Genomic DNA, 56,062 nt, shown 5'->3' on the forward strand with positions numbered 1-56,062 from the left:
ATATCGTGTTGACAAATTCTAGTAAAATTATTTTAAACAAAATTTAAGTTAAACGTTTGAATTTATGCACATTTTGGCAAGCAATAAATTCTTAATTTTGCATAGCCTTACTGCGGAATGCCGGATAGACTACTCGGTGAATGATACCGATTAGCGGTCCCCCTGAGCGGTGCTTAGTTACCTGAAGACATTTCCACCCAGGTTGTGGTTTTTTACGAGTAGGTGGTCGTCCTCGACCAGCGTATTCCGGTATCTTCCCCCACGTTTGAAGCATTGCTTCCGGATAGCTATCGTTTCCATCGCTAGCTATTGCCAGCGGTTCGGTAGGGTTGCTGCGGTCTTTGATTTGAGACATCATTACCATAGCAACCTCCTCTTCGTTCTTTCCGATGGCTCTCCCTACTCTCAACCTGGTGTCGATATCTATGGCAGTGCCCCGCCAGAAGCTGCCTCGGTCGGGTTCTTCGAAATGTCCACTTTTTTCCCTTTGTGACCCACATAGGTCCACATGGCATCAAGCTGAACACGAGTCAGAGGATAGTTAGCGAGAAGCAGCGACTCGATCTTTTCTACATGGTTTGATGCTTCGCGAAGCCAGCTCATGACGGTCTCCTCTTTGATTCCCTTGATTCTATGGATGGAGGCAAGACTATTCCTTTCGGCAACCATCGCCAGGCATTCAAGGATCTCTTTGGGATTATGATGCCGACCATAGAACACCGTTCCCTTGTTCTCTACGAAGACTTTATCGCAGGTTGTACATTTCAAACGTTGAGTGCCCTTTCCGGTTCGCCCATACTTGACAATATTTCCGTGGTCAACCAGACCGTAATCGGGACAATCTTTGTTCCAGCAAAACGAACCAGCTAAGACCAATCGATTTGCCTTCATTGCTTACCTCGAACATACTATCGATAAAAAATAATATATAAAATTAATTGGGGCGAACTACCGAGAGCCACAGAATCAATCAATTCTTAAGACATATATGAAAAAATGTTCATGTCCGGGGGAGGTGGTGCACCACCTCCGCCCACCTAAACCCCCCCGATCTCTAGCCCCATCCTCTCACACCGTGAGGGTGTAGGAGTAGCCGCTCCTGAAGTACCTGTAGTACGACCTGAGGTAGCCAGAGTTTGTCACCCTTATGCTGTGGTACTGGTCGCCGGGGACGGTGAAGGTGACGACTCCGTCGAGCCTTCCGTCGCTAGCGTCCCGGTACTGCTGGCTGCCGTCGACGGTGACGGTGTAGCCGGTGAGCCAGTTAGACCTCACCGTCACCCGGGCGTACGATGGGATGGGTCCGGGGGCGGGGCCCGGAGGCCATCCGCCGCTCCCTACGTCGATGATCACGGCGTTGGAGGGCTGGTTATTGACGACGAATAGGAGGATATGCCTGCCGACGGCGTCGGCGTGGAAGTTGATCCTGGTGTAGCCGGGCCAGAATCGATGCGTGTCTTTCTCCACCCTGCCGCTCGGGTATATCTCGTAGAAGTCCGCCGACCCGCCGCTGGAGGAGTAGGCTAGGAGCTGCAGGTACGCCCCCAGGGGACAGTATGCATACTGGGTCCAGGACCAGGACCCCATGATCCAGAGAGAGTTCGTCCCGAAGTATGAAGATCTGTAGGCGGAGTAGGAGGTCGCCTCCCCTCCGAAGTAGACCGTAGAGGGCTCTCGTCCCGATATTGAGTACTGCTGGAGGTCGCCGGACGCCGGAGCATCCATGCTGTAGTAAGCCTCCGCAAGCCCCGAAGCGCCGGAGGGGCCCGTCGGCCCGGAGGAGTCCGGGCCCAACACAATCGATCTCATCAGCCCATCGGGCACCTCGTCCCCGACGTAGGTCGCATCGAAGCCGAGTGCGACACCTTCTCCCCCAAAGTCGGTCATCTTCTCTTCAGTCCATTGGCCAGCGGCCGATCCTATCAATAATATCAACAGTAAGGAGATCAACGCTTCCTTATAGCTCAAGAGGAACACCCCCATTCTTCTTTATCCCCCTGATGGTACAAAAAGTTTTGGAGTGAACCTGTGGCTGCTGAAGAGGTGGGGGCGGCTCGCTACTCCGCCCTCGATTTACATCGACTCGAGCGCCGGGATCCCCAGGGTATCCAGGGTGGCCCGCAGGCAGTTTCGGGCCGCCTTGACGAGGGCGAGCCTCGCCTCTCTGATCCCGGGGTCGGCCTCCAGGACGGGGCTCGACCGATAGAACTGGTTGAAGGACTCGGCGAGCTCCCGGGCGTAGGTCGCCAGGAGGTGGGGCTTCAGCTCCCGGGCGGCTAGGTCGATGGCGAGGTCGAACTGGGAGATCTTCCTGATGAGGTCGACCTCCTCGGCGCCTGTGAGGAGGCCTGGGTCGAAGTCGTCGATGACGCCGGCCTTATCGAGGATGCTGCATGCCCTGGCGTGAGAGTACTGAATGAAGGGGGCAGAGAGCTTCTCGAAGTCCAGGGCGGCCTTCCAGTCGAAGGTCGTCGCCTTCTCCGGGGATACCTTTACGACGTCGTACCTCACCGCACCCAGGGCGACGTCTCTGGCGACGCTCCGCCTGAAATCCTCCTCCTCCTCCGGCCTCCTCGCCGTCACCTCCTTGAACGCCTGGGCCTCCACCTCGTCGAGGAGCTCGTCGGTGGAGATGAATTTGCCCTTCCTCGTGCTCATGGAGCCGGTGGGGAGGGATACGAACTCGAAGATGACGATCTCCGGCTCTCTCACCCCCATCAGCCGGAGGGCGGCCTTAAGCTGGCCTGAAATGAGCTTGTGGTCGGCTCCCAGGACGTCGATCATTCTGTCGGACCGATCGGCCTTCCATCTGTGGTAGGCGAGGTCTCTGGTGGTGTAAAGGGACGTTCCGTCAGACCTCTTCAGTACGAGCTTCTTCTCAAACCCCTCCCCCGATAGATCGAGCTGGAGGGACCCCACCTCCCATCCGGTCAGCCCCGTCGCCTCCAGGTCATCGAAGATCCGGGCCGTCGATCCGTCCCGGACGAACTCGCTCTCCCACCGGTACGTGTCGTGAGAGATGTTCAGCCTCCTCAGGGTCTCCTCGATCCCGGAGAGGGCGTACTCCACCGCCTCCCGGAACCTTCCTGCAGTCTTCTCGTCCCCGCCCTCGTAAAGCTGCATCAGTCGGTCGACCTCCTCCTTGAGTACCGGCTCTGCGATGAGGTCCTTATTCGCCTGGATGTATACTTTGGCGATGGCGTGATCCGCCTTCGATCTGTCCAGAGGATAGCGGCCGCATCCCCAGACGACGATGGCGATCTGCCGTCCCATGTCGTTGACGTAATACTGGGACTCCACATCGCAGCCCGCCCGCCGGAGGATCCTCACCAGGGTGTCGCCGATGACGGAGTTTCTTATGTGGCCGACGTGGAGGGGTCCGTTGGGGTTTGCGGAGGTGTGCTCGACGATCACCCTCTCCGTCATGGAACCGGTCCAGCAGCGGTCTCCTTCAGCCTCCCGGATCGCCGAGTTGAGGAAGGGGCGGCTTGAAAAGAAGTTGAGGTAAGGGCCCATCGCCTCGACCCTGTCGACGGTGCCGCCCTCATCGGGGACTATAGCCTCCAGGATCTTCTGGGAGATATCTGCAGGCTTTCTCTTTAGGATGGGGGCTAGCCTGAAGGATATGGTGGAGGCGAGGTCGGCGTGGGGGCTCGTCTCCAGCATAAGCTCGTTTCCGTTGACCTTCCCTTCGGTCTCGGGCAGAAGAAACCCGCATCGATCCATGGCGTCGCGCAAGAGCGACTCGACATCTCTCCAGAAGTCCAGGAACATGAGAACATCACCGTACGACTCGGGGGAGGGAAGTTCGATATACCGATATAAGCGTTCCGACGCCGCCACCAGGGACGGTGAGCCCTTCCCCTGGGGTTCGGAAAAGCATAATATAATTGGGCAGGTCTATACCTTCATCGAAAAATGGGGAAAATTGATCATGAAGAAGAAGTTGATTCTGGCTATTCTGGTGCTGATGCTGGCCATCGCCTTGGCCAACGCTTCCGCTTCCGACGTCGGATCCGGCAAGGTCGAGGCGATCACCATCATCAGCCTTCCCGTCGACTCGGTGACCATATATCCCGACGGCCTCGCCACGGTGAAGAGGACCGGGGAGATGGAGTTGACGGAGGGGGTCCACCAGCTCGTCGTCGACCTGCCGACTTCGGTGGATATGGACTCGGTGAGGTTCTCGGCGACCAACGCCTCCGTCGAGAAGGTCCTCCGCCACGACAACCCGGAGTACACCCTCAACGTCTCCTCCCCGGGGTCCCAGAGGTTCGATCTCGTCTACCTGATGCCCAGGGCAGGGTTCTGGCGGCCGAGCTACTCGGTCCATATCGAGGACGAGACGGTCCTGGTGTCGGCTCAAGCCGTCGTCACAAACCGCTTCGGAGAGGATCTGGAGGGGGTCAGGTTGAAGCTCGTATCGGGACCGCCCCAGGTGGAGCCTCTCGCCCTCTTCAGGAGCGCCGGCGGCTTCGCCGACTACGCCCTCGAGGAGGCGGTGGCTGAGCGGGCAGCTATCGCCCCCAAGGCCGCTCCCGTCCCCGCCACCGGAGAGCTTGAGACGCTCTACATCTACGAGCTCGCCGGCCGGAAGGACCTGGAGATGAACAAAGAGGTGGGCTTCCCCTTCTTCGAAGAGACCGCCCCGATTATGAGAAACTACGTCTGGAACGCTAACCTGCGAAACGAGGGGCCTGTCGCGGAGGTCATCAAGGCGAACAACACCATGGATGACCCCTGGCCCGCGGGGTCGGCGCTCCTCTACAGGAACGACGAGTACGTCTCCATGGTGGAGATCCCCTTCACCCCATCGGGGACGGAGGCGGAGATAAATGTGGGCTCCTCCTCGGACCTGAAGGTGGGAAGGAAGCTTGCAAACTACTCCACCTCCGAGGAGATGGTCATCGTTCCGGGTGCCGGGAACGCCACTCAGCCGATGAAGGTGACGACGGAGACCTGGACCTACGAGCTCTCCATCAAGAGCAACGTCGATCGAAACGCGACGGCGGAGGTCTCGGATACAAAGCCCCTCCGGGGGGAGATGATCTCAGCGGAGCCGGAGCCGACGGAAGCGATGGCGACGACTCTGAAGTGGGTCTTAGAGCTCCAGCCCCGGGAGGAGGTGGTGATAGAGTACGCCTACAGGATCGTGACAAGAGAGGTGGTGGCGAGCAGCAAGTGAGGCTGCAGCCACCGCCATTTTCTTGCTTTTTCTTGCTTTTCTTATTTTTCTTTGCCGGGTCACTCGATGGGGACCGATTTTGGCTTCACCACGATCAGCTTGGGGAGGTGGACTTCTAAGACCCCGTCCTCGTACTTCGCCCTCACCTGCTCGGGCTTGACCTCACAGGAGAGCTTCACCTTTCGGCTCGTCTCCGATTCGGCCCTCTCCCTGGTGAGGTAAGTCCCGGAGGGGCGTTCGAACTTCGCCTTGACGGCGATGGCGTCCTCGGTCACGGCGAGGTCGATCAGCTCCTTCTTCGTCCCCGGAAGGTCCACGAATATGACGACCTCTTCGGGGGAGTCGATGACGTCCACCGCTGGCATATCCCCGAAATCGTGGAGGCTCTCGGCCGCATCCCCCAGCATCTTCCGAAATACATCTTTCGCCTGGACCGACCTCTTCATCGACTCGATGACGGCTCTACCTACCATCCTCTCTGCATCCTCTCTCATTCAAAACACCTCGATATCCTCTCTACAGTTTTCGTCCTCATCTCACCCTTCCGACCTCTTCTCCGCCTTCAGAAGGCGGGGTCCGGGAAGGTTTCTTCCAAACCCCGGCTTTGCGAGAAGCTCCCCGTCCGCAAAGACGACCTCCCCCCTGATCATGGTGATCTTGGGGAAGAGGGCGCGCCTCCCCTCGTAGGGGGTCCATTCGGCTCCGCTGTGGAGCCGGTCGGCCCTGATGTCGCAGGCGTCCCGAGGATCGATGATGGCGAGGTCCGCGTCCATCCCCACGCCGATCCTCCCCTTCGACGAGAGGCCGAAGATCTCCGCCGGCCTGCGAGAGAGGGCGTCGACGACCCTGTCGAGGGAGATGAGGTTGGACCGAACGGCCATCAGCATCAGTGGGAGCATCGTCTCGACGCCCGGGACCCCCGGCGGAGCGTCCCAGATCTCGTCCCTCTTCTCCTCGGGGAGGTGGGGGGCGTGGTCTGAGGCTATGGCGTCGACCTCCCCCTTCCGGAGCCCCTCCCAGAGGGCGTCTCTATCCCGGAAGTCCCGGAGGGGTGGGTTCATCTTGAGGAAGGTCCCCTGCCTCCGCCAGTCCCGTTTCGTAAAGAGGATGTGGTGGGGGGCCACCTCGCAGGTCACCTTCTTTCCCCTCCCCTTCGCCGCCCGGAGACGGTCCAGCCCCTCGGAGGTGCTGAGGTGGCAGATGTGAACCCGGTCGGTCATCCCCAGGATGGAGTCGATTGCCTTAGACTCCGCCAGGTTCGGCCTTGCAAATGAGTAGAGCTGCGGCTCGCGCCCATCCCGGAGCGGCTCTGAGTTCTCCCTGATCACATCCGGGTCCTCGGCGTGGACGGTGGGGAGGAGCCCCGCCTTTGCCGTCTCCGCCAGGATCTTTCGCAGCTCCTCTTCGCCGTGGTCGTAGGTGAAGATCTCGCCGATAGCCGACGCCCCCAGCTCTGCGAGCCTCTTCACCTGCCCCGGCCCGCCGTTGAGGCAGAAGTCGACGACAGACCGCCTCTCGGCGATCTCCAGTTTCATCCTGTAAGAGGGGCCGTCCACCGTGGGGGGGTTGGTATTCGGCTGGTCGACGACGGCGGTGACCCCGCCGGCGGCGGCGGAGGTGGATCCCGTCTCCCAGTCCTCCTTGAAGGTGTAGCCGGGGTCCCGGAAGTGGACGTGGATGTCGATCGCCCCCGGAAGGACGATCATACCCCGTCCATCGATCGTCTCCTCTGCCTGATGGCCCCCCCCAAGGCCGGCGATCTTTCGACCCTTGATCCAGACGTCGAGGTTCTGGAGGCGGCCGTCGACGTAGACCCTCCCGCCTTTGACGACCCGATCCATTCCGGTCATAGCTTGTAGCCGAACTTTCTCAGCATCCCTCTCCGATCGGAGACGTCCTCCTCCGACTCCGCGCCCTTCGGCGAGGAGCCGTCGACGACCCCCATGATCCCTCCGCCCTGCTCAGTCCTCGCCACCACCGCCTCCACGGGGTTTGCGGTGGCGCAGAAGACGGCGCAGACCTCCTGGACCGCCTTGATGGAGTTCAGGACGTTTATGGGGAACGCCTCCCGGAGGAGGATTACGAAGGTGTGGCCGCACCCCAGGGCCAGGGAATTATCCTTCGCCGCCCCGATCAACTCCGGGTCGTTGCCTTCGCACCGGACGAGACACGGTCCACTCGCCTCGGAGAAGGCGATCCCGAACCTGGATTTTGGGGCGGTGCCTGCAACCGCCTCGTAGAGGTCTTCTGCGGTCTTTATGAAGTGGCTCTGCCCCATGATCAGGTTCGAGCCCTCGGGGATCTTCAGCCTTACAGTCTCTAGCTCCATCTATCAAATCCTCCAGACCAAAATAATGGGTCGAGATGACTTATATCTATGGCTTGAAGGCGGTCGAAGGGAACGACACTTATATTTAATCTATGATGGAAAGAGAGAGATGGAGAGCGGCATGAGAAAGATCGAATACTGCCCCATAAGCATGAAGCAACTTCTGGTGAAGATGAAAGACACCAGCGAGCTGATGCTCGATCTCGGATATTCTGCGGTCCTCTACGACGATGACGACCTGGCGATGGAGGTGATCAGGCTGGAAGATAAGATGGACGTCTACGATTATCACGTCCAGATATCGGCGATGCTCGCCGCCAGGACCGTCGAGGATGCCGAGGCCCTCTCCGGCATCCTCCAGATCGCCTCGGCGGCGGAGATCATCTCCAACGCCGCGGGGGACATCGCCAGCATCGTCCACCTGAAGATGGGGATACCCTACGAGCTGAAGAAGGACCTGAGACAGGCCGAGGAGACGGTGGCCCGGGCGGTGGTGGGGCAGGACTCGAAGGTGGCGGGCAAGAGCCTCGACGACCTCTCTTTTGAGACGGAGGTGGGGATGAGCGTCATCGCCATACGCCGCGGCGAAAGCTGGATCTACGACCCCGAGCCGGAGACGGAGATCGTGATCGGGGACATCCTCTTCGCCAGAGGCCACGACGAGGGGGTGCCCCTCTTCCTCGAGATGACGACGGGCAGACCCCAGGTGCCGAAGGCTTACCAGGAGAGCGGCATCGGCCAGCTGGACAGGGCCGTCGACATCATCGTCGAGATGAAGAACAGGTCGGAGCTGGCTGTGGGCCTCGCCTACACCGCCGTCCTCTTCGATAGCGAAGAGGTGGCCATCGAGGTCGAGGAGATCGAGCAGGAGATGGACGAGATGAAATACGACCTCCAGCGGTGGGTCCTCCAGGCGGCAAAACACGTCGACGACATCGAGAACCTCCGGGGGCTCCTCCACCTCGCCGTCTCGACGGAGATCATCAGCGACGCCGCCCTCAAGATAGCCAACGTCGTCCTCCACGAGATCGAGCCCCACCCGATCCTGGCGATGGCCATGAGGGAGTCGGACGAGGTGATCACCAGGGTCGAGATAGCTGCCGGGGCGGAGATGGACGGAAAGACCCTCGGCGACTTGGACCTGGAGACGGAGACGGGGATGTACGTCCTGGCGGTGAAGCGGGGTGGGAGATGGACCTACAACCCCAAGGCCAGGGTGACCCTGGGTTCCGGCGACCTGATCTTCGCCCGGGGGAGCAAGGGCGGCGAGGAGCTGCTGCGCAAGATGAGCGGCGCGCGGCCGTGAACGTTTTTATCGACAGATCCGGCGAGGGGGGACTCGGCGGCTCCACGGACGACCTATGCCCGCCGATCTCGGCTACTCTTTCCTCTTGCCCCTTCTCCGGAGGACTACCGTCGATGTGACGAAGTAGCTGGAGGCGAAGATCGCCGCGGCGAGGAAGGACTCGCCGAGGCTGGGGTTTCCGATCCGGTCGAGGTATAGGGTGTAGACTAGGAAGAATATCATCCCCGCCACCAGAGTCTGGTAACCCACACCCCTCCTTTTGAAGTTCGATAGCATGCTCATGCCCGGGGGTATCCCACCTACAGATACTTCACCCCTTCGTTCGGGACGGCTTGCGCCTCCGGGATCTTGCCGGTCCTGGTCATGTAGAGCCTCGTCCACCAGACGGTGGTGAGGGGCGATATCACCAGGATGCCGACGACGCCGCTCAGGGTGGAGAAGAAGGCGCTGGCAGCCTCAGATCCAGAGAAGGGGACTGCCGCAAACTGGATCGCCATGGAAACCGCCATCACCACGAGCCAGATGAGAAATACGTCCATCTTCTTCGATAGGAAGAAACCGATCCCTCCTTTTATCGCGCCGATGGGGCCGAGATCCTCGACGACGAGGGCGTAGGGTACCATCGCCAGGAGGAGGGATATCAGAAGGGCGTAGGCGATGAGGAGGATCATCCAGAGGACGAGGGAGCCGAACTCGGGCTCGCTTGCCGCAAGAGCTGCCGATATCTCCGAGATGAAGGGGAGGGAGAGGGCTACGGCCCCGGCTATGATCAAGGCCATCATGATCACCTCCGCCATAAAGAGGCTCAGGTAATGGCGCCTTCCCGAGGCCCACATATCCTTCAAGGTGGTCTTTCCTTTCAGTGTCGCCTTTCTCGCCATCCCTATGGCTCCGGCGGTGAAGAAGCTGGAGGCCAGGTAGATCAGAAGAACGCCGACGAGGAGGACCGCCGCCGCCATACCCAGGTTAGCAGCGGACTTGAGGAGTTCTGCCAGCTCTTCGGGGGATCCCATCTCCCCCGCCGTGGAGAACGCCTCGGGAGATCCGGTGATCAGAGGATAAAAAGCTACAACCACCGTGAAGATGCCCAGGATCATCATCGCGACGATCATGAGGACGAAGGGGACGGCAAGGTTGAGGTTTTGCCTCCAGGTCTCATAACCCGTCCTTATCAGGGTTCCAATGTCTTCGTACATATGGAGACCGCCTTTGGCCTCGGATGTATAACATTCTTTCGAGAGGTCTTCAGAGATGGGGTCCGCCGGGAACCTCGGAATTATTCTCGTTTTGGATCTTAGCCCGTCATATCCCAGAGGTCGTCTCCGACGTGGTGGACCGACTTTACCGCCTTTCCTGACCCTCTCATCTCGGGGCCGGGGAGGAGGGCTACGCCGACGGCGAGGGGCTTTCTGTGCTTCTCCTCGACGATCACCACCGGATCTCCGGGTTCGATCTCTGGGTCTGCATCCACGATCCCCGGAGCCATGACGTCGGCTCCGTTGACGATGAAGCTGACGGCTCCGGAGTCCACCACCACTATCTTCTTCTTCGGCTTGAACTCCAGAGCGCCCCGGACGGTGAAGAAAGGTCGCCCCTCCATCATCATGAATATGGGCCTCCCCTTCAAGAGGACCAGGTTGAAGTCTTGATCTGTCTCGGCTACCTCAAGAGAGAGACCTCGCATATTTCGGGGTTCTTCCAGGAACGGCTCAATCAACCTCAGGATCTTCTTCGACTCGCTCCCCTTGAGGTGGTGCCTGGATTTGATCTTCATAAAACCCCAATTCCCCGACAAGTTTAAATACGCAACGTGCAAGTCTCGCCATAGCTTTTGTCTATCAGACTGGAGAGAGGCCGATGGCTCAGAGACCCCTTGATATTTTAAATGAATCGCTGAACGGGCCCGTAATAGTCAAGCTGAAGGACGGAAGGGCGTTTAGAGGAGAGCTTCAGGGCTACGACATCCACATGAACCTGGTGCTCGACAACACCGAGGAGATAGGAGAGGAAGAAGATTCGCAGAAGCTCGGAACGGTCGTAGTCCGAGGAGATAACGTGGTTTACATTTCACCGTGAGGTTAAATAAATGACAAAAGGCACCCCATCCATGGGAAGGCGCCAGAAGAAGACGCACGTCAAGTGTCGTCGCTGTGGCAAGGTATCCTTCAACTTCCATAACAAGGCCTGCGCATCCTGCGGCTTCGGCAAGTCCAAGAGGCTCCGGGGCTACGGCTGGCAGAGATACAGCAGCAACCACGGCGGAAGCTGAGCGGAGGTCCGGGTTGCAGGACAAGTGCGGCGTGGTGGGGATCTCCTCGGGAGATTCGTGTCGCAACGTGGCCAAGTCGATCTATTATGCCCTTTACGCCCTGCAACATCGAGGCCAGGAGTCGGCCGGGATCTCAGTATACGACGGGAAGGTCGTCTGGACCCACAAGGCCATGGGGCTCGTCGCCGAGGTCTTCAACAACGCCCGGATCGAAGCCCTGGGTGGGGCCACCGGCATAGGTCACGTCAGGTACTCTACGGCGGGAGAATCAGCGCTCAAGAACAGCCAGCCCATCCTGGTGAAGTACAGGGAGGGCTCCGTCGCCATCGCCCACAACGGGAACCTCGTCAACGCAGGAAAGCTCAAAGAGGAGCTGGAGGCGGAGGGGGAGGTCTTTCATTCCACCTCCGACACCGAGGTGATCGCCCGCCTCTTCGTTCGGGCGATGCTGGAGCGGGAGGACCCCGCCGAGGCGGTCAGGACGATAATCCGCAAGGCAGTCGGCTCTTACTCCATCGTCATCCTCGCGGGAAATCTCATAATAGCGGTGAGAGATCCCCTGGGGATAAAGCCCCTCTGCGTCGGAAAGACCGACTCCGACATCATCATCGCCTCAGAGTCCGTCGCCATCGACACCCTCAACGGGACCCTGGTGAGGGACGTTCGGCCCGGGGAGATGGTGATCGCCAAAGATGGCGACGTCCGGTTCTACCAGCTATCCCACCAGCAGTGCCCGGCCCACTGCGTCTTTGAGTACATCTACTTCGCCAGGCCCGACAGCATCATGGACGGCAGGCTCGTCTACGACGTCCGGGTCAAGATCGGGGCCGCCCTCGCCGAAGAGCACCCCTGCGACGCGGATACCGTGACGCCCATCCCCGACTCGGGGATCACCTTCGCCGTCGGCTACCACCAGAGGTCCGATATAAAGTACCGGGAGTGTCTGATGAAGAACCGCTACATAGGCAGGACCTTCATCATGCCCGGCCAGGAGCTGAGGGAGACGGCAGTCCGGCTGAAGATGAACACCATCCGCCCCAACATCGAGGGGAATAGGATCATCATGATCGACGACTCCATCGTCCGGGGGACGACGAGCCGGCGGATCGTGGACATGGTGAAGTCCGCCGGGGCCGAGGAGGTCCACGTCCGGATCGGAAGCCCCCCCATCCTCGCCCCCTGCTACATGGGGATCGACATGGCGACGAGGGACGAGCTGATCGCCGCTCACAAGACCGTCGCCGGGGTCGAAGCGGTGATCGGCGCGGACTCCCTCGGCTACATCAGCCACGAGGGGCTGGTCGAAGCAATCGGCGTTCCCCGGGAGAGCCTCTGCATGGGCTGTCTCACAGGGGTTTATCCCGTCGAGATCCCCGGCGAGGTCTGCCGCCTCGCGCAGACGAGGATCACGGAGTACATCGATGAGTGAACTGGGCGGCTCTTGCGAGGTGGCCAAGGGGTTTAATTTCGATTTTGTCGAAACCGTTTTGATATCGTAGAAGAAATCATCAATTTGGGGCAATACTGATATACCTATAGGACTTTCCATCGGTCATCGGTTAAGGAAATAAAATGCCTTTATCTTGAAGTTCATATTACGCTTTATGCGTTGAAAGAATGAGGTCAGAATTTGAGAACGGATTGCTGCACCCATTTTGATCCCGCCAGACTTGGAGGACTTGCTACCAGGAATGCTATTGCATCGCGATTTTTCCCTTAACCGATGACCAATGTAGGACTTTCACAGAGTCGGTAACTTATCAAATCAAATCTTAAAAGACACCTCAGATAAAAAGCAGAGAATAGAATTCAACATGAACTCTTTAGAGAGGAGAATGCCAAATGACTGAAGAGAGATTATCCACAATTGTGATGGGTAAAGTACATGTTGTATCCAATTGGGAAACTGAGAGTTTTGGAGATAAAATTTTAAGTTTGATTTCAAGTGGCGAAGAATATAAACAACGTAAAGGAAAAGGAGCTGATAAATTCATATGGTCTATCGGAGATCATTTAACTATGGACTTAAATGGTAAGAAAGTAATTTTTGCAAGGCTAGGTAAAATAAATATGGAGTTTGAAGAAGCTATTTGGGATCGTAGAGAAAAATCATTTAAAAAGGTATCTGTGCAGGAGCCTAAAGCGCTTTCTTGGTCAAATTTTATAATAATAACTGACACACAAGATATCATTTTTGAAGAGAAATTGCCAGACATATCTATAAAACAATTTACAGAGATTTTTTCATATTTATACAAGCAACATTTTAGCGGAGATTTATCTTCGTTAAAGATTGATTTAATGCAAGAGACCAAACGAATATTCGATAAATTGAGAGGGTTTGATAAGATACTAGAAGTTCAATTAAAAGTAACGCCTTCAAATCCGCATGACGATCCTTTATTTAAGCCACTGGATGATATGCTAAAAAATAGCGGGACAAAAGAAGCTAACTTGAAATTTAAGAATAAAGAAGACGGCCTAACGGTTGAAGATACAATAATTGAACAAGGAATAGCGCTAAGTAGCGCAGGTTATGGTCAATATACAATCGTGGCAAAAAAAGACGAACAAATTGAGAAAATTAAATCTAAAGATGAAATTATACGAGCTGAAATCGAGGTTGCTGACGAGCCTGAATATATAACAAGGGGATTCTATAGAAAATATAATGAGTTCATTCATCGGGAAGAGGGATAATGCTTGAACTACGGTGATACAAAGTTCTGGGCATTGCTTAATAATTATGGAAAAGGAAATATCATTAAATCTATAGATCTTATTTTCTCTTTAATATTAACAACTACTTTTGTATTTATTGTTTTATATTTAAACCATTTGGAGGTAACGATCAATATAATTTGTCCTCAGTTTATAACTGTTTCATCGGCCTTGATAGCTGTTATCATTGCTGGTCTTGCAATAGTCGTATCTATTTCTGATGATAACTTTATTCTTATGTTAAAGAATGTAAAAGTTTATGAAAAAATCCTATTTTTATTTTATTATGATATAATATTATTAGGATGCAGTATCGTTTCCAACGCGATAGCATACCTAACTCCAAATATTGTTACTTTAAATATAATTATTAATGGTATTCAAATCGAGACTGCATTTTTTATGGTATTACTTTGGTTAGCGACCTTCCTTGGATTATATTCGCTATTTTCTGTTATTTTGCTAGTAGGAACGATCATGAGATATGGCCTATATAGAGGGGCTTTTATTGAAATTAATAATTAAAAAATGATCAGTGACACGCATAATTTTTTTAATTAGCACTCTCCACAGCCTTTTTCACCTCCCGCCACCTACACCCACCCCATGAGAGCGCTTGCCGTGACCGGAAGGCTCGCCGAGGGGATGGTGAGGGAGGCCGTTGGAGACCGGGCCGACGTCCTAGTGATGAATGTCGACGTCGCCTCCTTCATAACCCCGAAGATGCTCCGGGAGGCTTCGCCCTCGGGCTACGACTTGATCCTCATACCGGGGGCTATCACCGCCGACTTCGGCCCCGTCGCCGCGGAGCTGGGCACGATGGTCCGGCTCGGGCCCAAGCACGCCGTCGACCTGCGGAGCGTCTTGCCCCTCCTGGACTCGGTCGAGCTCTCGGCGACCGTCCCCGCCTGCGTCCTGCTGGAGGAGAAAATGAGGTCGCAGGCCCGGGCCGCCATCTCTTCCCTGGAGGCGGGATCTTATGCGCCGTTGTCGATCAAAGGCGTCAAGGTCGGCGGTGCGAGCCGGATGAAGGTCCTGGCCGAGATAGTCGACGCGACCCGCTTCGATGACGGGGAGCTCGCAGGGATCGTCCGCCACTATGAGCGCGAGGGGGCGGATATGATCGATTTAGGGATTCCGCTGGACGCCGAGCCCGCCGCTGTGGCCCGGGCCGTCCGGGTGGCCCGGGAAGCGACCAGCCTTCCCGTCTCCGTCGACACCCTCCAGCCCGATCTCCTCAAAGCCGGGATCGAGGCGGGCTGCGACCTGGTCCTCAGCCTCGACGGCTCGAATTTGGAGGATGTGGGGCCTATGGCGGCCGAGGCCGGGGTGCCGGCGGTCGTCCTGCCGGGTCCGGAGGCGAGCCTCGCGGAGAACCTCCGGCGCGCCCTCGCCCTGGGCGTCTCTGCCATGGCCGACCCGGTCTTGAGCCCGCCGCTCCTCGGCCTAGCCGAATCGATCTGCAGGTACCGCGACTTTCATCAGGCCTTTCCCAAGGTCCCTCTATTCTTCGGCGCGGGGAACGTGACGGAGCTCCTCGACGCCGACTCTCCCGGGGCCAACGGACTTCTCGCCGCCATCGGGGCGGAGGTGGGGGGAAGCGTCCTCTTCACCCCCGAGTACAGCGATAAGGCCCACGGCAGCATCCGGGAGCTTCGGAGGGCGAGCGAGATGGTCCATCTCGCCGGCGCGAGAGGGACCCCCCCCAAAGATCTGGGGGTCGACCTCCTCGTCCTCAAGGAGAAGCGCCGCCGCCCCGAGGCGGAGATGCCGGAGGAGTTTGTTGTGGTGGAGGCCTGCGGCCGCGGTGGCGGCGGAGGTGAGGGGGTTGACGGAGTAGACGGAGACGGAACCGTCGCCGTCGGCGGCCGCCGGATGGAGATGGACCCCGCCGGAAGCTTCAGGATAGGCGTCGCGAAAGGAAAGATCGTCGTCATCCACGACGCCGTCACCCTGGTGGGCGGGTCGGCCCGGGACCTCCTGGCGGAGATCGTCGACCGGGGGCTCATCACCAGGCTCGATCACGCCGGATACCTCGGCCGGGAGCTGGAGCGGGCCCAGACCGCCATCGTCCTTGGGAGGAGCTACTCCCAGGACGAGCCGCTATTTTCGACAAAGAATTAAATAAGATCGGATCGTCCACCGACCCCTGATGAATCAGAGATCATGGGCCATTACAGTGGCGGTCTTCATCGCCGGCATAATGATATTCTCCACCTTCGCCGGTTTCGTCATGCGGGACGGTGGGCCCGTCGAGACCGTCTCCCGAGGGGCCTGGAACCCCTCGGACTTCGGGGTCGGAGGAAGGCTCATCAGCTGGGACTTCGATGGCGTCGGTGACGCTCTGGGGATGTATCCACAGGACCTGGTCTTCGCCTTCTGGATCGACATGACAGCCTCTGAGGATCTCAACGAGGCTGCGGCCCTCTCCCTTCCGCTGACTGTGGGCCTCACCTATAGAGATCAGGTGAACCTCTACCCAGAACCGATAGACAGGTTATCCTGGGGGCTCTTTCGAGACGAGATTGTGGAGTTCCACTGGACGAAGCCCGCCCGCATTGGAGTTGAAAGCCTCGCAATACTCTACAACGGATACCAGATGATACCCCTGGGGACGACGGATATCTTCACCGTCATGGGAACTCCCGTCCTCTTCGGAGGCGAGCCCTCCGTCAGGACGATCCTGGACGTCTTGGCGGGCCAAGCCCCCACCACCGATGAGTTCGTCCTCCCTTACGATGAGGTTGACGCCCTTCAGATATCATCTCTCGGAAAGGACGTCGTCGATAACCCCGGATTCGTGCCGCCCCTGGGCGGAGTTTACCTTGAGTCCTACCTGGGAGTGAGCCCTTACGAAGGCGGCTATTACTTGACGGCAAAGTACCTATCACTTCGCGGCGAAAGCGAGAGGAGGGTCTTCGATCTGGCGAGGGATTACGCCCTTGAGATATCTTCTGCTGACGGGATCACGGCGGTCTCGGGATCGGTGGAAACCCAGAACCTGGCAGAGACGCTCGGAGCGTTCGTCGCTCCATAGCGCAACCTTTTTAGCTGGGAAGCGGCCCCCATCAGCTAAGCCGTTTGGGGCGACTTTTGCGATGAATGATGACGGGCACCGCCCTGAAGGAGAATAAATTATGGCAAGACCGATATACGTAAGATTTGACGTTCCAGCCGACCTGGCCTCCAAATCCCTGGAGGCGATCGAGCTGGCTCGCGATACTGGAAGGCTCAAGAAAGGGACCAACGAGACGACCAAGGCCATCGAGCGCGGCATAGCAAAGCTCGTGGTGGTGGGCGAAGACGTGGAGCCTCCTGAGATCGTGGCCCATATCCCGCCGCTCTGCGAAGAGAAGAAGACTCCTTACATCTACGTCAAAAAACAGAGCGAGATCGGCGCCGCTTGCGGCATGAGGGTTAAAAGCGCGGCCGTGGCCATCCTGGAGCCGGGGAAGGGTAAGGACGTTTTGGACGAGATAGTTCAGAAGGCCCAGGCCCTGAAGTAGGGGTGTAGCTGATGGCAGACGATTGGGACGGAGTTCCCGCCGAAGTCATAGAGATCATAGGCAACACCGGGATGCACGGTGAGGCCACCCAGATCAAGTGCAGAATTCTGGAGGGCAGCAACAAAGGGCGCATCATCACCAGGAACTGCATGGGCCCCATCAGGATGGGGGACGTTCTGATGCTGCTGGAGACCGCCAGAGAAGCCAAGAAGCTTACCACCAGGTGAGGTCTCATGGAAGAGAGAAAGTGCTCCTTTTGCAACCGGAATATCGAGGCCGGAACAGGGAAGATCTACGCCAAGAGGGACGGCACCGTATTCTATTTCTGCTCGTCCAAATGCGAGAAGAACATGACCAAGCTGCGCAGAGTCCCAAGAAGGATCGAGTGGGCGATCAAAGGGTGGTAGGGCTTGGAGAGTACCTTCGTCATGATCAAGCCCGACGGCGTCCAGCGGTGCCTGGTGGGCAAGATCGTCCAGAGGATAGAGGCGAAAGGGCTGAAGATAGTTGCCATGAAGATGAGGACCATCCCCCTCGACGTCGCCGAGGAGCATTACGTCGAGCATAAGAAGAAGCCCTTCTTCGGTGACCTCGTCGGCTTCATCACCTCAGGCCCCTCGGTTCCGATGGTGGTGGAGGGCAAAGACGCCATCTCCGAGGTGAGGAAGATGAACGGGGCGACAAACCCCACGAAAGCCCAGCCGGGGACCATTCGGGGAGACTTCGGCCTTGACATGGGGCGGAACGTAATTCACGGCTCCGACTCGCCGGAGTCGGCGGCAAGAGAGATCGCCCTCCACTTCGAAGAATCCGAAATATCCAGATACACCAGGATAGATGAGGCCTGGCTCTACGAGTGAGCCGGGGATACGTCAAGCTAGATTTCCATGGAGGCGGCCACATCGCAGCCTTTGGAACTGACGGGGTCCGGATGTGATCGGTCATGAAGCAGAAATCGAGGAAGGCGAAGAAGGCGAAGGGTCTGGCCGAGTCCAACCTGAGAACCCCCATCGTCTGCGTGATGGGCCATGTGGACCACGGCAAGACGACCCTCCTCGACAAGATCAGAGGGACCACCATAGCCGACGGCGAGGCGGGAGCTATAACCCAGCACATCGGAGCCACCGAGATCCCCCTGAACGTCATCAAGGATGTCTGCGGACCGATATATAGAGGCGACTTCCAGATCCCGGGCCTCCTATTCATCGACACCCCCGGCCACCATTCCTTCACCTCCCTGCGGAGCAGGGGCGGATCTCTCGCCGACCTCGCCATCCTCATCGTCGACGTCAACGAGGGGTTCCAGCCCCAGACTATAGAGTCGATAAATATCCTCAAACGCTACCGCACACCCTTTGTGGTGGCAGCGAACAAGATCGACAGGATCTCAGGATGGCAGCCGGTGAAAGGGGCGCCCCTCGCCGCGACCCTCAAAGCCCAGAGCGAAAGGGTCCGCGGAGACCTGGACAACCGGATCTACGAGCTGATAGGGGAGCTTTACAAATACGGCTTCAACTCTGATCGGTACGATCGGATCAGCGACTTCACCAAGAACGTGGGGGTAGTGCCGGTCAGCTCCATCTCCGGGGAGGGGGTCCCCGACCTTCTGATGGTCCTTCTGGGGCTCGCCCAGAAGTTTTTGAAGGAGAACTTGATGATCAGGGCCAGCGGCCCCGGGGTCGGGACAATCCTGGAGGTGAAGGAGGAACGAGGCCTTGGGACCACCCTCGACGTCATACTCTATGACGGCGAGTTTCGGGCCGGAGATACCATCGTCGTGGGGACCCTCAAAGAGCCGATCGTCACCAAGATCAGGGCGCTCCTGAAGCCCAGGCCCCTCTCGGAGATCAGGAGCGAAGAACGGTTTCTTCCGGTGAAGCACGTGGCAGCCGCCAGCGGCGTAAAGGTTTCGGCCCCTCGAATTGAGAGCGCCCTTGCAGGCTCCACGGTTAGGGTGGTGAGCGAGGCCGAAGACGTCGATCTGGTGGCAGAGGATATCAAGTCGGAGCTGGAGACGGCGAGGATAGATACCGAGAACGTGGGGGTGATCATCAAGACCGACACCATCGGATCTCTCGAGGCGCTGGTGGGCGAATTGGAGTCCAAGGAGATACCGATCCACGCCGCCGACGTCGGCCCCATCACAAGAAGGGACGTCATCAGGGCGGCGGCGATCCAAGACCCCCTGTACTCTGCGGTCCTGGGTTTCAACGTCAAGATCCTCCCCGACGCCCTCTCCGAGGTCCAGAAGAGCGACGTGCCGATCTTCCTCTCCGACGTCATCTACACCCTCATCGAGAACTACGACGACTGGGTCGGCGACCAGAAGATGAGGATGGAGCAGGAGAGGCTCCAGGCGGTGATAAGGCCCGGGATGATCAGGATCATTCCAGACTATGTCTTCAGACAGTCCAAGCCCGCGGTCGTCGGGGTCCAGGTGGTGGGCGGCCAGATCACAAATAGCGTCACCCTGATGAGGGAGGACGGTGCCGTGGTCGGGACGGTGAAGGGCGTCCAGATGAGCGGCGAGAACGTCGGATCCGCCAGCGTCGGAAAGGAGGTGGCGGTCTCCATAGACGGGCCCACCGTCGGCCGCCAGATCCACGAGGGCGACATCCTCTACGTCAACATCCCCGAGCGGCACGTCAAGATCATCGAGGCCGAGCTGAAGCAGAGGTTCTCCGAGGACGAGCTGGAGGCTCTGGAGAAGTTTCTGGAGATCAAGAGGAATAAAGACCCCTTCTGGGGTCGATGATCCTCTCGATCCTCTTCATGAAGCCGAAAGCTCCACAGAAACTCCTGATCCAAGGTCTCTATCGAAAGCCCATCCATCGCCGATCCAATCGCCCTTTTGCGCCGACATTTTGGAGGGGTGGGGCAGAAGGACGGCCCCTTCGGTACCTCCGGCCAGAAACATTATATATTTTTGTTTGATATCCCAGTCTGGGGCTGGACCTCAACCGACGGAGTGGAGAAGGTCGGACCGATTTCGACCGGAGAAGGGCAGAAGGGATGAGCGAGTTCGACCTTTTAATCCCATCGAAGAGTCCGGATCCCAAGAGATGTGGCGGCGTTGAGCGGTGGAGAAGGTATGATCGCCAGCGGTGGATATCGCATCATCCGGTCGAAGATCTCCGGATAGATCTGCAATAACAAAGGTAGGACGAGAGGATAGAGGGTGATATTGAGATGAGGACATCCGTTGTGCTTTTAGGGCTGATGGCCTTGGTACTTCCGTTGGTCGCCCCGGCGGGCGGCCAGGTCGAATTCGCCTTTGGAGAGGAGGGGGCCCAGGAGCGGTTCGAGAAGGGGATAGGCGGCCCCTGGATCGTCAGCGAGAAGGAGGATAGAGGTTGGCACCCCTTCACCTTCACCAAAGCTGAGTTTCCCGACTTCAGGACCGCGTTCCAAAAGGAGATAGAGGAGGCGAAGGGCGACCTCGACGATCTCGCCCTTCTGGGTTACGTATCGATAGTCAGCGGCAACTTGACGGTGGCAGACCCTGTGGAGGGCGGGTTTACGATACCCCAGCTTGCAGGAACTTACCCGATATACGGGATCGTAGACGAGGAGGAGGGGCTCAGGGCCCTTTATATCGACCTGGCGCCGGATGATCAGGTCGCCTGATCTGAGGATCAACGATCTGAGGATCAGTTTTCTATTTTTCTCCGGCGTTCGAGGGTTTTTCGATCTTAAAACTTCATATCTATTGTGAAATCGTCTCAAAAAGATATAAATCGCCGGGGATGACTCTTTTGTCCGGAGGCAAAAAAGAGATGGTAACGTCGTCCAGCAAGGATAAGGTGTTTGAGGCGATCGAATCAAAGGGCGTCAAGTTCGTAAGATTGTGGTTCACAGACATTCTGGGGCTCCCCAAGAGCTTTGCAATCTCTCCATCGGAGCTGGAAGGGGCTTTTGAGGAGGGCATGGGCTTCGACGGCTCGTCGATCCAGGGGTTCGCCCGGATCGAAGAGAGCGACATGGTAGCTAAGCCCGACCCCGAGACCTTTTCGATCCTCCCATGGAGGGCGAAGGAGGGTCAGAACGTCGGGAGGATGTTCTGCGACATCCTCCAGCCGGACGGTAGCCCCTATGAGGGCGACCCGAGGTACGTCTTGAAGAGGAACCTGGCGGCTCTGAAGGATATGGGCTACGACCTCTACGTCGGCCCGGAGCTGGAGTACTTCTACTTCAAAGACGACCGTGGGACCGATATCCTGGACAAGGGCGGCTACTTCGACGCCATGACGACGATGGACGCGGGGAGCAACCTGCGACGGGACACGATCCTGACCCTGGAGTCGATGGGGATCAACGTCGAGTACAGCCACCACGAGGTCGCCCCCTCCCAGCACGAGATAGACCTCCGCTACCAGGAGGCGCAGAAGATGGCCGACATCGTCATGACCTACAGGATCGTCGTCAAGGAGATAGCCCAGCAGCACGGCTACTACGCCACCTTCATGCCGAAACCGATCTTTGGGGAGAACGGGACGGGGATGCACGTCCACCAGTCGCTCTTCAAAGGGGGAAGAAACGCCTTCTTCGACCCCGACGACGGATACAACCTCTCCGATTTGGGCAAGCACTACATAGCGGGTCTTATGAAGAACGCTCCCGTCATCACGGCGGTGACGAACCAGTGGGTCAACTCCTATAAGAGGCTCGTCCCCGGATACGAGGCTCCAGTCTACATATCTTGGGCCAGGAGGAACAGGTCGGCTCTCGTCCGGATGCCGATGTACAAGCCCGGAAAGGAGAACGCCACCAGGGTCGAGTATCGGAGCCCAGACCCAGGCGCCAACCCCTACCTCGCCTTTGCGGTGATGCTCGCCGCCGGGATGGACGGGGTCAAGAACAAGTACGAGCTTCCCGAGCCGATCGAGCGGGACATATTCAAGATGACCGAGGCGGAGAAGGAGAAAGCCGGGATCATGTCCCTCCCCGGAAGCCTCATCGAGGCTCTGGCCCTCACCGAGAATAGCGACCTCATGAGAGAGGCGCTGGGCGAGCATGTCTTCACCAACTTCATAGCATCGAAGAAGGTGGAGTGGGACGAGTACAGGACCGATGTCAGCAAGTGGGAGATCGAGAAGTATCTGCCTCTGCTTTAGGCGGCCAGACCGGCGAAGCTGACGGCAAACTCCGTCGTCCGGATCGATGGGAAAACACCCTCCGGACGACCCCCCTTTTTCGCAGCCGGTCTTTTTGAATTCGGCGGTTCTTCTATCGACGGTCTGCGGGGATCTTTTATCTTCATTTGGTCAAGTCTTCGTTATGAAAATTTCATATATCTTAGGATTCTAACATATTAAAACATAAATATGCTTATTAAATAGACGCCTTTCTCTCAATTCATGAATCTGCCTTTGCGCGCGATCTTCCTGTTGGCTGCGCTCTTTGGGATCGTGGGGAACGTCGCTGCCGAGTCCGAGATAAACTCTGCCGACAACGCCTGGGTCCTCTTCAGCGCCGCCCTCGTCCTTCTCATGATCCCCGGGGTGGGGCTCTTCTACGGAGGGATGGTCAGAAAGAAGAACGCCATATCGACGATAATATTCAGCTTTGCGATCATGGGGACGATAAGCCTCCAGTGGATCCTTGTCGGGTACACCCTCGCCTTCGGCACCGACATCGGCGGCGTCATCGGTGGCCTGGATCATCTGGGCCTCCGAGGGGTGGGGATGGAGGCGATGGAGGGGTTGTCCATACCATCCCTCACCTTCATGATATTCCAGGCGATGTTCGCCGTCATCACCGTCTCCCTGATCACGGGGAGCTACGTCGAGAGGATCAAGTTCAGCTCATTTCTCGTCTTCTCCCTCGCCTGGGCGACCCTCGTCTACGACCCCATAGCCCACTGGGTTTGGGGCGGCGGCTTCCTCTCCGCCATGGGGGCCCTCGACTTCGCCGGCGGGATCGTCGTCCACATCAGCGCTGGGGTCTCTGCTCTCGCGATAGCGATGGTCATCGGTCCCAGGAGGGGCTTTGGGAGGGACCCGATGGAGCCCCACAACATACCCACCACAGTTCTGGGGGCTGCCCTCCTCTGGTTTGGGTGGTTTGGGTTCAACGCTGGGTCAGCCTTGGCCGCCGACGGGATCGCAGCCAACGCCTTCGTCGCCACCAACACCTCCGCCGCCGCTGCGGCGACGACCTGGATGTTCCTCTCCTGGCGGGACCGGGCGCCGAGCGCCCTGGGGATCGTGACGGGGGCGGTGGCGGGGCTTGCGGCAATAACGCCTGCCGCCGGGTTTGTGACCCCCATCGCCGCGGTGCCGATAGGCGTAGGCGCCGCCATCGTCGGCTACTATGCGATCCTCTTCATCCGGGGCGGCAGGAGGGTCGACGACTCCCTGGACGTCCTCGCCTGCCACGGGATCGGGTCGACCTGGGGGGTCGTCGCCACTGGGATCTTCGCCTCCATCGGCGCCTCGGGCCTTCTTGCGGGCAACCCCTCCCAGCTCTTCGTCCAGACGGCGGCAGTCGCCATAGTCTGGGTCTACTCCTTCGTCGCCACCTTCGTGATCGCAAAGGCGGTGGATGCGGCCATGGGCCTTCGGGTCGGCAACGACGAGGAGGCGGTGGGCCTCGACATCAGCCAGCACGGCGAGGGGGCTTACGTCTGAAGAGCTCGGTGAAGATGGTGGGGTTGGGGGTTGTAGTTCGAAGCGGATCTAGGAGGATTCTGAGATGAAGAAGGTTGAGGCTATAATAAGGCCCGAGAGGCTCAGCTCGGTGAGAAAGGTCCTGGACAAAAACGGCTTTCCCGGCATGTCGGCGACGGAGATCAAGGGGCGGGGCCGCCAGAAGGGGGTATCCCTCCAGTGGCGGGCCGGCGACTACAAGGTGGAGTTTCTCCCGAAGGTGAAGCTGGAGGTGGTGGTGGAGGACGAAGACGCCGACCGGCTCATCGACCTCATCTGCGATGCCGCCCACACCGGCGAGGCGGGGGACGGCAAGATCTTCGTCTACCCGGTGGTGGACGTCATCAGGGTGAGGACGAGGGAGAGGGGGTCGGGGGCGGTATAACCGCAGTGCACCCCCCTTCTCCGATCCGCCCTTCCCCGCCCCAAAGCTTTTTTAATTCCTCCCTTTTCCCCTGACCTCGAAGAACCGGCTTTTGGCGAGGCTGTAGCGGCGCCCCCGATATACAACGCCGTTCACCTCCTTCTCGGCCGATCCCTCGAAGGTCATCCCCAGCTTTTCGGCGACCTTCACCGAGGCGGCGTTCTCGGTGGCCATGGAGGCGAAGAGCCTCTCCACCCCAAGATTCGAGAAGGCGTACTCGACGAGGCCCGCCACCGCCTCTGAGGCGAAGCCTCGGCCCTGATATTCGGGGAGGATCACGTAGAAGATCTGGATCTCGCCGGGTTCCAGGTCGACTGGGGCCATGCCGCAGGAGCCAACGAACTTTCCCATCTCCTTCTCGACGACGGCCATGGCGAAGATCGGCTCCTCCGCGTCGTAGGAGGCGATCACCGCATTCAGGAGGCCTCGGACGGCCTCCTTAGTCTTCTGCTCTGGCGTCATGTCCAGGAGCCTTGTCGCCGCCTCATCGCTGAAGAAGGAGCGCATCGGCCCGAAGTCATCGAAGACGTGGCGCCTGATTTTGAGCCGGTCGGTCTCGATGGAGGGTGGAACTATCATGATCGACATTCGGCGCCGATCCATAAAAGGCGGTCGGTGGCGAGGGCGCCTGGAGGGCGGGATCGTGCGAAGGGCGCTCCCGCGGCGCCGGGGGTGCGGGCGGGGCCGCCAGAAGCGGGGTATCCCTCCAGCGGTGGGCCGGAGACTACAAGGTGGAGTTTCTCCCCAAGGTGAAGTCGGAGGTGGTGGTGGAGGACGAAGACGCCGACCGGCTCATCGACCTCATCTGCGATGCCGCCCACACCGGCGAGGCGGGGGACGGCAAGATCTTCGTCTACCCGGTGGTGGATCCGGCATTCCGCAGTAAGTCTATGCAAAATTAAGATTTTATTGCTTGCCAAAATGTGCATAAATTCAAACGTTTAACTCAAATTTTGTTTAAAATAATTTTACTAGAATTTGTCAACACGATATTAACAATTCAGTATATTATAAAAATTTAATAATTATATTCTTATTCTTTATGAAGCTGGCCTTATTTGATCTCTATACAGAGTCGATTGATATCTATTCTCAAAAAATCGATAGCAGGAAAATTAATGAGCGTTCAAACCGTTAATGCGAAATGCCGGGTGGATGCCATCAGGGTGAGGACGAGGGAGAGGGGGTCGGGGGCGGTATAGCTATCCCCTCCTCCGAGGCCGCCTCCCGCCGGGGGCGCTGGAGTTTGCGAGCGTGCCGGGGATGGAGCTGGGTCGGGGTGCGGGGACGGGCCGCCCGTCACGTCTCCTCCGGCTTTACCCTATTCGAGCCTACATGTACCTTATATCGTCGATGTAGATCGTAGCCCCTCCAGGGTTGTCCTCTCCGTCCAGCCGGAGGCTGAATAGCCCGCTGATGGAGGAGAGGTCTTTTCCCCTCAGATCCATGGAGAACCTTCTCCATTCATCCCCCAGGATGAGGGACTCGCGGCTCCGGGAGGAGTCGGCGGTTCCGCTGCGGTCGGGCTCGTACCCGTAGCCGAAGGTGACGGCCTCGCCGCCCCGGGCCCCCCGGGCTGCGAAGGAGAGGGTGGTAGCCCCCCTCAGATCGAGGCCGATGCCGGGCCCCCGCCTCCAGTCGCCGGTGGCCTGGATGAAGAGGGCTGCCCAAGTCTCGGTGGAGCTGTCGTAAGTTACTTTGGCACAGATATTTCCGCTGTGGGGGGCCTCTTTGGAGAAGGGGTCCACCGTCAGGGAGTCGGTTCCTCCATCGCTGCCTGTAAACCCTGACCAGGGATATTTGAGGGGGATCTCATCATACACGACGGTCTCTGCGGATGCGGCCCAGATTCCGGCCAGCAGATAAAGGGTCAAAGCCAATACGGTGGTCTTCATACGTAATCCTCTCGATGATATTTTATCCTGATTTTTTCTTTCATGCGAGATCTTATCTCAGGTCTTCTCAACTGTCGAGACCCATCTCAGGTCTTTGGTGAGTTGTCTATACTTACTGGAAAATTATCAGCCGTTTCGGAGGCGATTTTAGCAAGTTTGAGCTCCATTTTGTGATCGCCTCCATCCTCGATCTTATATCTATGATAGTGGTCCCGAACTTCAAACCTCACCGTCATCTTCCCGGCGTCATTCCCTGAGCGGTCCAAGTAACATTCGTCTGTCGTTGACCAGTTGCAGATGATATCCCAGTTGCGGTTTGATCCATTGAACTTTGAGAACCTGTACTCGATCTGATCGCCATCTTCGTCAGATGCGTTCGTTTCGAGCTTCCAAATCGATCCATCAAATTCTGCAGCTGATTTGCTGTTGATCTTAGGTGGTTGGTTTGGTAGCCGTATCTTATATTCCCTGCAAGCAGATTTATTCAGATCTCTCTCATCATAAACGATGACTTTGATGAAGTTGGGCCCCTTATCAGCTGGCCATATCACCCAGCTCCAGGAATTATCCTCCAACGGTCCCTGAACGCTATACCACTGATCGTCGGTGCCAGGGCCCTTCCTAAGAAACTCGTATATGAGGTTGTCTTTGTCAGGATCAGAAGCATGAACTGTGACGGTAATGGTGCTTCCTGTAGTAAATTCACCTGCAGGCGGGATGATATCTATTATTCTTGGGGGTTTGGGCATCATGTACAGCCCTGAGGAACCCACAACGATCAAAATTAAACCTATCGCTGCCAGGGCCTGGGCCTGCCTTCCTGTCAGAGCGATGGACTGTTTTACGAGAGCTGATATCAAGGGAGGACAGATCGCAGCTATGACGAGGATCACGCCCAGAATGATTGCAAATTTATATGTCAGCGGGGTCGACTCCAGGATCCCCGTAATGGATTCGATCATATCTCTTCATCTCCCAAATGTTTCGGCGACATCATCCACCGGGATTGCTTAAATATGTTAAGGAGTTCTAATGGGTTAAAAACATTTTGGAATGAATGGCTACGAACTTGATCCCGGCATCTCAGGAGTCTCTTCCTGATGCGCCCCTCGACGTGGCCGGCCTCGCCCTCCTCTTCGCCGCCCCGGGGCGAAAGTGCTTCTTTACGGTCCTCGGGATCGGGGGGGCTGCAGAGGCGGGTGGACCTATCCCGTCCTCCTCTGGATGGTGGGTTTTAGGGAGCATCAGGTGTGGTCTGAGGGGTCACATAAGTGTCTTCCACTTCAATCTATAAATCTTAAAAAATTCTTCATTTTATCTCGACTAAAAGATCGTCATCCGCATAGCCGAATAAAGAAATAATATTCTTCGAAATTCTTACAATCATATTCGCACTAAGATTTATCTCAACATATATGTCTGTACCTTTTATTCGTTCTGATGATCTCAATTCTCCAGGATTCTTTGTGAAATATGGCCTCTTTCGACCCGATAATGTGAGAACTTTTTCGAATTGGTCCTTATGAGATTCTTGCATGATATCACATATTTTAAGAAGCATGTTTCTCCAAGAATCCACTTCATATTTCACTCCTAAAAATTCAAAATATTTTATATTTGAACCTCTAAATCCTTGACCGTCTCAGATGGGATAAGTTCCATCGTAATATTTTACTATCGATTTTAATTTATTTTCATATTTATATATGTCATCTACCGCGTTTATAGGAACTGTTTTCTCGTTTTTCTGTTCATCAAATAAACCCAGATACTTTTGTAAACCGTTAAAGTAAAGACGGCAAATTGGTTTCCTGTTGTTATTATCCAATAGAACGTTACAATAACTTTTGACGTCTCTCATCGTCACTCGCTTTGCATCAATAAAATCGCGCAAAACGGTCTTCACTATATAATAACCTTCATATTCTTCTTCAGTAGTAATAATTTTATCGCTCGGTTGCTTCTCTTCAGCATCTTGTTCAACCGGACCATCTTTTATCATCTCACCTTCGGATATTATACGCTCTTCTGCTAGGGCGTATTTTAATCTCTCGCTGATTTTATCGTTAATGAACTGCTTCAATGCCTTCTTTGTAATTTGAGCGAATTGTTCTCTTACTGGTTGCGTCATTCTCCCAGAATATACTTGAGACGCGAAGAATTTGACGAATTCATCTGACGGATCTTTAGTTTGTTCTTCAATGATCTTTTTTATCTCCCTGGTATATTTAAGCTCAGAAGCCGTTGTTAGAATTGATTCTAAATTAAAGGATGATTTGGTAAATCTCTTCAATTCTTCCACGAGTAATTCGTCAATGTCCAGCATGTTAAATTCGAAAAATGGCTTATCATCCATTTTGTTTTGCTTTTCTAGATCAGAATAGAACCTGTAAATTATTCCATTAGTTAGAACCCCAAATCGGCCATCAGTTACACTGAAATATCGATAAAGTTGAGACGCATGTTCTTTCTCTAAATCAGAACCGCACCACTTGCATTCAAATAATATTATCGGCATTCCATCCTTAAGCACAGCATAATCTACCTTTTCCCTTTTTTTTGTTCCGACATCAGCCGTGAATTCGGGTACCACTTCCGTCGGATCGAATACATTGTATCCTAAAGCAGTAATGAATGGCAAAACTAAAGCATTCTTTGTGGCTTCTTCTGTTTGGATATGTCCAACCTGATTAGGAATTCGCCCTGCTAATTCACGGATTTTGTCGATGAAGTCCATTTTAGTTATCCCTCGAGTCTGGGTGAAATTTATAGCAAGAAAAATGTTTCGGTGTTATCGCATATTTGAATTTTAATTAAAATGAACGTCTTGAACGATTACTCTGCAGCAGTCTCGAATTACAGCTACTCTTTTGTTCTGGTCAACGAACTCCTCGCCTCGCTTCCTTTTGATCTCGCTGCCGACGCCTCCGACCTCATCTGGCCAACCGCCCTCGCCCCTTCACCCCATGCCCTCGATCTTCGAGACCCTCCCCCATCCCTCTCCCCAAAAACCCCCATCTTCCCCTTCCTTACTCCTTCATAACAATTATGAACCTTTCTCAACCTTTCTCAAATACCTATAAACCCTTTATTGAGACCACTTCATGTTTGCACGCATCGTCGATCCGGCAAAGATCGGGCCGAAGGATGGCGTTTGAGGTTATCATGCATCGGAAGAGAAGAAGCCGTAGAGAGCTTTACAACAAGGAGATCTGCGCCTGCTCCATCTTCGGGGCGATGAACCGGGAAGGCGACCGGTTCACCGGAGAGGGGGTGATGAAGGCTATAGCCAGCATGAGGGTCAGGGGTAACGGCCTCGGCGGCGGCTTTGCAGCCTACGGCATATACCCCGACCACCGGGACCTCTACGCCTTCCACCTCATGTTCACGGGCTCCACGGACCCGGCTAGAAGGGCGGCCAAGAAGGAGCTGGAGGCTCACCTCTCCAGGAAGTTCGATGTTTACTTCGACGAGGAGATCCCCACCGACGACTCCGTCTTCGTCAGGGACCCGCCCCTCCTCTGGCGGTACTTCGTCCTCCCCCGAAAAGAGGGGGATGACGCGGCGACGGCCGACGAGGACTACATCGTCGGAGAGATCATGGCGGTGAACACCAGAATCGAGAACGCCTACGTCTTCAGCTCCGGCAAAAACATGGGCTGCTTCAAGGGCGTCGGCTACCCCGAGGAGATCGGCGAGTACTTCATGCTCGACCGCCTCTACCGGGCCCATACCTGGACGGTCCACGGCCGGTTTCCGACCAACACCCAGGCCTGGTGGGGCGGAGCCCACCCCTTCGGCCTCCTGGACACGACGGTCGTCCACAACGGCGAGGTCTCCAGCTACGGGACGAACCGCTGGTACCTGGAGATGTACGGCTACGCCTGCACCCTCCAGACCGACACCGAGGTGATCGCCTACGCTGCGGATCTGCTCATGAGGAGGCAGAGGCTGCCGATCGACGTAGTCGCCAAGATCCTGGCGCCGCCGATCTGGAATGCCATCGACCGGATGGACGAGAAGGAGAAGAAGCTTCTGACGACCCTCCGGATGGCTTACGGGCCGCTCCTGATGAACGGCCCCTTCGCCGTCATCATCGGGGAGACGGGCCGGATGATCGGCCTCACCGACCGGATCAGGCTTCGCCCCCTCACGGCGGCGACGAAAGGGGAGATGTTCTACATCTCCAGCGAGGAGGCGTCCATCAGACTGATATCACCGAAGCTCGACCGGGTCTGGACCCCAAAGGGGGGCGAGCCGGTCATCGGCGAGATTAAGAGCATGAATAGGATGAAGAGGGTTTGTTGATGAGATCATTCGTCTTTCCAGAGTTTTCGATCATCAGGGACGAAGAGAGGTGCGGCTCGTGCCGCGGCTGCGAGAGGCAGTGCGCCTTCGGGGTCCATACCTACGACCCGGTCACCGACCGGCTGACCTCCGACGAGCAGAAGTGCGCCGGCTGCCAGAGGTGCGCCATCTTCTGCCCCGAGAAGGCGATAGTCGTCCGGCCCTCTCCGTCGTTCTACCGCCCCAACGCCTCCTGGTCTCGCGAGAAGATCGAGGACCTGAAGAGGCAGGCGGAGACGGGAGGGGTCCTCCTGACGGGCTGCGGCTCCGACAAGCCCTTCAGGATCTACTGGGACCACATCGTCCTCAACGCATCCCAGGTGACAAACCCCTCGATAGACCCCCTCCGGGAGCCGATGGAGCTTCGCACCTTTCTGGGGAGAAAGCCCGACATGCTCGACATCAGAGCCGAGGATGGGGACGTGGAGATAAGGACCGAGATCTCCCCCAACCTGACGGTGGAGACCCCGATCCTCTTCTCGGCGATGTCCTACGGGGCGATCAGCTACAACGCCTTCCGGTCTCTCGCGACGGCGGCCTGCAGGTCGGGGACCTACTTCAACACCGGCGAGGGCGGCCTCCCCCGGGAGATGCGGGACGAGTTCGGTCGGTGCGCCATCGTCCAGGTAGCCAGTGGCCGCTTCGGGATCGACGCCGAGTACCTCAACTGCGCCCAGGCGGTGGAGATCAAGGTGGGGCAGGGGGCGAAGCCCGGGATAGGCGGCCACCTCCCCGGAGAGAAGGTCTCCCTCGCCGTAGCGGAGACGAGGATGATCCCCCAGGGGACCGACGCCATCTCCCCGGCGCCCCATCACGACATCTACTCGATAGAGGACCTATCGACCCTCATCACCGCCCTCAAGGAGGTCACAAACTACGAGAAGCCCATCTCCGTCAAGATCGCCGCCGTCCACAACTTCGCCGCAATAGCCTCGGGGATCGTCCGGGCCGGCGCCGACATCATCGCCATCGACGGCCTTCGGGGCGGGACCGGAGCCGCACCCAAGGCGATCAGGGACAACGTGGGGATTCCGACGGAGCTGGCCATATCCTCCCTCGACCGGAGGCTCCGGGAGGAGGGGATAAGGAACCAGTGCTCCATCATAGCCGCCGGCGGGATCCGGTGCAGCTCCGACGTCGTCAAGGCGATCGCCCTCGGCGCCGACGCCGTCTACATAGGTTCTGCGGCGCTGATAGCCATGGGATGCACCCTCTGCCAGAAGTGCTACACCGGCAAGTGCAACTGGGGGATATGCACCCAGGACCCCCGGCTATCCGGGAGGCTGAACGTGGAGATCGCCTCGACGAGGCTCAGCAACCTCATATCCGCCTGGTCTCATGAGATCCGGGAGATGTTGGGAGGGATGGGGATCAACGCCCTCGAGAGCCTCCGCGGAAACCGCGACCACCTCCGAGGGGTGGGGCTCTACGAGTGGGAGCTGGACGTCCTCGGCATCAAAGGAGCCGGAGAGTGATAAACAAATGGCTAAAGCTTTTGTATTAGAGCCGGGCGTCAGGGCAGGTCCGTCCGGGGGGATGGGGGCTGCCGTCATCGACGCCGCGTCCCTTGAGACGAGAGAGCTGAACGACAGGCTCCGGGAGCTGATGCTATCCGGCGCCAGAAGGGTCCAGATCTCTAACGTTTGCGGTCAAAGGTACATAGGAACCCGCCTCTACACCCCTGAGCGGCTGAAGATGGAGATCGAGGTCTTGGGCACCGCTGGAAACGACCTCGCGGCCTTCCTCTCCGGCCACAAGATCACCGTCCACGGCAACGCCCAGGACGGCGTCGGAAACACCATGGACTCCGGGGAGGTGATCGTGAGGGGCAGGGCCGGAGACGTCCTGGGCTTCTCCATGCGGGGGGGCGAGATCTACATCCGGGACGGCTGCGGCTATCGGGCCGCCCTCCACATGAAGGAGTACCAGGGGAAGAGGCCGGTACTGGTCGTCGGCGGCGGGTGCCAGGACTTCCTCGGCGAGTACATGGCAGGAGGGGTCGTCATCGTCCTGGACCTCGAAGGCGAGATCCACGATGCCAGCTTCATCGGGACCGGGATGCACGGCGGCGTGATATACCTCCGGGGGACCGTCGAGGGGTCTCAGGTGGGCGACCAGGTGGATATATCCCCCGCGGAGGAGGCGGACATGGAGGTCCTCGAAGTTTACGTCTCCCGGTTCCTGGAGCGCTTCCCCGAGGTGGAGACGACCAAAGAGGAGATCCTCGCCTCCCCCTTCACCAGGCTCACCCCTCGGTCGAAGAGGCCTTACGGCGGTCTTTACGCTTACTAGATGGGGGTTTGGATGACAATGGTCCGCATTCCAACGGTCTGCCCTTACTGTGGTGCAGGCTGTGGATTTTTCGTTGAGGTCGAGAAGGGGCGCGCCACCGGGATCGCTTACATGCCCGGCCACCCCGTCAGTGAGGGTTCCCTCTGTTCCAAGGGGAACGCGGCCCTGGAAATCCTCTGCCACCAGGAGAGGCTCAAATCCCCCCTCAAGAGGAAGGGAGAGGGGTGGGCGGAGATCTCCTGGGATGAGGCAGCGGAGATGGTGGCCCGGGGGATGGGCGAGACGATCAAGAAGGACGGGCCGGGGAAGGTCGCCCTCCTCGCCTCCTCCAAATGCACCAACGAGGAGAACTATCTCATAGAGAAGCTCGCCCGTCTTCTGGGCACCCCCCACATCGACAACTGCGCCCGCCTCTGTCACGCCCCCTCGGTGGTGGGGCTGAACCGGACCCTGGGAGCGGCGGGGATGACCAACCCCATCCCCGACATTGCCGACTCTCAGTGCATATTCATAATAGGGTCTAACCTCGCCGAGAACCATCCCGTAATATCCCGCTGGATTCACCGTGCTCGGGATCGGGGGGCGGTGGTGATCGTCGCCGATCCCAGGGAGACGCACACCTCCTGGATGGCGGACCAGTTCCTCCAGCTGGCGCCAGGAACGGACGTGGCGCTCTTGAACGGGATGGCTCAGGTCATAATAGAGGCGGGGCTCATCGACGAAGATTACATCGCCGAGAGGACCAGGGGCTTTGAGGAGCTTTCTGCCTCTCTCAAAGGGCTCTCTATCGAGAGGACGGCGGAGATCACGGGAGTGCCGAAAGAAGATATCGTCCGGGCCGCCCGTTCCTACGCATCCTCCCCCGCCTCGACGATCCTCTACTCCATGGGGATCACCCAGCACACCACGGGGACGGATAACGTCCAGGCGGTCTCCAACCTCGCCCTCATATGCGGTCAGATCGGAAGGCCCGGGACGGGTGTGATGCCCCTCCGGGGCCAGAACAACGTCCAGGGAGCCTGTGACATGGGGGCCCTCGCCGAGTTTTATCCCGGCTACAGGAGGGCTGACGACCCCGGTACCATCGAGTTCTTCACCTCCGCCTGGGGTGCTGCGGCTCTTCCGGCGGGCCCCGGCCTCACCGCCACGGAGATGATGGGAGCTGCCGCCTCTGGGGATATAAAGGCGATGTACATCGTGGGGGAGGACCCCGCCAACTCCGAACCCTCCAGCCTTAGGGTCAAAAGGGCCCTGGAGTCCCTCGACTTTCTCGTCGTCCAGGATATATTCATGACCGCCACAGCCCAGCTCGCAGACGTCGTCCTGCCTGGGGCTGTCTGGGCGGAGAAGGAGGGGAGCTTCACCAATACGGAGAGGCGGGTCCAGTGGTCCTCCAAGGCCGTCGACCCTCCGGGCTGCGCCCTATCCGACCTGGAGATCGTCTGCATCGTCGGCCGGTCCTTGGGCCTCGATTTCAGCTATCCGGACGCCGCCTCTGTCCTCGCGGAGATAAACAGGACCGTCCCCCAGTACGCCGGCATAACCCGGGAGAGGCTCGGGGAGGGAGGGCTCGTTTGGCCCTGCCCCTCCCCCGACCATCCGGGAACCCCGATCCTCCACACCACGGGGTTCAGGCTCCCCGATGGGAGGGCCCAGATCGTCCCCGTCCCCTACCGCCCTGCGGCGGAGGGGCCGGGGGGGGACTACCCCCTCGTCCTGACGACGGGGCGCGTCGCCGTCCACCACAACGCCGGCTCCATGACCAGGAGGTCTGCGTCCCTCATCAGCCGCGAGCCGGAGCTCTTCGTGGAGATCAACACCGCCGACGCCCAGCGGCTCCGGATAGCCGACGGCGACATGGTCATTGTTACGACGGCAAGAGGAGAGGCGCAGGCCACCGCCCGTCTGACGGAGAGGGTGAAGAGGGGCGTCGTCTTCATGCCCTTCCACTTTCCAGGAACCAACATACTCACCACCGAGGCCGCCGACCCCGAGGCGAGGATCCCGGAGTTCAAGGTCTCGGCTTGCAGAATTGTCCGGAGGGATTGAAATGGCGGTTTACGTCGACATAGGGAGATGCATAGGATGCCGCTCCTGCGAGGTGGCCTGCGAGCGGGTCCACGGAGGCCGGGGCCACGTCCACGTCCACTTCGTCGGAGACTTCGCCTCCGTTCCCATATTCTGCCACCACTGCGAAGAGGCCTCATGCGCCGCGGCATGCTTCTCCGGCGCCCTCCACAAGGAGGGGGATCGGACGGCCTTCGACGTGGAGAAGTGCACCGGTTGCGGATTGTGCAACCTGGCCTGCCCCTTCGGGGTCGTCTGGACCGAGAAGATCGCCCACAAGTGCGACCTCTGCGAAGGACGGCCGGAGCCCACCTGCGTCACCACCTGTCCCGCCAACGCCCTCTCCACCGACCTCGATCTCCTCTCCTGCCGGGCCCGGTCCCGGGAGGCTCGGGCCATCGCCATGGGGGGTCGGAGATGATCCGGGTCGATCCCCGTCTCTGCATCGGCTGCCTCTCCTGCTCCAACGTCTGCCCGAGACAGAACATAATCCGGACGCAGACGGAGGAGGAGAGGAGGATCCGCTGGAAGAGGTGCCGGGAGGAGTGCGACCTCTGCGTGGAACTCTGCCCCGCCGGGGCCCTCACCCTCGTTCCTATCGACGAATCGGCGCCGGAGCCGGAGGTCTCCTTCCCCCTCGTCGGATGCAGGATCTGTGGCCGCAGCTACGCCACCGAGCCGATGCTCCTGAGGGTCGAGGCGGCCCTCCCCAAATCCCAGAGCCCCGAATGGGTCCGGATCTGCCCGACCTGTCGGCGGACGGCGGAAGCGGAGAGGGCGACGGGGGATATGGTGGCGGCGAGGAGGAGAAGGGGGTGAGGAGGCCGACACCCTCTTTCTCAGAATCCATACATTTGAATAAATATCCTGAAAAGGTATATAAAGGCCAGGCCGCCATCCCCTTCCGGCAAGGTCGGAGGATCCGATGAGCGTCATCAGGTGAACGAGATTTGACGATAGCTGTAGTCGATTACGGGGTGGGAAATCTCTTTTCCATCTATAACGCCCTCGACCGGATCGGGGCGGGGCCGAAGCTCGCGAGAGAGCCCGAGGAGATAGCGGGCTTCGATGGGATCGTCGTCCCCGGGGTCGGCTCCTTCGGCAGGTGCATGAGGAGGCTGACGCGGTTCGAGGAGCCGCTCCGAAGAGCTCTGGAGGAGGGGACGCCGGTATTGGGGATATGCGTCGGGATGCAGGTCCTCTTCGACGGAAGCGAGGAGAGCCCCGAGGAGGGGCTGGGATGGATCCGCGGCGACGTGGTCCGCCTCCCGGACTCGGTTCTCGTCCCCCAGATGGGATGGAACACCCTCTCGATAAAAAGGGAGATCGAGATCCTGGAGGGGATATCCGACGAGGACTTCTTCTACTTCGTCCACTCTTACCATTGCGTTCCAGAGGATAGATCGGTCCTGGCCGCCACCACCGACTACGGCACCGAGATCGCGGCGGCGGTATCGAGGGACAACCTCTTTGCGGTCCAGTTCCACCCCGAGAAGTCGGGAGAGAAGGGGCTCAAAATCCTGGAGAACTTCATGAGGTTTACGAGATGTTAGCACGGAGGATAATACCCTGCCTCGACTGCGACCTCGCCGTCCCCCAGGGGAGGGTGGTGAAGGGGGTCGAGTTCAAGCAGATCCGGTATGCTGGAGTTCCCTGGGAGCTTGCCACCCGGTACTACGAGGAGGGGGCTGACGAGATAGTATTTCTGGACATCACCGCCTCCTCCGACCGGCGTGAGACGATGTTCAACGTCATCAGGGCGACGGCGAGGAACGTCTTCGTCCCCCTCGCCGTCGGCGGCGGAATCAAGAGCGTCGAAGACGTGAGGAGCGTCTTCAAGGCCGGAGCAGACAAGGTCACCGTAAACACCGCCGCCCTGAAGCGGCCCGAGATCATTTCGGAGATCGCCGAGGAGTATGGGAGCCAGGCCTGCGTCGTCGCCATTGACGCCAAGAGGAGGGATGACCCCGCCGAAGACAGGATTACCGTCCCCACCCAGCAAGGGGCATCATGGTTCGAGGCCTCCTTCTACGGCGGGAGGGAGTTTACTGGGGTCGACGCGATAGCCTGGGCGATGAAGGCAGAAGCCCTCGGTGCCGGCGAGATCCTCCTCACCAGCATGGACCGGGACGGGACCTACGACGGCTTCGACATCCTCTTGACGGACGCCGTCTCCAAGAGGGTGAGGATACCTGTGATCGCCTCGGGCGGCTGCGGCAACGCCGATCACATATTAGAGGTGTTTCAAAAGACAGGGGCGTCGGCTGCCCTCGCCGCCAGCATATTCCACTATGGCGAGGCCTCCGTCGGCGAGGTGAAGAGCCACCTCGCCGAGAGGGGAGTACACGTCAGGATCTGATCTCTCGCTCAAGGGTTCGGCGATGGCGTCGGGGTGGAGGGATTCGATCGAGGTCGAGTTGAGAAGATGGGGCAGTTGCAGAGGGGGCCGTTCCCGAGGGAGAGGTTGCGTCCTCCGGGAGGATGAAGGAGATCTTCTGCGCCCCGGATCTTCAGCTGGAGATCAGCTCTTTTAGCTTCTTTATGCTCTCCATCGTCAGGGCCGACTCTTGCTGTTTCTCCATCTCGAAATGCTTTATGATCTCGTCTATGGGGGTCAGAAGCGAGTAGACCTTCATCGGCCTTCCCTTGCCGCCCCTCCTCACCTCCTTCTCGCTCACCCACCCGTTCTCGCGCAGCGCCCGCATCGCTATGCTCACCTCAGGCTGCCTGAGGTTCGATCCCATCTCGATATCCCGAGAGGACGCTTCGTCGACGTTGGCCAGGTACGTTATCAGGATGGCCACGTTCCTCTGGACCCCGAGGCTCCTCAGGGTCTCCGCGAACTCCAGATCCTTATCGTCCAGGACCTTCACTGTGCTCTCCTTCATCATGGTCACCGGGGATTATTTTAAATTTTGTTCTAACAAATACTTAATCATATAAATAATTTATTTCGAAGAGAGTTACATAAATCATAAGATGAGGGTTCCTATTTGGCGGCGTCGATGGAGGCTTCCCTCTGGGGTCGTGACGAGATCGTAGAGGAGCCCGGATCTCGACGGAAGAGACCCTCAACGTAAAAGAGCTAATTATCGGAGAGTTTTGGCGGGGCCGGACCACGACCCCTCCAACCTATCCGGCCGTCGCTGCTAATTTTGCCGCTCCGGCCAAAACTCGCCCATTAAGATCAGGTCGATCCGATGAGATCAGTATCGTCTCGGGGATCTTGCGGGTCTGTGCTTCTGATAACATTCGCTGCAGTACACCGGCCTCGATCCGTCGGGCTTGAAGGGAACCTTGGTCTCCTTGCCGCAATCCGCACAGGTCGCGTCGTGCATCTCTCTGGGGCCTCTGTCGAAGCCGCCTCTACGTCCTCGTCTATCGTCCATCATATTCACGTACCTTTTTAGGTCTTCGATTCCGAAGAACCGACGGTGCTGGCGAGATCCCCAAAGAGGTCATCTTCGCAAGCTGAGATGGGTGCTCACGCCATGAAGATATACCTGTTGGTAGATCTGAGACGGTTCCGGCCTCGTCGCCTCTCGTGCCCCCTCCCGAACGTTTAAAATACGCCCTCGACCCCGGAAGAGCTAGTAATATGACCGGAAGGTTCGCCGTCCCAGTGATCTTGGGAGCTCTCCTCGCGGCCCTGGCGGCGGGCTGCATCCAGGAGGAGGCTTCCATCGCCGAAGAGGTTGCTGTCCACGGCTTCAGGGTGGTGGCGGTCTACCCCCATGATCCCGGGGCCTATACCCAGGGGCTGGCTTATAGAGACGGCATCCTCTACGAGGGGACGGGCCTTTACGGCAGGTCGGGCCTCCGGGAGACGGTCCTGGAGACGGGGGAGGTGACGAGATACCGGGGTTTGCCTCCTCAGCTATTCGGCGAGGGGATCGTCTTATGGGAGGATCTCCTCGTCCAGCTCACCTGGAGGTCGGGAATCGGCCTCGTCTGGGAGCTCGATGACCTCACCTTAGTCCGAACCTTCAGCTATACGACGGAGGGGTGGGGTATCACAAGCGACGGCCGCCGCCTGATCATGAGCGACGGCACCTCAAAGCTCCGGTTCCTGGACCCCGAAACCTTCGGGGTTACCGGAGAGGTGGAGGTCATGGCGGAGGGGCGCCCCCTCACCCGGATCAACGAGCTGGAGTACGTCGATGGGCTCGTCTACGCCAACGTCTGGAAGACGGATATGATCGCCGTCATATCTCCAGAGACGGGGGAGGTGACGGCCTGGATCGACCTCTCCGGCCTTCTCACCGAGGAGGAGCGTCGCGCAGCAGACGTCCTCAACGGGATAGCCTACGACCCCGAGACGGGACGGCTCTTCGTAACAGGGAAGCACTGGCCGAAGCTCTTCGAGATCGAGATCGCGACCGTATGACTGCCGAGATCCTCGACGGGGTCCTGATGAGAGCGGCTCGATATTGTGAAGTTAATTTTAATACATAGCAGCTTTATCTTGAGGTCAGAGGTTTAAATATGCTTCAAGATCGCACTCACAAACTCGGAGTCGTCGGCTGGATCGCCCTGGCCGTCTTCCTCTGTGCCGGGTTGGGCCAGGCGGCGGACTCCAGCGACGATTCAAACGTCACCATCGATCTGCCGGAGGTCCCTGCCCTGGTGGCGAACGCCACCTCTTCTCTCCCCGAGATGGAGGCGAACGATCAGGAGAACGCCACCTCTTCTCTCCCCGAGATGGAGGCGAACGATCAGGAGAACGCCACCGAGTCCGTCGCAGAGACCGAGAGCGAGACGGCAACGTCGACGCAGGCTGCAACTCCGCCAGATGAGGTCTCCGTCGGGGCCTCCGACGTGACGACGGCCGACGGAGTGAACGCCACCGTCCCCGAGACCGTCCCTGAGACCGTTTCCGAGACCGTCCCTGAGACCGTTTCCGAGACCGTCCCTGAGACCGTTTCCGAGACCGTTCCTGAGACCGTTTCCGAGACCGTCCCTGAGACCGTCCCTGAGACCGTTCCTGAGACCGTTCCTGAGATCGTCCCTGAGACCGTTTCCGAGACGGTCGAGGTGGAGGTCGGAGAGGCTTTGACGGCGACCCACGAAGTATGTCTCAACGGCTGCAGCTACACCACCATCCAGGCGGCCGTGGACGCCGCCGTCGACGGCGATCTGGTGGAGGTGGGGAGCGGGACCTATAACGAGAACGTCATCGTCGACAAAAGGATCACCCTTCGAGGGGTAGACACCGGCGAAGGGGCGGCCGTGGTGAACGCCCAGGGCAACGGCAGCGGAATCGTCCTCCAAGCCGGCGGGGCAGTCCTTGAGGGGCTATACGTCACCAACGCCGGACCGTATCCCAGCGCCGGGATCGAGGTCGTCTCCAGCGATAATATCATCGCCGGATGCTCCATCTGGAACAGCGGATGGTGGGGGATCTACCTGAAGGGCGCAAGCTCCAACAACACCGTCACCGAGACGATCATATCCAACAGCGTCAACGACGGGATCATGGTCTACAGGGCTCCAGGAAACCGTTTCATAGAGAACACCGTGGCCAACAACGGTGACAACGGGATCCAGATCCTCGAATCCGAAAACAGCGTCGTCGAGAGGAGCATAATCGGCAACAATACCAACTCGGGGATATCCGTCGAGGATTCGGGGAACGCCGTAGTCAGGGGGAACGTGATCAGCTACAACAATCTGGGGATTCACCTCTCAGCCTCCGCGATAGACAGGGTGGGGCCCAACAGGTTCATCGGGAACGGGCAGGAGATGGCCGTAGCCTAGGAACAGCTGGCTATCGCCCGGATCCTCCCGGAGGATCCGGCCAGATCTCTTTTTTCCGTCTTATAGGCCCGGCCCGACCCGCTCGAAACCGATTTAACCCACGAAGGTCAGATACCATCCCCAGATGCAAGATTATTCCGTCAATCAGTTCTTACAGCTCGCAAAGACTCCGAAGATCGATGTCGAGGTCTGCGACGTCACCCTGAGAGACGGTGAGCAGATGCCCGGCGTCGTCTTCAGGCCGGACGAGAAGATGGATATCGCCATCAAGCTGGACGAGGTGGGGGTGGAGATCATCGAGGCCGGCTTTCCCGTCGTCTCGGAGGCGGAAAAAAGGGCTGTCCAGGACATAACGAACCTCGCCCTCGACGCCAAGATCTCGGTCCTCTCTCGGTCCGTCCCCAAAGACGTGGAGGTGGCCCTGGAGTGCGACGTCGACATGATCAGCGTCTTCATAGCCACATCAGAGCTCCACCTCAAGTACAAGCTCCACATGACCTGTGCCGAGGCCGTCAGGTGCGCCTTAGAGACGGTGGAGTACGCCAAAGATCACGGCCTCATCGTCAGGTTCAGCGCGGAGGACGCCACCCGTACCGACTTAGAGCTTTTGAAGAAGCTGTACAGAAAGGCGGAGGAATACAGGGCGGATTACGTCAGCATCGCCGATACCGTGGGGATCCTCAACCCCAGGACCGCCGGCTACCTCGTCGGCGAGATCAAAAAGGAGGTGAATATCCCCATATGCATGCACTGCCACGACGACCTGGGGATGGCCACCGCCAACACCATCGCGGCGGCGGAGGCGGGGGCGAAGCAGCTCCACACCACCGTCAACGGGATCGGTGAGAGGAGCGGGAACACCCCCCTGGAGGAGCTCCTCGTCGCCCTCAGGGTCCACCACTCCGTCGACCGGTACGACACCACAAAGCTCACACCCCTATCGAAGCTCGTCCAGAGCAGCTCGGGGGTGATCATGCCGAAGAACAAGGCCGTCGTCGGCGAGAACGCCTTCGCCCACGAGTCGGGGATCCACGTCGCCGCGGTCCTCGAAGAGCCCCGAACCTACGAGCTCTACTCCCCCGAGATGGTCGGCTCGGCGAGGAGGATCATCATCGGAAAGCATACCGGGGCCAAGGCCCTCAAGTACATCACAAAGAAGATGGGCTACGACCTCAAGAGGGACGAGATATGCCTCCTGGCCGAGAAGGTGAAGAGGTGCAGCGAGTTCAAGCGGCCCATCTCCTGCGACGAGCTCCGAAAGCTGATCCACGACCTGGAGATCGAGATAGTCTATCCCGACCTCTGAAATCTCCAGGTCGTTGGTCATACGATTTTTGATGAGGCGATAGATTGAGCGGCACCGGGCTGATCCTCAGGGCGGACCTCTCCAGGGGGACGACGAGAGAAGAGAGGATCGATCCGTCGATAAACGCCCGTTTTGTGGGGGGGAGGGGGCTGGGGGTGAAGATCGTCTCCGACGAGACAGACCCACGATCCGATCCCCTCGCCCCGGAGAGGAGGATCGTCTTCGCCGCCGGACCGCTATCGGGGACCGGGGCGCCCACCTCGGGAAGGTTCTCGGCCTCCTTCAAGTCTCCCCTCACCGGCCTTCTCACCGACAGCAACTGCGGCGGATTCTTCGGCCCCTGGATCAAGAGGGCGGGCTACGACGCCATCGTCCTCCAGGGGAGGGCGGAGGCGCCCTCCTACCTCGTCGTCTCCGACGAGGGGTCGGATATCCTCGGTGCCCAGGACCTCTGGGGCGAACTGACGGGGGAGACGAACAGGATCTTGGAGGAGAGGCACCACGGAAAGGTCGCCTGCATCGGCCCCGCCGGGGAGAGGTCCGCCCTCATATCCAACGTCATCGTCAACGGCAGAAGGGCCCTGGGGAGGGGCGGACTGGGGGCGGTGATGGGCTCGAAGAACCTGAAGGCCGTCGTCATCTCCGGAAAGAGGAGGGTGGAGGTGGAGGACGAACGGAGGTTCAAAGACGCCGTCGATAGGGCGAGGTCCCTCATCGATCGGAAGCTCGCCGGAGGCTGGGGGCTCGCCTCCTCGGGGACGGCGTCGATCCTGGGCCCTTTGAACGTCAGCGGGATCCTCCCTGTGAAGAACTTCCAGGCTTCCCAGTGGCCCTTCGAGAGGGCTGAAGAGGTCGGCGGCGAGAGGCTCCGCCGGGATATGTTCTCCGGGAGGCAAGGCTGCGCCACCTGCCCCGTCGTCTGCGGCCACTGGGCGAAGCTCCCCGGCGGGGAGACGGTCAAGGGGCCCGAGTTTGAGACCCTCTGGTCCTTCGGCCCCAACCTCGATTGCTCCGACCTCCTCACCATCGTCAGGGCCGGAGATCTCTGCGACCAGTACGGCCTCGATTCGATCTCTACAGGATCGACGATGGCTGCGGCGGCAGAGCTTTTAGATCGGGGGATGATCCAAGGGGTCTGTGGATGGAACGACCCCGCCCGGATCCTGGATACGATAAAGAAGATCGGGGAGGTGGAGGATGAGGGTGAAGAGCTCGCCGCCGGAGCGAGGAGGCTCTGCAGGGGTCGGGGCGTCCCCGAGGCGTCGATGGACTGCCACGGCCTCGAGCTTCCTGCCTACGATCCCCGGGGCGCCCAGGGGATGGGGCTCGCCTACGCCACCTCCAACCGGGGCGGCTGCCACATGAGGGCGTACACCGTCCTCTCGGAGCTCTCTGGTAGGGCCGAGAGGTTCTCCACCGAGGGGAAGGCGGAGCTGGTGATGAGGATGCAGGACGAGACCGCCTTAGTCGACTCCCTGGTCCTCTGCAGGTTCGTACAGCCTCTCCTGGGAGAAAAAATCCCTTGCGACCTTTACAACGGGGCCGAGGGCTCGGATATCGGACCCGAGGAGCTCTTGGAGATCGGGGGGAGGATATTCAACCTGGAGAGGCTCTTCAACCTAGGGGCCGGGATATCTGAGGAGACCCTCCCCAGGAGGCTCCTGGAGGAGGGGGTCGCTGATGGTCCCTCGAAGGGAAGGGTCGTCAGCCTCGACGAGATGCTGGTGGAGTACCGGAGGCTCCGGGGGTGGACCCGCGAGGGAGAGATCCGGGATGAGACCATGAGGAGATACGGCCTATCCCCTTAATTTGCCGGGGCCTTAGAGGGGTCTTTTCGGAGTACCATCGGAGATGACGCAACCACCACCGTCAAATAGGGGGGGAAGTTCTCCTAAAGGGGCCGGACCGGTGGGTCCCCATTCATATGGAGGTGGAGAAGGATGAGGTCGAGAGTCTTTCTACAGGTCTTCGGCACCCTGCTGAAGCTGCTGGGGGGGTTGATGCTCATCCCCGCCGTCGTATCTCTCGCTTACGGAGAGGGGGAGGGGGCGGTCGCCTTCGTCGTCGCCTCCATCTTCACCTTCCTCCTGGGGGCTGCCATGAACCTCTTCGGGTCCGAGGAGCAGCTCAACAACAAGGAGGGGTTAGGCCTCGTAGCCTTCGGATGGCTGGGGGCGGCTTTGGTGGGTGCCCTGCCCTACATACTCTTGGGGCTCAGCCCCATCGACGCCCTCTTCGAGTCGATGTCGGGGTTCACCACCACGGGGGCGACGATCCTCTCTGAGGCAGGTCCCGACGGCCTCTTCATCATCAACGCCACCGCCGCCGAAAGCAGCCTTGCGGCATCCCTCGCAGCGATCCTCTTCCAGGGCGGCGGCCTTTCCCAGGCCGCTGATCTGGCGGCATCGAACGTCTCGGCCTCCACCGAAGCCCTCATCAACGCCACCCTCGTCGGAGGATCGAACCTGGACGGTCCGACGTACCGCGGCCTCCTCTTCTGGAGGTCCTTCACCCAGTGGCTCGGCGGGATGGGGATCATCGTCCTCTTCATAGCGATCCTGCCCAACCTGGGGGTGGCGGGCCGGCAGCTCTTCAAGGCCGAGGTTCCGGGACCTTCTGAGGATATGATCAGGCCCCGGATCAGGGAGACTGCCAAGATCCTTTGGGGGGTCTACATGGTCCTCACCGCCGCCGAGTTCCTCCTCTTGATGCTGGCGGGGATGCCGGCGTACGACGCCATCTGTACCGCCTTCTCCACCCTCGCCACCGGCGGCTTCTCCCCCATGGCCGATAGCATAGCCCATTACAGCGGACCCGGATTCAACGGCCCCCTGATAGAGGTGATCGTCCTCATCTTCATGTTCATCGCCGGCGCGAGCTTCGCCCTCCACTATCGGACGATGTACGTCGATAAAAAGAGCCTGACAAGAGACCCCGAGTTCAAGTTCTACACCCTCCTCGTCCTCGTCGCCATCGCCGTAGCCATCCTCTTCGGCGGGATCGACGCGTCATTCCCAGATGGAGGAGAAGAGGCAGAGGGGCTGGCTCTGGCGAGCCTCTACCTGCGGACCGCCGCCTTCCAGACCGTCTCCATCATCACCTCCACAGGTTTTGCCACTGCCGACTACGACAGCTGGACGGAGCCCGCAAAGCTCCTCTTATTGGTGCTGATGTTCACGGGAGCCTGCGCCGGATCGACCTCGGGGGGGATCAAGCTCGTCCGGATCCTCCTGACGATGAAGTACGGCAGGCGGGAGCTCTTCCAGGCGCTCCACCCCAAGGCGGTGATGGCCATAAAGCTGAAGGGGGTCACCGTCAAAGACGACATACTCCACTCGATATTGATATTCATCGCCATCTACATCCTGATCTTCGCCGCGGCGACGGTCCTCTTCGCCTCCATCTCCACCTTCGCGGCGGACGAGACCCCCTCGGAGGAGATGGTATGCTTCGTATCCGAGGGTGACAGCGGCCGAAAGGTCGTATGTTTCGGATGGGACGGCTGGAGCGAGACCGAGGAGATCGTCGGCCTCACCCCCAGGGACGGGACCGGGATCGCCGTCTTCGTCACACCCCTGAACGCCAACAAGAGGATAGAGGTGGACAGAAGGCCCCTGAACATCACGGAGGCTTATTTCAGGACTGAAGAGGTGGCCGGCCTATCAGGCGGCGAGCGGGACTGGGAGATGATCAGCGCCGCCTCCGCCGTCGCCTCGGCCCTGGGGAACATCGGACCCGGCTTGAACCGATTCGGCCCGACGGACAACTACTCTGAAGTTCCGGGCCTCGGAAAGCTCCTCCTCGTCATATGCATGTGGATCGGGAGGCTGGAGATCCTGACGGTCCTCGTCCTCTTGATCCCCGACTTCTGGAAGGATTGAGATGGCATCGGAGGGAAGGCTTTGAACGAAGAAGGGAGATCCTCTGCCAATAGAGGGGTTTGAAGTTGAGATGTAATATGAGACTGGTCACCCTCACCGACAACTCGGTGGGGCTTCAAAGCGGCATCCTGGCGGAGCACGGCTTCTCAGCTTACGTGGAGGTTGGGGACTATAAGCTGATATTCGATGCTGGCGAGACGGCCACCTCCGTCTCCAACGCTCGGGTCCTGGGGATCGACCTCGGAGCCGTCCCCATCGCCCTCAGCCACGGCCACTACGACCATACCGGAGGCCTTTTGAGCCTTCTTGCGGAGACGGGGCCCGTCCCCGTATACGCCCATCCCGACATATTCGCCTCCAGGTACTCCCAGCGGCGAGGAGTCCTGAGGCGGATCGGGATCCCCTTCAAAAGAGAGGATCTGGAGGGGATGGGCGCCTCCTTCGACCTATCGAGGACGGCCCGAGAGGTCCATCCCGGGGTATGGCTGACGGGGGAGGTCCCAAAGACGACGAAGTTCGAGGCGGCGAGCAGAGATCTGGTCGTAGTCTCTGACGAGGGCGAGATATCAGTCGACCCCATCGCCGACGACCAGGCGCTGATCCTGGTCCTGAAGAGGGGGCTCTTCGTCCTCCTGGGGTGCGCCCACTCCGGGATGATAAACACCCTCCTCCATGCGAAGATGGTGACGGGGGTCGAGAAGGTTGTTGGAGTCGCCGGAGGGACCCATCTGGGTTTCGGAGGCGAAGAGAGGCTGAAAGAGACGATCTCGGCCCTCCGGTCCTTCGACCTCGAGATCCTCGCCCCGTCTCACTGCACCGGCTTTGCCGCCGCCTCGGCCCTTGCGGCGGAGTTTCCGGACCGGTTCGTCGAAAACTGCGTTGGGACGGAGATCGTCCTCTGAAGACCTCCCCTCAAACCCGGCGAATCCCTCTGGCTCGCCGAAGGGTGGGAAGGTTCCATCGGCGCCGGGGATCGACCGGCATCGTAAGATCAGGCTGCTGGATCGTATCGGGGGCAGACTCCCCTCGCCACCACCAGGGAGACGCCGGCCTTCGCCAGCTCCTGGGCCAGGACCTCGCCGATCTCATCCCGCCTCGCGGGAAGATCGATGGTCCGCAGGTCAGGGACTATCCGCTCCAGGATCGGGGTGATATCGGGGACGGTTTGGCCTCCCGTCATCGCTGCGACGCCGTTTTTCAGAAGGACGACCAATACCTCCCTCTTATTGATCACGGCGTCGATGAGCCCCAAAAGGCCGGAGTGGGCGAGGGCGTAGTCTCCGATGATGGCGACCCCTTTCTCGCCGAAGCCGGAGGCTACGGCCACCGAGGATCCCAGGCCGTAGACTACGTCCACAGCGGCAGGAGGGGCTCTGACCGCCCGGATGCTGCACCCGGCGTCCCCCGCCACCGGGACCGAAAGGTCAGCAACCGCTTCGTAGAGGGGCAGGTAGGGGCAGTCGTCGCAGACCGTCTTGGAGGCGAGCCCCTCATCGAACCTCTGGGGCGGGGCGGCGGGGCCGGGCTTCTTTCCCGAGGCTATCAGCTCCGCCGCCCTCTCGACATCCCCCTCCTCCATCTTCCCCCAGGGGAGGTGGCCGGTCAGCTTCCCGAAGACCCCTTCGCGCGCCAAAAGGCGGGCCTCGATGAAGGGGGCGGGCTCCTCCGCCACCAGGATTTTGTCGTGCTCTGAGACGAACTCCCGGATCATCTCTGCGGGGAGGGGGTGGGAGAAGCCGACGACCAGGAGGGGTAGGTCCATCTTCGATGCGAAGGAGGCGGCCCTCCCCGAGGCTATGATCCCGAGGTCCCCTCCGCCTTCTCTCAGGAGGTTGAGGTCTGATCTCTCGGAGGCGGACCTCATCTGAGGGAGGGCTTCGATCCGGTACCTCTGGTGGCGCCCCTTCGCCGTCAGATCCCAGATCGACCGGTCGAAGGTCGCAAACCTTCCAAACTTCCTCTCATCATGATGGGCCGAACTCTCAGCCGGGGCGAGCTCAGGTCCACCATCCCCTCCTCCGAACTCGAAGGTCGTCCTCACCATCGCCGGGGCCCTTATCTTCTCGGATAGGGCGTAGGCCTCTTCGAGGGCGGGACGAAGAAGGCCGGGGCCGGACGGTTCCAGAACCGGGATCTCGCAGAGGGGGCCGTAGTTTCTGGTATCCATCTCAGCCTGAGACCCCCTGGGCCCCACGTCCTCCCCCGCCAGGACGACGAGCCCCGACCCTATAGAATGGGAAGGGGCGATGGAGAGGGGGTCGGAGAGGAGGTTTACCCCCAGGTGCTTCACCAGGACCATCGATCTCCTCCCTGCGGCCGAGGCTCCCAGGGCCACCTCCATCGCCACCTTCTCGTTCGTCGCCATCTGGGCCTCTTCTCCCAGGGCCGGGACGGCGTCGGTGATGGGGTAGCCGGGAACGTAGATCCGGAGGGATACCTCGAGGTCTGCGAGCGCCCCTCTCAATTCGTCCGCGGCCGTCCACCCCTTCTTCACAATATCGCCTCTTCAGACCTCGGGGATCACCGACTCGATGGGCCTTCCGCAGAAGGGGATCGCCGCCAGGGCTCCTATAAGACCCTGGCCGGCGAGGACCGCCTTCGTCCCCGTCTTTTTAGCCGTCTCGACTGCCAGCTCGTAGGGTATCCGCTCGGTCCTGCAGAGGTGGGAGTACGCCATCAGGGGCGAGGGGTCGAAGCCCCGGTATACGACCATCCCGGTGTTCTCGGAGACGGTGTACCGCTCCAGAAGCGATTTGAAGTCCGAGATCATCGTATCGGCCTTCCCCGGGAGGGCGGCGAACTCCACCGCCGTCGATACGCAGTTCTGGGTCTTGGTGGGGACGGGAAATAGCTGGACGAGGGCGTGGGAGACGTACCTCGCCTCAGGCCTGTCGACTCTCTGGGCGATGTTGTGGACCAGCGACCAAGTCGCCCCTTCGGTCTTGGAGTCGGTGTCGTCGACACCTACGACGATCCTCTCCCTCCGCGGGAGGACGATCGTCCCCCTCCCCACCTTCCCGCCCCCCGACTCGGAGACGGAGGACCGGAGGACGTCGTCGGCCCTGGACCTCGATACCGTCGCACCGACGCCTCCGCCCCCGAGGCCGGCGTAGGTTATCTCCACCTCGTCGTCCCCGACCAAAACGGACTCGATCCCCGCGGACCTCTTGGAGGAGGCGAGGCCGATGTCGGCCTTGCCGGCCCTCACCAGATACCGGAACCACTCTCCTATGGATCGGGATCTTTCGACGAGGGGGCCCTGGGAGTAGTGGTGGAGAGACCAGGCCCCGCCGCCGTAGCAGGATGACCGCTCCAGGACCTCCACCAGGTCGCCCTCGGGCTTCACCACGGCGTGGATCTGTTTGTACACGACAGCATATGGATCGTCAAGAGTCAACAAAGATCAGCACCTCGAAATGAAGGATCTCATTATCCCCTCTTCTGGTTATGGGCTATATTCTATAAGATATCGGATGATGGGACCACGGACCTGTCCGCCTCTGCGCCCTCCGCAGGCTTCATGTACTCCCGGAGGACGACGGTGGCGTAAGAGCCCGCCGGAAGGTCGAACTTCAGGAGGATGGACCCTCCATCCTCGATCTCCGCAACGGGCTCGACCCGGAGGAGGGCGGGCCTTCTGTTGCCCGGGGAGCCGAGGTCGGGGTTCGCTCCGACCCGGAAGTCGGAGAGGTCGACCCCTTCCTCCTCCAGGACCGACCTCTCGATATCGCCGGGGAGGCCCCCGGCCAGGGCGGATTTGTGGCCCAAGAGGGGGAGGGTGACAAAAGCCCTCCCCCTCTCGGCGAGGCGGTTGACCGCCGCGATGTTCGATTTGTCGACCTTCTGGAGCCGGTCGACGTCGGGGAGCCCCCCCTTCGAGAAGCAGACGACGTCCCCCTCCACCGCCCGCCCCAGGGGGAGGCCGGCCCTCATCCTCCGGGAGAGGATCCTGTTGTAGAGGAGGGACTGGTAGGCGTGGACGAAGAGCCTCTTGAGGTTCGTCGCCAGGACGTCGAAGGAGCGGGAATAGTCCTCCTCCTCCAGAAGGCGGGCCATCATCGCCCTCTCGTACCGGAGGCGGAGGGGGTACTCCTTCAGGGCTCGGCCGAAGTCCCGGTCGGCGAGGAGCCTTCCTCGGGCCTCTCTCGTCGTCTCCGGCTCTCTGGGGAAGGGGAGGGCTAGGTATGTCATCGCCGCCCTCTCCGGGTCGCCCCTCACCAGCGCCTCCCCGACGAGGTGGGTGACGGGCCTCACCTCCCCGAACCTCTGGACCCCGAAGTAGTTGGGCAGGCCCCCTCGCTCTTCGATCTCTCCCGTCACCGCTGCGACGCGGCGGGCGGCTTCTTCATGGTCGAGGTCGACCTCCCTTATCCGGACGGCGAACCGGTTTCCTCGAAGGTCCCCCAGGGAGACGCCCCGGTTGGACCTTCCTAGGACCCTTATCTTGACTCCTGGGAGGGCCGCCCGCTGGAGCTGCTTCTCATCGAGGGACATGATGCTCATCCTCTGCCTGGTGACGGCCTTCTTGTCCTTGGTCCCGGCCCAACCGAACCTCTTCTGGCTTATCTGGAGCTGCCGGGAGAGGTCTCTGACCAGATGGTGGGTCTCCCAGTCGACCTTCTCCACCTCGACGACGAGGTAGCGCCCCCCCTCATAGCTCTGATCCTCGTAGATCTCCTCGACGACGAAGTCCTCGATCTCGGCCCGGAGGCGACCTTTGCATCCCGGAGAGTCGGTGGCGTAAAGCTCCATCCCCAGGAGCCGGTCGGACGGTGGAGCCTCCATCATCTCATATCCCCTCCCCCACCATCAGACGAGCTTCAGGCTTCCGGTGATCCTGTCGAGGAGGGCTGCGGGGGCGGGGCCTAGGCCCAGGGCGGTGACGGTCCCTGGGGGGATCTCGGTGAGACCCGCGTCGATCACTATCGCCGAGGCGACCCCCGCCCTCTCCGCCTCGTCCCTCAGCCTGAAGACGTCCTGGAGGGTGGGGGCCTTGAGGACGATCTTCCTCTGACCCTCCTCCTTCCAGTCCCTGACTGCCCGTTTCTCCGCCCGCTCCATGGCCAGGATCGCGGCGTGGGCTACCTGGACTGCCATCTTTCCATATGAGAGCTTCAGATCTTCCCGAACGACGATGCATTGCTTGAACTCCATGATGGCGGGGGTTATAGGGCCATAGGATAAAAGGGTAGACGTACCCTCCAGGGGGAAGGCCCGGGAGGGGGAGGAGAGAAGGGGATGGACGGAGGGCTCTATCAGGCCTCTCCCGTCATCACCTTGACGCATAGGGGGCTTTTGACGATGTTTCCGAGCTTCGCCCCGATGAGGTAATCCAGGTTCTTGTCCGCGGCGATGTCCAGGATCCTCTGGGTGACGACCCCGTCGAAGATGACCCCTGCCACGTCACCGTTGGACTCTTTCAGCTCTTTTGCGAGATCTCTAACCGCCACCTCCCGGACGACGTTCTGGTTGCGGTCGAAGAGGCGGGCGGTGAGGGTGCCGTTGAGGGCTTCGAGATGGGGCTGGAACCACTGGCCGCCATCCTCCACCGCCTCAGGACCCTCTTCGACGATCTCGGGTTCGGGCTCGAACTCCACCCCCTGCGAAGGTTCGTGGACATGGATGACGGGGGCTGCCTCCGCGGATCTATCCGCGCCCCTGCTGATCCGGACAGGCCTCTCCCTGATGAGGCTCTTCCTCCTGGTGGTCGACTCCCGCCGCTGCTTCTTCGATAGGGGCTTGATGTTATAATAGTCCAGGACCTGCTCGACGGGGATCTTCTGGCGGAGGGCCCGGACGATCTCCTTCTGAGACATGTCCTCGACGCACTTCCCCTCGGGGGCTCTGGCGACGTAGTCGATATCGGCCACCTGGAGGAGCTCTTTGACGATCAGCTCACCGCCCCGGTCTCCATCGGTGAAGGCGGTCACCACCTTCTTGCTGCAGAGCTCAGCGATGGTGGGGGGTACGTTCGTCCCGCCGACGGCTACGGCGTTCTTGATCCCGTACCGGAGGAGGTTCAGGACGTCTGCCCTCCCCTCCACCACCAGGATGGCATCGGAGTCGAGGACGTTGGGGCCTGCAGGAAGCCGGTCCGGCCCGATGTGGGTGATCTCCTCCACCCGGACGGACTGCTTGATCTGTTCGGTGATCCCCTGGGTGTCCAGGAGGTTCTCGTCGAACATCTCCATGATGATCTGCTTTGCCCTCTCCACAACGTACCTCCTCTTGGAGGCCCTGACGTCCTCGATGTTGGAGACTTTTATCCTGGCTATGCAGGGGCCGACCCTGTCGATCGTCTCGAGGGCGGAGGCGAGGATGGCCGTCTCCACCTTGTCGAAGGACGAGGGTATCGAGATCGTCCCGCCGGATTTGCCCCCGCTGGACGTGATCTGGACGTCGATCCTGCCGATCCTGCCGGTCTTCTGGAGATCTCTGAGGTCGAGGTCGCTTCCCAGAAGCCCTTCTGTCTGGCCGAATATGGCGCCGACGACGTCGGGCCTCTCCACGATCCCGTCTGCCGTGATCTCAGCGTGAATTACGTATTTAGTGGTATCAACATTCTGCATCATATACACCTCAAATTTTAAAATAGATAAATAAATACACCTGCGGCTCCTACAACTCGCCAATGCTGCGCTGCCATAGATTCGGACTCGGAGCCGAAAAACCCCAGCATATCATATCGTTGAGGATTGATGGTGAACGTGTATCTATCTAGCTATTTCAATCGGTGGGCATCAACTTCGTGATTTTGAAGATCATGATGATGGAACTTCTGCTTATCGGATCGTCATTCATCTCCAAGCGGGGTGGATGTATCCGGACATATCTGAGGGGAGGCGTCACCTCATGAGATCCATATTCGTATTTATATACATCACCCAGAGCATGAAGATCTTCTCGATGATCGTCCGTCTCGCAAAATCCGACTTTGCGAGCATCGCCTTTGCCTAGAAATAGACCAAGGCTAGTTTAATAACTTTGTGGTGGAGGTTAAGATGGCTCAGCTCACCTTCTCCCCTCTTCCGGGAGGGAGGAGTATGATCTCCCCTTGAAACCTCAAAAATTCGACCTCTTCCCCAACCCCCGCCTTCAGACTGCCGGGCCTGGATGCGGAGACGGTCCTGTAGCTCTCGGGGTCCAAAACCTCCAGAACGTCCCGGTCCTCCGCCACCACCACCCCCTTCTCGGCGGTGGATCTGTTCCCCGCGACGACGACATCTTCAGAATCTTCTTCAGAAAGATATATGATTCTCCCGTCCCGCAGAGAGGTGGTGGCCACCCTCCTCCCCTCAAACCCTCTCACCTCCAGAAAGGACCCTCCCGCCATGATCAGGTCGCCGACCTTCAGCCTGGGGAGTCTGATCAGGATGCTCGTCCGATAGACCTTCTTTCCGTCCCTCATCCCCACCAGCTTGTATGACTCCTGGGAGCTTCCCCCAAACCGGTCCTGGATGGCTCTGGCGATGGATCTCCCCTGCTGGGTCGATCCCACCACCAGGTCTATCCCGCCCTTGACCTCCTTCGTCTCCTGGATGAAGGAGTGGCGGTCGCCTCTTTCAAGGCAGAGGTCGGTCCGGGCCTCGGCGATCTTCCGGCTCTCTTCGAGCTCGAAGGAGGCTGGCGGACCAGAAGACCCCCTCACCTGGACGATCGCCTCGTAGTAATTTCCTGCCATCCTGCTGCACCTATCGCAGGTCGTACGCCGGACGGTGGCAGCGACGACCTTCTCCTCCTCCGCCAAAAGGCCGCCGAACCTTCCCCTGACGGCGACGGAGACGAGGTAATGGGTGGGGTTCTTCCTGGAGACGGAGATCTCCACCTCTGGATCCTCCAGATCCTGGTGGGTGGCGATCTCTCCAGCGACGGCGTCGGAGATGAGGTCCTCCAGGGGCTCGTCGGCCTTCTGCCACCGACCCCGGAGGAGGTGGGAGCCGCAGACGGGGCAGACGGTCACCTCGACTGCCTCTGGGGTCTTGAGGAGGAGGGCATCCTCCAGACGGCACCGGTCGCAGAGGCCCAGGGATGAGGGTCCGCCGCATTTGGGGCAGACGCTTCTGTTTTTCACATCCGCACCATCTGGGCGCAGGGGACCCCACATATCCGCAGGACGTTCTCGTCTTCGATGCTATCCGTCTCGATGGCGCAGGCGACCGCCCTCTCCCCCACCATGTTGGCTATGGTGGCACCGGCGAGCGCCTCGGCCACCTCCCGGGCGGTCGCCTCCTCCTCTCCGAAGAAGGAGGGCTCGACCGAGAGGGAGAGCTCGCCCTCGTCGAAGGTCTTTCCCAGGAGGTCGCGGTCGCAGACCGCCACCATCACCTCTCCGCGGACTTTGTGAACCTTCAGGTACATAATCTCTGATCTGTCGTCGTCCATATTATCACATCATGGAAGCTTCAAAAAGCCTGGTCTCGGCTCGAATATCTCCCCGTTCGTCCGGAGCCTCTTTATGATATCTTCGGCTTTATGTCTCTCCATCCCCAGCTTCGTCTCTGCCCTCTCCAGGACCGCCTCCATGGGGGCCGGACCCTGATGTTCTGTGGTCAGCTCACGGATCAGGTCGATCATCAGCCTCGTCTTGTCTCTTGTGCTCTTGCTCATCCCCACCGCCAGGACATCGGCGTCGAGGAGGCCGGTCTCGGGGTCGACCCCCACCTGCCGGAGGCAGGCTTCGACGATCCTGATCACCCGTTCGGCATCTCCACCGGTGATCTCTTCACTGAGCCGGAGGCGCGCGCTGGACTCGGAGAGCCGAAAGAGCGCCTCCAGCTGCCTCGCCGTCACCGGGACGGGCTTATTTCCGTCCTGCCCCTGCTTTCGCAGGTTGACGTAGTAGCTCTCGAGCCTCTCTCTAGCCCCGTCGGTGAGGACGGGAAATACGTTCTTTCGGGCATAGGCTATGTACTTTCGGAGGACCTCCGGCTCGATGGCCGGGCGGATGATCTCCATCACCGCCTCCAGCTCCTCTTTGGAGTAGCCGCCCCGGGACGATATCTCCCCGGCGTAGGTGGTCTGGCCGATGTGGCGGGCGATCTTGCTGTCCCGGGCGTCTGAGGGCTCATCGGTGAGGACGAAGATCAGATCGAACCGCGACATGAGGGCGGGGGAGAGGTTGATCTGCTGGGCTATCCCCTCGTACTTGTCGAAGCGGCCGAACTTGGGGTTTGCGGCGGCGAGGAGGGCGCACCTCGATTTCAAGGTGGCCATCACCCCAGCCTTGGCTACGCTGATCGTCTGCTGCTCCATCGCCTCGTGGAGGGCGGACCGGTCCTCGGACCTCATCTTGTCCATCTCGTCGATGCAGGCGATCCCCTTGTCTGCCAGGACGAGCGCCCCCGCCTCGATGGACCAGCGGCCGTCCCCCAGCTCATCTTTGACCGCCGTCGCCGTCAGCCCCGCCGAGGTGGAGCTCTTCCCCGAGGTGTATATCCCCCGGGGGGAGAGCTTGGAGATGTACCGGAGGAGCTGGCTCTTGGCGATGCCGGGGTCGCCGACGAGGAGGATGTGGATGTCCCCCCGGATCCTGGTGCCGTCGGGGAGCCCCTTTGAGACGCCGGAGAAGAGCTGGAGCGCCAAGGCCTCCTTCACCTCGTCGTAGCCGTAGATGGAGGGGGCGATGGACTTTCTTACATTCTCGTATATCTGGGGGTCGGTTGATAGCTCCCTTATCAGCCGTTCGTCCTCGGCCTTGATATCGATCTCCTCGAACTCCTGCTCCATCATCTCGATGGAGTTTCCTTCGAGGAAGAGGTCGAAATAGGTGGACTTGCCGGTCTGGGTCGTCCTCTGATATGACCGCAGAGCCCCGTTGACGACGATCCTGTCGCCGGGGTAGATCATCCCGGTGAGGTCGTCTTCGAGCTGGACGTCCAGGGTCTGGGGCTGCTCGCCCCCCCGCAGCTCTTCGGGGGACTCCTGGACCCGGACGTTCTGGGCGTCGACGAACCGGGACCTGTCCAGGAGGAGCTTGAAGGGCCCCCGCCGGTCGCAGGCGTCGTTGGGGCAGTCGTAGGGCTCCTGGAACTTGGAGGTCGTCTGCTCCTTGTAGAAGATGTGGCCGCACCTCTGGCACTCGAAGGCGGCGCTGATGACCTTCGGCCGGACCTCCGTCACCGTCCGGACGA

General features: G+C 59.4%; 58 protein-coding genes and 1 pseudogene (1 of these 59 cut by a window edge). 35 read left to right on the forward strand and 24 right to left on the reverse strand.

The genetic code is table 11. The annotated features are described in order from the left end of the window. Positions 1-423: 423 nt before the first annotated feature. The 3 genes from P0O24_RS03475 to argS form a co-directional block, all read right to left on the reverse strand. Positions 424-891: a hypothetical protein gene (locus P0O24_RS03475; RefSeq protein ID WP_316968347.1), complete on the reverse strand. Its 468-nt coding sequence runs from the start codon at positions 889-891 to the stop codon at positions 424-426. 177 nt (positions 892-1,068) lie between these two features. Continuing rightward, positions 1,069-1,887 carry a hypothetical protein gene (locus tag P0O24_RS03480; protein ID WP_316968348.1) on the reverse strand — a complete coding sequence of 273 codons (819 nt, stop codon included), beginning with the start codon at positions 1,885-1,887 and terminating at the stop codon, positions 1,069-1,071. 186 nt (positions 1,888-2,073) lie between these two features. After that, on the reverse strand, positions 2,074-3,774 hold the full coding sequence (gene argS, locus P0O24_RS03485) for an arginine--tRNA ligase (protein ID WP_316968349.1): 1,701 nt from the start codon (positions 3,772-3,774) through the stop codon (positions 2,074-2,076). 160 nt (positions 3,775-3,934) lie between these two features. Between argS and P0O24_RS03490 the strand changes: the two genes are divergently transcribed. Beyond that, positions 3,935-5,185: a DUF4139 domain-containing protein gene (locus P0O24_RS03490; protein ID WP_316968350.1), complete on the forward strand. Its 1,251-nt coding sequence runs from the start codon at positions 3,935-3,937 to the stop codon at positions 5,183-5,185. 59 nt (positions 5,186-5,244) lie between these two features. Here the strand turns inward: P0O24_RS03490 and P0O24_RS03495 are convergent, their stop codons facing one another. Genes P0O24_RS03495 through P0O24_RS03505 form a run of 3 tightly spaced genes read right to left on the reverse strand, consistent with a single transcriptional unit; the run spans position 5,245 to position 7,514 of the window. Next, entirely contained in the window at positions 5,245-5,679 is a 435-nt protein-coding gene (locus tag P0O24_RS03495) for an Hsp20/alpha crystallin family protein (protein WP_316968351.1), read from the reverse strand. A 42-nt stretch (positions 5,680-5,721) separates the two neighbouring features. Next, entirely contained in the window at positions 5,722-7,035 is a 1,314-nt protein-coding gene (locus tag P0O24_RS03500; protein ID WP_316968352.1) for a dihydroorotase, read from the reverse strand. Then, positions 7,032-7,514 carry an adenosine-specific kinase gene (locus P0O24_RS03505; protein ID WP_316968353.1) on the reverse strand — a complete coding sequence of 161 codons (483 nt, stop codon included), beginning with the start codon at positions 7,512-7,514 and terminating at the stop codon, positions 7,032-7,034. Before P0O24_RS03505 ends, P0O24_RS03500 begins: the two co-directional genes overlap by 4 nt. Positions 7,515-7,635: 121 nt before the next feature. Here P0O24_RS03505 and P0O24_RS03510 point away from each other — a divergent pair, with 121 nt between their 5' ends. Then, positions 7,636-8,820, forward strand: coding sequence for a potassium channel family protein (locus P0O24_RS03510; protein WP_316968354.1), 1,185 nt, complete (start codon positions 7,636-7,638; stop codon positions 8,818-8,820). A gap of 72 nt (positions 8,821-8,892) precedes the next feature. Here P0O24_RS03510 and P0O24_RS03515 read toward each other — a convergent pair whose 3' ends face one another. The 3 genes from P0O24_RS03515 to P0O24_RS03525 all read right to left on the reverse strand — a co-directional run bounded on the left by P0O24_RS03515 (position 8,893) and on the right by P0O24_RS03525 (position 10,594). Further along, complete coding sequence (locus P0O24_RS03515; protein WP_316968355.1) at positions 8,893-9,102, reverse strand: hypothetical protein; 210 nt, start codon at positions 9,100-9,102, stop codon at positions 8,893-8,895. A 17-nt stretch (positions 9,103-9,119) separates the two neighbouring features. Then, a complete protein-coding gene (locus P0O24_RS03520; RefSeq protein ID WP_316968356.1) occupies positions 9,120-10,016 on the reverse strand; it encodes a DUF7847 domain-containing protein in 897 nt (298 codons plus the stop codon). 98 nt (positions 10,017-10,114) lie between these two features. Then, a complete protein-coding gene (locus tag P0O24_RS03525; RefSeq protein ID WP_316968357.1) occupies positions 10,115-10,594 on the reverse strand; it encodes an RNA-binding protein in 480 nt (159 codons plus the stop codon). Between the two features lie 83 nt (positions 10,595-10,677). On the opposite strand from P0O24_RS03525, the gene P0O24_RS03530 reads away from it, so the two are divergent. From P0O24_RS03530 to P0O24_RS03605, 16 genes are all read left to right on the forward strand, one after another. Continuing rightward, positions 10,678-10,896: an LSm family protein gene (locus P0O24_RS03530; protein ID WP_316968358.1), complete on the forward strand. Its 219-nt coding sequence runs from the start codon at positions 10,678-10,680 to the stop codon at positions 10,894-10,896. A 10-nt stretch (positions 10,897-10,906) separates the two neighbouring features. Beyond that, on the forward strand, positions 10,907-11,089 hold the full coding sequence (locus P0O24_RS03535; protein ID WP_316968359.1) for a 50S ribosomal protein L37e: 183 nt from the start codon (positions 10,907-10,909) through the stop codon (positions 11,087-11,089). 13 nt (positions 11,090-11,102) lie between these two features. After that, positions 11,103-12,518 carry an amidophosphoribosyltransferase gene (purF, locus tag P0O24_RS03540; protein ID WP_316968360.1) on the forward strand — a complete coding sequence of 472 codons (1,416 nt, stop codon included), beginning with the start codon at positions 11,103-11,105 and terminating at the stop codon, positions 12,516-12,518. 413 nt (positions 12,519-12,931) lie between these two features. After that, positions 12,932-13,789, forward strand: a complete 858-nt coding sequence (locus P0O24_RS03545) for a hypothetical protein (protein WP_316968361.1) — start codon at positions 12,932-12,934, stop codon at positions 13,787-13,789. A gap of 3 nt (positions 13,790-13,792) precedes the next feature. After that, positions 13,793-14,335: a hypothetical protein gene (locus tag P0O24_RS03550; protein ID WP_316968362.1), complete on the forward strand. Its 543-nt coding sequence runs from the start codon at positions 13,793-13,795 to the stop codon at positions 14,333-14,335. An 81-nt stretch (positions 14,336-14,416) separates the two neighbouring features. Then, complete coding sequence (locus tag P0O24_RS03555) at positions 14,417-15,934, forward strand: dihydropteroate synthase-like protein (RefSeq protein ID WP_316968363.1); 1,518 nt, start codon at positions 14,417-14,419, stop codon at positions 15,932-15,934. A 28-nt stretch (positions 15,935-15,962) separates the two neighbouring features. Continuing rightward, on the forward strand, positions 15,963-16,847 hold the full coding sequence (locus P0O24_RS03560) for a hypothetical protein (protein WP_316968364.1): 885 nt from the start codon (positions 15,963-15,965) through the stop codon (positions 16,845-16,847). 100 nt (positions 16,848-16,947) lie between these two features. Continuing rightward, a complete protein-coding gene (rpl7ae, locus tag P0O24_RS03565) occupies positions 16,948-17,316 on the forward strand; it encodes a 50S ribosomal protein L7Ae (protein ID WP_214032329.1) in 369 nt (122 codons plus the stop codon). A gap of 11 nt (positions 17,317-17,327) precedes the next feature. Then, positions 17,328-17,543 carry a 30S ribosomal protein S28e gene (locus P0O24_RS03570; RefSeq protein ID WP_316968365.1) on the forward strand — a complete coding sequence of 72 codons (216 nt, stop codon included), beginning with the start codon at positions 17,328-17,330 and terminating at the stop codon, positions 17,541-17,543. Positions 17,544-17,549: 6 nt separating this feature from the next. Further along, on the forward strand, positions 17,550-17,723 hold the full coding sequence (locus tag P0O24_RS03575) for a 50S ribosomal protein L24e (RefSeq protein WP_316968366.1): 174 nt from the start codon (positions 17,550-17,552) through the stop codon (positions 17,721-17,723). Between the two features lie 3 nt (positions 17,724-17,726). Then, the gene (ndk, locus tag P0O24_RS03580; protein WP_316968367.1) at positions 17,727-18,176 is read left to right on the forward strand and encodes a nucleoside-diphosphate kinase; all 450 of its coding nucleotides are present in this window, start codon (positions 17,727-17,729) and stop codon (positions 18,174-18,176) included. Between the two features lie 83 nt (positions 18,177-18,259). Continuing rightward, a complete protein-coding gene (infB, locus tag P0O24_RS03585) occupies positions 18,260-20,071 on the forward strand; it encodes a translation initiation factor IF-2 (RefSeq protein WP_316968368.1) in 1,812 nt (603 codons plus the stop codon). 434 nt (positions 20,072-20,505) lie between these two features. Continuing rightward, a complete protein-coding gene (locus P0O24_RS03590) occupies positions 20,506-20,943 on the forward strand; it encodes a hypothetical protein (protein WP_316968369.1) in 438 nt (145 codons plus the stop codon). 149 nt (positions 20,944-21,092) lie between these two features. Beyond that, positions 21,093-22,430 carry a glutamine synthetase family protein gene (locus tag P0O24_RS03595; RefSeq protein WP_316968370.1) on the forward strand — a complete coding sequence of 446 codons (1,338 nt, stop codon included), beginning with the start codon at positions 21,093-21,095 and terminating at the stop codon, positions 22,428-22,430. A gap of 321 nt (positions 22,431-22,751) precedes the next feature. After that, positions 22,752-23,945, forward strand: coding sequence for an ammonium transporter (locus tag P0O24_RS03600; RefSeq protein ID WP_394356678.1), 1,194 nt, complete (start codon positions 22,752-22,754; stop codon positions 23,943-23,945). Between the two features lie 64 nt (positions 23,946-24,009). Further along, positions 24,010-24,348: a P-II family nitrogen regulator gene (locus P0O24_RS03605; protein ID WP_316968372.1), complete on the forward strand. Its 339-nt coding sequence runs from the start codon at positions 24,010-24,012 to the stop codon at positions 24,346-24,348. 51 nt (positions 24,349-24,399) lie between these two features. Here the strand turns inward: P0O24_RS03605 and P0O24_RS03610 are convergent, their stop codons facing one another. Then, positions 24,400-24,966: a GNAT family N-acetyltransferase gene (locus P0O24_RS03610; protein ID WP_316968373.1), complete on the reverse strand. Its 567-nt coding sequence runs from the start codon at positions 24,964-24,966 to the stop codon at positions 24,400-24,402. A 140-nt stretch (positions 24,967-25,106) separates the two neighbouring features. Here P0O24_RS03610 and P0O24_RS03615 point away from each other — a divergent pair. Next, positions 25,107-25,289: pseudogene (locus tag P0O24_RS03615) on the forward strand (P-II family nitrogen regulator); the annotation flags it as partial. Positions 25,290-25,718: 429 nt separating this feature from the next. Here P0O24_RS03615 and P0O24_RS03620 read toward each other — a convergent pair. Beyond that, entirely contained in the window at positions 25,719-26,282 is a 564-nt protein-coding gene (locus tag P0O24_RS03620; protein ID WP_316968374.1) for a hypothetical protein, read from the reverse strand. 86 nt (positions 26,283-26,368) lie between these two features. Continuing rightward, positions 26,369-27,244 (reverse strand): hypothetical protein, encoded by an 876-nt coding sequence (locus P0O24_RS03625; RefSeq protein WP_316968375.1) that lies wholly within the window; start codon positions 27,242-27,244, stop codon positions 26,369-26,371. Between the two features lie 95 nt (positions 27,245-27,339). On the opposite strand from P0O24_RS03625, the gene P0O24_RS03630 reads away from it, so the two are divergent. Beyond that, on the forward strand, positions 27,340-27,576 hold the full coding sequence (locus P0O24_RS03630; protein ID WP_316968376.1) for a hypothetical protein: 237 nt from the start codon (positions 27,340-27,342) through the stop codon (positions 27,574-27,576). A 15-nt stretch (positions 27,577-27,591) separates the two neighbouring features. Here the strand turns inward: P0O24_RS03630 and P0O24_RS03635 are convergent, their stop codons facing one another. Beyond that, positions 27,592-27,873, reverse strand: a complete 282-nt coding sequence (locus P0O24_RS03635; RefSeq protein ID WP_316968377.1) for a hypothetical protein — start codon at positions 27,871-27,873, stop codon at positions 27,592-27,594. Between the two features lie 51 nt (positions 27,874-27,924). After that, on the reverse strand, positions 27,925-29,019 hold the full coding sequence (locus tag P0O24_RS03640; RefSeq protein WP_316968378.1) for a type I restriction endonuclease: 1,095 nt from the start codon (positions 29,017-29,019) through the stop codon (positions 27,925-27,927). A gap of 81 nt (positions 29,020-29,100) precedes the next feature. Here P0O24_RS03640 and P0O24_RS03645 point away from each other — a divergent pair, with 81 nt between their 5' ends. The 9 genes from P0O24_RS03645 to hisF all read left to right on the forward strand — a co-directional run bounded on the left by P0O24_RS03645 (position 29,101) and on the right by hisF (position 37,347). After that, the gene (locus P0O24_RS03645; RefSeq protein ID WP_316968379.1) at positions 29,101-29,325 is read left to right on the forward strand and encodes a hypothetical protein; all 225 of its coding nucleotides are present in this window, start codon (positions 29,101-29,103) and stop codon (positions 29,323-29,325) included. Positions 29,326-29,447: 122 nt separating this feature from the next. Beyond that, complete coding sequence (locus P0O24_RS03650) at positions 29,448-30,590, forward strand: class II glutamine amidotransferase (RefSeq protein WP_316968380.1); 1,143 nt, start codon at positions 29,448-29,450, stop codon at positions 30,588-30,590. Beyond that, on the forward strand, positions 30,590-32,104 hold the full coding sequence (locus P0O24_RS03655) for a glutamate synthase-related protein (RefSeq protein ID WP_316968381.1): 1,515 nt from the start codon (positions 30,590-30,592) through the stop codon (positions 32,102-32,104). The genes P0O24_RS03650 and P0O24_RS03655 overlap by 1 nt, the downstream gene beginning before the upstream one ends. A 7-nt stretch (positions 32,105-32,111) precedes the next feature. Next, positions 32,112-32,921 carry a GltB/FmdC/FwdC-like GXGXG domain-containing protein gene (locus tag P0O24_RS03660; RefSeq protein ID WP_316968382.1) on the forward strand — a complete coding sequence of 270 codons (810 nt, stop codon included), beginning with the start codon at positions 32,112-32,114 and terminating at the stop codon, positions 32,919-32,921. Between the two features lie 12 nt (positions 32,922-32,933). Further along, positions 32,934-34,970, forward strand: coding sequence for a formate dehydrogenase subunit alpha (gene fdhF, locus P0O24_RS03665; protein WP_316968383.1), 2,037 nt, complete (start codon positions 32,934-32,936; stop codon positions 34,968-34,970). A gap of 1 nt (position 34,971) precedes the next feature. Then, positions 34,972-35,409, forward strand: a complete 438-nt coding sequence (locus P0O24_RS03670) for a 4Fe-4S dicluster domain-containing protein (RefSeq protein WP_316968384.1) — start codon at positions 34,972-34,974, stop codon at positions 35,407-35,409. After that, positions 35,406-35,807 carry a 4Fe-4S dicluster domain-containing protein gene (locus P0O24_RS03675; protein ID WP_316968385.1) on the forward strand — a complete coding sequence of 134 codons (402 nt, stop codon included), beginning with the start codon at positions 35,406-35,408 and terminating at the stop codon, positions 35,805-35,807. Before P0O24_RS03670 ends, P0O24_RS03675 begins: the two co-directional genes overlap by 4 nt. A gap of 131 nt (positions 35,808-35,938) precedes the next feature. Further along, positions 35,939-36,541: an imidazole glycerol phosphate synthase subunit HisH gene (gene hisH / locus P0O24_RS03680; protein WP_316968386.1), complete on the forward strand. Its 603-nt coding sequence runs from the start codon at positions 35,939-35,941 to the stop codon at positions 36,539-36,541. After that, positions 36,535-37,347 (forward strand): imidazole glycerol phosphate synthase subunit HisF, encoded by an 813-nt coding sequence (hisF, locus tag P0O24_RS03685; protein WP_316968387.1) that lies wholly within the window; start codon positions 36,535-36,537, stop codon positions 37,345-37,347. Before hisH ends, hisF begins: the two co-directional genes overlap by 7 nt. Before the next feature lie 151 nt (positions 37,348-37,498). On the opposite strand, the gene P0O24_RS03690 is transcribed toward hisF, so the two are convergent. After that, entirely contained in the window at positions 37,499-37,876 is a 378-nt protein-coding gene (locus P0O24_RS03690) for an ArsR family transcriptional regulator (RefSeq protein WP_316968423.1), read from the reverse strand. Positions 37,877-38,194: 318 nt separating this feature from the next. Next, entirely contained in the window at positions 38,195-38,380 is a 186-nt protein-coding gene (locus P0O24_RS03695) for a CxxC-x17-CxxC domain-containing protein (RefSeq protein WP_316968388.1), read from the reverse strand. Positions 38,381-38,586: 206 nt separating this feature from the next. Here P0O24_RS03695 and P0O24_RS03700 point away from each other — a divergent pair, with 206 nt between their 5' ends. The 6 genes from P0O24_RS03700 to P0O24_RS03725 all read left to right on the forward strand — a co-directional run bounded on the left by P0O24_RS03700 (position 38,587) and on the right by P0O24_RS03725 (position 46,834). Next, complete coding sequence (locus tag P0O24_RS03700) at positions 38,587-39,375, forward strand: glutaminyl-peptide cyclotransferase (RefSeq protein ID WP_316968389.1); 789 nt, start codon at positions 38,587-38,589, stop codon at positions 39,373-39,375. A 98-nt stretch (positions 39,376-39,473) separates the two neighbouring features. Then, on the forward strand, positions 39,474-40,745 hold the full coding sequence (locus tag P0O24_RS03705; RefSeq protein ID WP_316968390.1) for a right-handed parallel beta-helix repeat-containing protein: 1,272 nt from the start codon (positions 39,474-39,476) through the stop codon (positions 40,743-40,745). 124 nt (positions 40,746-40,869) lie between these two features. Beyond that, positions 40,870-42,051 (forward strand): homocitrate synthase family protein, encoded by a 1,182-nt coding sequence (locus P0O24_RS03710; protein WP_316968391.1) that lies wholly within the window; start codon positions 40,870-40,872, stop codon positions 42,049-42,051. 44 nt (positions 42,052-42,095) lie between these two features. Next, positions 42,096-43,859: an aldehyde ferredoxin oxidoreductase family protein gene (locus tag P0O24_RS03715; RefSeq protein ID WP_316968392.1), complete on the forward strand. Its 1,764-nt coding sequence runs from the start codon at positions 42,096-42,098 to the stop codon at positions 43,857-43,859. A 132-nt stretch (positions 43,860-43,991) separates the two neighbouring features. Next, entirely contained in the window at positions 43,992-45,932 is a 1,941-nt protein-coding gene (locus P0O24_RS03720; protein WP_316968393.1) for a TrkH family potassium uptake protein, read from the forward strand. A gap of 77 nt (positions 45,933-46,009) precedes the next feature. Continuing rightward, a complete protein-coding gene (locus P0O24_RS03725) occupies positions 46,010-46,834 on the forward strand; it encodes an MBL fold metallo-hydrolase (protein ID WP_316968394.1) in 825 nt (274 codons plus the stop codon). A gap of 89 nt (positions 46,835-46,923) precedes the next feature. Here P0O24_RS03725 and P0O24_RS03730 read toward each other — a convergent pair whose 3' ends face one another. The 8 genes from P0O24_RS03730 to P0O24_RS03765 all read right to left on the reverse strand — a co-directional run. Next, positions 46,924-48,426, reverse strand: a complete 1,503-nt coding sequence (locus P0O24_RS03730) for a thiamine pyrophosphate-dependent enzyme (RefSeq protein ID WP_316968395.1) — start codon at positions 48,424-48,426, stop codon at positions 46,924-46,926. A 12-nt stretch (positions 48,427-48,438) separates the two neighbouring features. Beyond that, positions 48,439-49,329, reverse strand: coding sequence for a methanogenesis marker protein 11 (gene mmp11 / locus P0O24_RS03735; RefSeq protein WP_316968396.1), 891 nt, complete (start codon positions 49,327-49,329; stop codon positions 48,439-48,441). A gap of 62 nt (positions 49,330-49,391) precedes the next feature. Beyond that, positions 49,392-50,720 carry a tRNA pseudouridine(13) synthase TruD gene (gene truD, locus P0O24_RS03740; RefSeq protein WP_316968397.1) on the reverse strand — a complete coding sequence of 443 codons (1,329 nt, stop codon included), beginning with the start codon at positions 50,718-50,720 and terminating at the stop codon, positions 49,392-49,394. 21 nt (positions 50,721-50,741) lie between these two features. Further along, positions 50,742-51,086, reverse strand: coding sequence for a peptidyl-tRNA hydrolase Pth2 (pth2, locus tag P0O24_RS03745; RefSeq protein WP_316968398.1), 345 nt, complete (start codon positions 51,084-51,086; stop codon positions 50,742-50,744). A 101-nt stretch (positions 51,087-51,187) separates the two neighbouring features. Then, complete coding sequence (gene dnaG / locus P0O24_RS03750) at positions 51,188-52,501, reverse strand: DNA primase DnaG (protein WP_394356679.1); 1,314 nt, start codon at positions 52,499-52,501, stop codon at positions 51,188-51,190. A gap of 437 nt (positions 52,502-52,938) precedes the next feature. Beyond that, positions 52,939-54,003: a 60S ribosomal export protein NMD3 gene (locus tag P0O24_RS03755; protein ID WP_316968400.1), complete on the reverse strand. Its 1,065-nt coding sequence runs from the start codon at positions 54,001-54,003 to the stop codon at positions 52,939-52,941. Further along, positions 54,000-54,290 carry a DUF424 domain-containing protein gene (locus P0O24_RS03760; protein WP_316968401.1) on the reverse strand — a complete coding sequence of 97 codons (291 nt, stop codon included), beginning with the start codon at positions 54,288-54,290 and terminating at the stop codon, positions 54,000-54,002. Before P0O24_RS03760 ends, P0O24_RS03755 begins: the two co-directional genes overlap by 4 nt. Before the next feature lie 33 nt (positions 54,291-54,323). Continuing rightward, positions 54,324-56,062 carry the 3' portion of a minichromosome maintenance protein MCM gene (locus P0O24_RS03765; protein ID WP_316968402.1) on the reverse strand. 331 nt of this gene lie beyond the right edge of the window, so only the last 1,739 of its 2,070 coding nucleotides appear in the window; the start codon falls outside the window, past its right edge; its stop codon occupies positions 54,324-54,326.

The organism is Candidatus Methanocrinis alkalitolerans (genome assembly GCF_029167205.1).
GTDB classification, from domain to species: Archaea; Halobacteriota; Methanosarcinia; order Methanotrichales; family Methanotrichaceae; genus Methanocrinis; species Methanocrinis alkalitolerans.

Excerpts from the sequence above, each read along its gene's own strand:
- P0O24_RS03555 (WP_316968363.1), top strand. The coding sequence starts at position 14,417 with ATGAGAGCGCTTGCCGTGACCGGAAGGCTCGCCGAGGGGATGGTGAGG.
- P0O24_RS03650 (WP_316968380.1), top strand. The coding sequence starts at position 29,448 with ATGCATCGGAAGAGAAGAAGCCGTAGAGAGCTTTACAACAAGGAGATC.
- P0O24_RS03610 (WP_316968373.1), bottom strand. The coding sequence starts at position 24,966 with ATGATAGTTCCACCCTCCATCGAGACCGACCGGCTCAAAATCAGGCGC.
- P0O24_RS03475 (WP_316968347.1), bottom strand. The coding sequence starts at position 891 with ATGAAGGCAAATCGATTGGTCTTAGCTGGTTCGTTTTGCTGGAACAAA.
- P0O24_RS03670 (WP_316968384.1), top strand. The coding sequence starts at position 34,972 with ATGGCGGTTTACGTCGACATAGGGAGATGCATAGGATGCCGCTCCTGC.
- argS (WP_316968349.1), bottom strand. The coding sequence starts at position 3,774 with ATGTTCCTGGACTTCTGGAGAGATGTCGAGTCGCTCTTGCGCGACGCC.
- P0O24_RS03705 (WP_316968390.1), top strand. The coding sequence starts at position 39,474 with ATGCTTCAAGATCGCACTCACAAACTCGGAGTCGTCGGCTGGATCGCC.
- P0O24_RS03675 (WP_316968385.1), top strand. The coding sequence starts at position 35,406 with ATGATCCGGGTCGATCCCCGTCTCTGCATCGGCTGCCTCTCCTGCTCC.
- P0O24_RS03645 (WP_316968379.1), top strand. The coding sequence starts at position 29,101 with ATGAACGTCTTGAACGATTACTCTGCAGCAGTCTCGAATTACAGCTAC.
- P0O24_RS03720 (WP_316968393.1), top strand. The coding sequence starts at position 43,992 with ATGAGGTCGAGAGTCTTTCTACAGGTCTTCGGCACCCTGCTGAAGCTG.
- P0O24_RS03605 (WP_316968372.1), top strand. The coding sequence starts at position 24,010 with ATGAAGAAGGTTGAGGCTATAATAAGGCCCGAGAGGCTCAGCTCGGTG.
- P0O24_RS03535 (WP_316968359.1), top strand. The coding sequence starts at position 10,907 with ATGACAAAAGGCACCCCATCCATGGGAAGGCGCCAGAAGAAGACGCAC.
- hisF (WP_316968387.1), top strand. The coding sequence starts at position 36,535 with ATGTTAGCACGGAGGATAATACCCTGCCTCGACTGCGACCTCGCCGTC.
- P0O24_RS03690 (WP_316968423.1), bottom strand. The coding sequence starts at position 37,876 with ATGAAGGAGAGCACAGTGAAGGTCCTGGACGATAAGGATCTGGAGTTC.
- fdhF (WP_316968383.1), top strand. The coding sequence starts at position 32,934 with ATGACAATGGTCCGCATTCCAACGGTCTGCCCTTACTGTGGTGCAGGC.
- P0O24_RS03760 (WP_316968401.1), bottom strand. The coding sequence starts at position 54,290 with ATGTACCTGAAGGTTCACAAAGTCCGCGGAGAGGTGATGGTGGCGGTC.
- P0O24_RS03710 (WP_316968391.1), top strand. The coding sequence starts at position 40,870 with ATGCAAGATTATTCCGTCAATCAGTTCTTACAGCTCGCAAAGACTCCG.
- P0O24_RS03700 (WP_316968389.1), top strand. The coding sequence starts at position 38,587 with ATGACCGGAAGGTTCGCCGTCCCAGTGATCTTGGGAGCTCTCCTCGCG.
- P0O24_RS03630 (WP_316968376.1), top strand. The coding sequence starts at position 27,340 with ATGGCTACGAACTTGATCCCGGCATCTCAGGAGTCTCTTCCTGATGCG.
- P0O24_RS03495 (WP_316968351.1), bottom strand. The coding sequence starts at position 5,679 with ATGAGAGAGGATGCAGAGAGGATGGTAGGTAGAGCCGTCATCGAGTCG.
- P0O24_RS03545 (WP_316968361.1), top strand. The coding sequence starts at position 12,932 with ATGACTGAAGAGAGATTATCCACAATTGTGATGGGTAAAGTACATGTT.
- P0O24_RS03480 (WP_316968348.1), bottom strand. The coding sequence starts at position 1,887 with ATGACCGACTTTGGGGGAGAAGGTGTCGCACTCGGCTTCGATGCGACC.
- rpl7ae (WP_214032329.1), top strand. The coding sequence starts at position 16,948 with ATGGCAAGACCGATATACGTAAGATTTGACGTTCCAGCCGACCTGGCC.
- P0O24_RS03725 (WP_316968394.1), top strand. The coding sequence starts at position 46,010 with ATGAGACTGGTCACCCTCACCGACAACTCGGTGGGGCTTCAAAGCGGC.
- P0O24_RS03560 (WP_316968364.1), top strand. The coding sequence starts at position 15,963 with ATGAATCAGAGATCATGGGCCATTACAGTGGCGGTCTTCATCGCCGGC.
- infB (WP_316968368.1), top strand. The coding sequence starts at position 18,260 with ATGAAGCAGAAATCGAGGAAGGCGAAGAAGGCGAAGGGTCTGGCCGAG.
- dnaG (WP_394356679.1), bottom strand. The coding sequence starts at position 52,501 with ATGCAGAATGTTGATACCACTAAATACGTAATTCACGCTGAGATCACG.
- truD (WP_316968397.1), bottom strand. The coding sequence starts at position 50,720 with ATGATGGAGGCTCCACCGTCCGACCGGCTCCTGGGGATGGAGCTTTAC.
- P0O24_RS03640 (WP_316968378.1), bottom strand. The coding sequence starts at position 29,019 with ATGGACTTCATCGACAAAATCCGTGAATTAGCAGGGCGAATTCCTAAT.
- P0O24_RS03490 (WP_316968350.1), top strand. The coding sequence starts at position 3,935 with ATGAAGAAGAAGTTGATTCTGGCTATTCTGGTGCTGATGCTGGCCATC.
- P0O24_RS03590 (WP_316968369.1), top strand. The coding sequence starts at position 20,506 with ATGAGGACATCCGTTGTGCTTTTAGGGCTGATGGCCTTGGTACTTCCG.
- P0O24_RS03660 (WP_316968382.1), top strand. The coding sequence starts at position 32,112 with ATGGCTAAAGCTTTTGTATTAGAGCCGGGCGTCAGGGCAGGTCCGTCC.
- P0O24_RS03625 (WP_316968375.1), bottom strand. The coding sequence starts at position 27,244 with ATGATCGAATCCATTACGGGGATCCTGGAGTCGACCCCGCTGACATAT.
- P0O24_RS03530 (WP_316968358.1), top strand. The coding sequence starts at position 10,678 with ATGGCTCAGAGACCCCTTGATATTTTAAATGAATCGCTGAACGGGCCC.
- P0O24_RS03515 (WP_316968355.1), bottom strand. The coding sequence starts at position 9,102 with ATGAGCATGCTATCGAACTTCAAAAGGAGGGGTGTGGGTTACCAGACT.
- P0O24_RS03520 (WP_316968356.1), bottom strand. The coding sequence starts at position 10,016 with ATGTACGAAGACATTGGAACCCTGATAAGGACGGGTTATGAGACCTGG.
- P0O24_RS03655 (WP_316968381.1), top strand. The coding sequence starts at position 30,590 with ATGAGATCATTCGTCTTTCCAGAGTTTTCGATCATCAGGGACGAAGAG.
- P0O24_RS03505 (WP_316968353.1), bottom strand. The coding sequence starts at position 7,514 with ATGGAGCTAGAGACTGTAAGGCTGAAGATCCCCGAGGGCTCGAACCTG.
- P0O24_RS03695 (WP_316968388.1), bottom strand. The coding sequence starts at position 38,380 with ATGATGGACGATAGACGAGGACGTAGAGGCGGCTTCGACAGAGGCCCC.
- P0O24_RS03575 (WP_316968366.1), top strand. The coding sequence starts at position 17,550 with ATGGAAGAGAGAAAGTGCTCCTTTTGCAACCGGAATATCGAGGCCGGA.
- P0O24_RS03595 (WP_316968370.1), top strand. The coding sequence starts at position 21,093 with ATGGTAACGTCGTCCAGCAAGGATAAGGTGTTTGAGGCGATCGAATCA.
- P0O24_RS03510 (WP_316968354.1), top strand. The coding sequence starts at position 7,636 with ATGAGAAAGATCGAATACTGCCCCATAAGCATGAAGCAACTTCTGGTG.
- pth2 (WP_316968398.1), bottom strand. The coding sequence starts at position 51,086 with ATGGAGTTCAAGCAATGCATCGTCGTTCGGGAAGATCTGAAGCTCTCA.
- P0O24_RS03620 (WP_316968374.1), bottom strand. The coding sequence starts at position 26,282 with ATGAAGACCACCGTATTGGCTTTGACCCTTTATCTGCTGGCCGGAATC.
- P0O24_RS03525 (WP_316968357.1), bottom strand. The coding sequence starts at position 10,594 with ATGAAGATCAAATCCAGGCACCACCTCAAGGGGAGCGAGTCGAAGAAG.
- P0O24_RS03570 (WP_316968365.1), top strand. The coding sequence starts at position 17,328 with ATGGCAGACGATTGGGACGGAGTTCCCGCCGAAGTCATAGAGATCATA.
- P0O24_RS03500 (WP_316968352.1), bottom strand. The coding sequence starts at position 7,035 with ATGACCGGAATGGATCGGGTCGTCAAAGGCGGGAGGGTCTACGTCGAC.